We start from the raw sequence: 57,671 nt of genomic DNA, 5'->3' as shown, positions 1-57,671 counted from the left end.
TAGAAATAGAACCGTTTAATCCACCTTTTACTAAAATATCTGGATTTGTAGGGTGGACAACTAATCGAGAAAAGTAAAAAGGACGAACAACCAAACCGAAATCACTATTTAAAAGTTTCCAGTTTTTTCCAGCGTCATCAGAACGATATAAACCTTTATCTTTTTTGCTTTCTACTACGGCAAATACAGTATTTGGTTGTGAAGGCGCAATTGCAATTGCGAAACGACCTAAATCTCCTTCAGGAAAACCATTATGAATTTTATTCCAAGTTTTACCAGCATCAGTAGATTTGTATAAAGCACTACCTGGACCTCCAGAATTGAATCCCCAGCCTGTTCTTCTAAATTCCCACATAGAAGCATACAAAATATTAGGATTTTTAGGATCCATAATTAAATCACTAGCACCAGTTTTTTCATCAACATAAAGAATTTTTTCCCATGTTTTACCACCATCTAATGTTTTGTAAATACCACGTTCATCACTATCACTCCATAATGCTCCAAGTACAGCAACATATACTTCATTAGAATTATTTGGATTGATTTTAATGCTACTGATTCTTTCAGATTTTTCAAATCCAATTTTTTTCCAGTTTGCACCACCATCTTTAGATTTATAAAGTCCATCACCTAAAGAAACACTATTTCTAGTCCAAATTTCTCCAGTTCCTACCCAGACAGTGTTGTCAGGATCACTAGGATCTAAAGCAACTGCACCAATAGATTGTGCATATTCATCGAAAATAGGCGTAAAAGTAGCTCCCGCATTTTCAGATTTCCAAACACCACCACCAGCAGTTCCGGTATAAATAATTTTAGGATTTGTTGGGTGATTTTCTAAGTCGATAATTCGACCACTCATTAAAGCCGGACCAATATGTCTTGCTTTTAAATTTCCGAAAAGTTCTTTCCCTTTTAGAACTATATCTTGTGCAGTAACACTTGTAGATACAACAAGAGAACCACAAACTATGAATTTAAATATCTTGTTCATAATATGTAGAGTATCCAGTATTGAAAACAATACTGGATTTATATTTAAAGTTGGTTAGTAAGAGAAATTATTTTTTAGCTGGTAATGCAAAAGACGCAGCATCAACTTCTGGATTCAATTTAATTTCTTTAAACTCCATTGTTTGGAATTGACTACCCATACTAAATGGGAAATAAATTCCATCAACTTCTTGATAATCGCTAAGTGTAGATTTTACAGTTTGTCCTTTCATTGGACCTTGATTAACAGTAGTTTCAATAACAATAGGAACAAAGTTTTCGCTATCAAAATAGTAGTTTGTAATATTTGGTAAAGATTCACCATTTACAAGAACTGGTTTCTTAGTTAATTTGATTTTAAAAGTTTCTGTACCGTCAATAGTTTCTTTTCCTATTAATTCTACAGTATAACCTTTTTCCTTATAATTTAAAAAAGGATCAGGAAATTGAGCTAATTCATTTTTTAAGTTTTGTGTAGCTTCATTATCGCTTTTTTCAGCTTCCATTGTCATTTGGTTTCTTTGCCAAGAAACTTCTCCATCAAAAGCAGACCAAATCATTTTATTTCCTTGTAATTCGATAGAAACTAATTGTTTCCCATCTTTAGTAGATAATTGTTCGAAAGGAATTTCCATGCCTTGCATTTTCATATTTCCAATCATTTGTACTCCTTTAAGTTGTTCTAACTTTTCTTTTCCACCAATATTTTCAATGTAATTGTTGATAATTTCATCTGCAGTTTGTGCATAACTACTTACAGAGAATATAAGAGCTAAAGCGATCGATAAAGTTTTTAGTTTTTTCATTGTATTTGATATTATGAGATTGTTATTTAATAAGAAGAATAAAAATAAGAAATGTTACATTTTTGTTTAAAAATTTTTGGGTTTTTGTATCAAATACTTTAAAAATTATGAAAGTTGCTATTTTTTATTCATGTTTTTAGTGAAAGTTGCAAATGAATAGTTAAATGTTTAATTTACCATGCAAAAGCTATTTTAAAATGAAAAAGTATCTGTTACTATTATTGCTATTCCCTTCTTTAATTTCTGCTCAAGATTTTACAATGGTAGATAATGTTACACGTTCTGCTTATAAGAATGAGAAATCAGTAATATCGTTAGCAGAAAGAATAGATTATGATTTTAAAACTGATGTAGAAAAAGTAAGAGCAGTTTACACATGGATTACCTATAATATAACATATAGGAAAGAGTATTCCCGATTCTTAAAGGAACCAGAGTTTTTAGTTTATTTCAGTGAAGAACATTTAAAATATATTCAGAAACAAAAAGAAGAAAAGAAAATAGCTAATACTTTTAATAAAAGAGCAGGGGTATGTGAGGGATTTTCGTTATTATTTAAAAAATTATGTGATTTACTAAAGATAGAAAATGAATTAGTTTTGGGATACACAAAACCTTCTGTTGATTATGTTGGTATTCTTGCTACGAGAAAGAATCATGTTTGGAATGCAGTCAAAGTACAAGATAAATGGATAATGATAGATGCTACTTTCGGAGCAGGAGTAATTTCAAACGGGTTATGGTTAAGAAAGTTTAATCCAAATTATTTTGACGTAAGTTTAAATCTATTAAATAGAACACATTTTCCTTCGGCTATTAAATGGAGAAATTTTCAAAAACAAAAAACCTTAAAAGATTTCTGCAACGACCCAATGATGAGAGATGCTTTTTTTAAGCACAGGATTAAAATTGAAGAACCTAAAAAAGGTGTTATTACGTTAAAGAAAAAAGGTGACATAAAATTTAAAATCAAAGGAGTTAAAAACAAGCAATCTATAAGTTATGCTTTTACCAATGAAGGAATATTTAGAAAACCAAAAGTAAAAGTTAAAAAAGGATACAGTGATTATTATTTGCAGAGACCAAGACAGGATACGGCTTTACATATCTATATTGATAATGAACTAGCACTAGAATACAAAGTGAAATTAGATTAATTTATCATTTTTCTATTAATTTTCAGGTATTCAAATGAAAAGATTTATATCGTATATAAATTAATATTTTCAAGAAATGTTTTGATAAAAGAGTAAGAGTTATTTTCATTTTTTAGTGTTTTACTGCTGATATTAAGTGTGATTTGGTAATTTGTAATGTGATTTCTATATTTAATTAAATAAAAGTTGGTATATGAAAAAGTGTTTACCTTTCTTTTTGTTTATTGTAATAGCAGGTTATTCTCAAAAATTTAGTACAGTAGATAATGTATCCAGATCAGCGTATAAGGATGTTACATCATTAATGTCTCTAGCCCAAAAAATAGATTACGACTTTAAAACAGATGAGGAAAAAGTAAGGGCGATTTTTATATGGTTAACATATAATATGAAGTATACCTACAATCCTACTAATCTATTAAAATCACCAGAATTTTTAGTGCATTATGATAAAAATCATCTTCACCAAATTTTAAAATACAAGAAGGAGAAAAAATTATTAAAAGCATTTAACAACAGAGAGGCAGTTTGTGAAGGTTTCGCATTAATTTTTAAAAGAGTCTGTGATTTAATGCATATCAAGAATGAATTGGTATATGGTTTTACAAAATCTTCAGGATATACTATAGGAGCTATACCCAAAGCAAAAAATCATGTTTGGAATGCTGTGAAAATTAATGATAAATGGATAATGATAGATGCAACTTACGGTACGGGTTTTATTTACAATAATATTTGGAAAAGAGAATTTCAGGAACGTTTTTTCAATGCAGATCGAGAAATGTTGTGTAAAACTCATTTTCCGTCTAAAACCAAATGGCAACGTTTTTTGAATCAGAAAGAACTAAAGGATTTTTGTCAAGATCCAATCATCAAAAACGCTTATCACAAGCATAATATTGATGTAATTGAGCCTAAGATAGGAGTTATTCAATCTGGAAAGAAAGGTCCAATAAAATTAAAAATCAAAGGAATTAAAAATACGAAGTCTTTATATTATGCATTTAGTGGTGATAAGTATGCAAGATATCCTGATGCTTATGAACGTTCTAATTTTTCAGAATTTCATTTGTTAAAACCAAAAGAAGACAGCCGATTATTAATTTTTTTAGATAATGAATTAGTCATGGAGTATTTAGTAAAAGTAGATTAGTTTTTCTTCCAAAAACCTTTTTCCTTTTTTTCATCTGCTTCAGCTAAAACAGAAACTAAAATTTCACTGTTAATTTCTTCAACAGAAGAGAAGCGTAAAGATTTTACCTTTTTTCTACCTTCTGAAATTAGTAATTCATTGTACTTATCGAATTCTTGTGTCGCATAAAATCCTACATCGACATATTTCTTTTTTTTGGATGGATTTAAGTAGCAAAAAGGATTTCCATCTAAATAATAAAAAGGAATTTTCCATTTAAACTCTAAAATAACCTCTGGAAAATTTTGCTCAATAATTAATTGGAGGTGCAATAAAATTGATTTAAAAGGCTCTTCTTGATTTAATATGTAGGCTTCAGCAGGTTTCATAAATTAAAAGTATAATTTTTTTGCATAACTACTTTTTTTATTTTTACTTTGTATTTCAAAGTACTTTAATATGAGTTCGGAAGAATACTTAAAAGACATATCAGAAATCAAAAAATTAATGAATAAATCTTCACGATTTATTTCGTTAAGTGGTTTATCTGGAATTTTAGCAGGAACTTATGCATTAATCGGGGCAACTTATGCGTATTGGTTAGTGACTACAAGTTATAGGGGATATTTAATTTTAGACGGTAAAGTTTTTAAGTTAGTCTTGTTAGATATGTTTTTAGTGTTGTTTTTTAGTATTGCAACGGCTATTTATTTGACAACTCTGAAAGCTAAAAAGAATGGAGAACGTATTTGGGATGCGACCACAAAAAGATTGTTATCAAGTTTTCTTATTCCGTTAACAGCAGGAGGAATTTATACGCTCATCATTTTAACCCAACAACGTTATGGGCAAACGGGAGCTTTAATGTTGTTATTTTACGGTTTAGCTTTAATTAATGCTTCTAAATACACTTTAGGATATGTAAAATACTTGGGATATACACAAACTATTTTAGGGCTTTTATGTGCTGTTTATCCAGGATATGGATTTTGGTTTTGGGTTTTAGGTTTCGGAGTAATGCATATTGTATACGGCTTTTTAATGTATTTTAAATACGAAAGAAAACAAGAATAGTAAAACTGCATCTTTGAAGAATTTATTAAATAATATCAATAAAGCTTTCGATCACCGAATACGACTAGGAATTATGTCGATTTTGGTGGTAAATGAGTATGCAGATTTTAAAACACTTAAAGAACTTTTAGGTGCTACAGATGGAAATTTAGCAAGCCATTCTAAAGCATTAGAAAAAGTAGGATTCATAAGAGTTGAAAAACAATTTATAGGTAGAAAACCTAATACAAAATATTATGCAACTAAATTAGGAAAGGAAGAATTTAAGAAGCATGTAGAAGCTTTAGAAAGATTACTCAAAGGAGAGTAAAATTTTTTTTGAATTTAAACTTTGAATTTCAAAGTACTTTAAATAAATCGCCAACGGGGAAATTGCTAATAAACTACCCAACTATGAAAAATAGAAGGGTAGTTTTTAAAGAGAAAGCACAGTATTAAAATTAAAATAGAGATAAAATGGAAAAAGTAGAAAATCAAGCAAGTCGAGTAGGAAAGTGGGTCAAAGAATCAATTTCAGCAAGAATGTTAATGATTGGAGTATTAATATTAGTTCTTTTAATCCCATTATCTTATGTGAAAGATTTAATTAGAGAACGTAAGTACAGGCAAAAAGAAGTTATAGGAGAGATCAATCAAAAGTGGGGGGGAGAAGTGTTGTTATACGGACCAATATTAAAAATTCCCTACAAAACGTATAGTGTAAAAAAGATTTATAATCCAGATACCAAATCACATCAAGAGGAAACAATTACACATATCAACTATGGATATTTTTTTCCTAAAAAATTAGATATTCAAACGACAGTAAATCCTCAGCAAAAGAAGAGAGGAATTTATGAAACTGCAGTTTATGAAAGTGAAATCAATTTAAACGGAAGTTTTACAAAACCTGATTTTAGTGAAGTTGATATTAAAGAAGAAGATATTTTATGGGAAAAATCTCGTTTGATTATTGAGACATCGAACTTTAAAGGAGTAAGTAGTTTGGTTGAAATTAATCTTCATAAAAACACCTATGCTTTTGAATCTAAATACGATGGAAAAAGGAGAGTGTCTAAAGGAAAAGTTTACGAACATTCAGGAAACGATTATAGTTATGTTGGTTTGCATAAATTAGAAAGTAAATCTATCAAAAAAGCAGATTTACCAGTGAGTTCAGATGTGAGTTTTAGCTTAAAAATGAATGTAAACGGAAGCAAACAAATTCGTTTTATTCCTATAGGAAAAGAAACTAGTGTAAATATCAAGTCGAATTGGAAAACAGCCAATTTCCTTGGAGAGTATTTACCTTATAATCCTGATAAAATTAAAGATGATGGTTTTGATGCTAAATGGAAAGTATTAGATATTAACAGACCATTTCCTCAACAATCATTCAGTGGAATTTTAAATTTAAAAGAGTATGCTTTTGGCGTAAACTTTATGATTCCTGTTGATCAATATCAGAAAAGTGAACGCACAACTAAATATGGATTTTTAGTAATCGGACTTACTTTTTTAGTGTTCTTTTTAATACAAACAATGAGTAAAATTTTAATTCACCCGTTTCAATATTTAATGATTGGTATTGCTTTAGTTATGTTTTATACTTTGTTAATTTCAATATCGGAACACAGTAATTTTTTAAATGCATATTTAATAGCATCTACAGCAGTAATTTTATTAATTTCTTTATACTCGAAATCAATTTTAAAAGTATTAAAATTTCCTCTTTTCATAGGAACTTCGTTAACGATACTATACACTTTTATTTTTGTAATTATTCAGTTAGAAAACTATGCTTTATTAGTAGGTAGTGTAGGGTTATTTGTAATTTTAGCATCAGTAATGTACACTTCAAGAAAAATAGATTGGCAAAATGGATAAGAATAGATTTCGTTTCGATGGTAAGAGTTTTATAATCTGTATAATTCTCTTTTTAGTAGAATTAGTGATAGCAAAAACATCAGGGTTTATAAGACATACGTTTGGAGATTTCTTAGTCGTGATTTTACTCTACTACTTTGTAAAATCATTTATAAACACTGAACCTAAAAAAATAGCTATTGGAGTTTTATGTTTTTCATTTTTAGTTGAAATATTACAGTATTTCAAGATAGTTGAAATTTTAGGTGTACAGGATAACAAACTAATGCGAATAGTAATAGGAAGTACTTTTTCTTTTGGAGATTTAATAGCGTATACGTTAGGAATCATCACAGTTTATTTTATTGAAACTTATAGAGTAAAAACCGCTTAAAATTTAAGTTAAACAATAAGATGAAGTTATTTGAAAAAAGTTTGTTAGTGATAATAATTATTGGAATATCTGTAATAATTTTTTCACTTCTCTTAGAGCCATTTGATAATTATGAATTATTTCAAAAAGAGTATATAAAACTTGGATCGTCTTTAAATTCAAATAAAACAGCATTGTTTATTGAATTAAGGAAACAACATTTAACAGTTAAATATTATCTTTTTGATTATGGAATGACTGCTGTAGTACTTTCAATGTTTTTATTATTTATAATGACGGAAAATAGAGAGTTAAAAATTTATACTAAAAAGAGTTCAATTTTTGTATTAGGACTAATAGCTTTTATAGTAGAAGTTAGTGCAATATATATACATTTATTTATAGACTTTGGCAGAGAATGTTTTCCGTATTGGGCTGATACAATTGTAATTCCAATGTTCTATCTAGGAATATTTTCAATTTGGTTATTATTATTTATTTTATTGAATACTATTGGTCTATTATTAAAATTTAATGCTGGAACTTCAATGAAAGATTATAATTTAAGTTTAAAAAACTTTAGTTATTGGTATGGATTTCAACTAATAGTAACTTTTTGTATCTTATTGTTTTGTGTTTATAAAGGGATGTTTTTGTCTGTACTTGGTACTCTTTTATGGATTAGTTTTTTTTATTCTATGTTTGTTGGAAGATTAAAATTGGAAGCATGATATATATTATTATAATTTTAATTTTATCAGTAATATTAAGCTTAAAATATAATAAGACTTTATTGTCAATTAATTTAAAATCTAAGGTTTATAAAATAACTTTCATTTCATTTAGTACTCTTGTACTTGTAGGTTCAATACTATTTTCAGTTTATATTTATTCATATTATCCTAGAATAAGTTTTAATAAGAAAGTCTGGGATACAGAAGTTCTTGAGCGATATCAAATGTCTAGAGATATCATAGAAAAGAAAATACTAATTGGAAAATCGAAGCAAGAAGTGATTCAATTATTGGGAACTAAAGAGTTTTACGTTTTTAATAATAAAATAATGTATACTATTGGTCACATTCCTGGCTTATTTAATATTGATCCCAACATTCTTTGTGTAGAATTAGAAAATAATATTGTAGTAAGAGTATCTCAATACGAGTCTTAAAAAATAATCATGATTACAAAATACTTAACAAGACAGCAGAACGGCGTTTTAATGCTAGTGATAATGTGTACTTTTTTAGTTTTACTGAGAGTACAAATCACACAAAATTTGCTTTTTACATTTATGCTCTGGAATATCTTTTTGGCATTAATTCCGTTTTTTATCACAGAATATGCGGTTAAAAGAGACATTGAAAATAAGTCAAAAATGAAACAAATAGTACTATTTGTAATTTGGTTATTTTTCTTACCAAATGCTCCATATATTATCACCGATTTTATTCATTTAGACACAAGTAGAAAGAATCCACTAGGATGGTTTGATTTGTTGTTTCTGTTTTGTTCGGCAATAACAGGTCTTATGATAACGGTGCTAACATTAAAAGATGTATACCAGATTATTATAAAAAAATGGAGTTTGAAAGTTGCAGATATTTTTATACCAATCGTTTGTTTTCTTTCTGGCTTTGGAATTTATTTAGGACGTTTTTTACGTTTCAATTCTTGGGATATAGTTACAGCACCAATTTCTTTAGTAGAAAAAACTGTATATAGTTTTAAATTACCCAAAGCTTGGTATGTAACAATAGGATTTGGTATGTTTTTATGGATATTTTTTTATGCTTTTTTAAGTTTCTTTAAAACCAAAAGAAAAAGTTAAAGTGTTGTTTGCCAGAATTCAATGCAAAAATGATAAATAGACCTAGTGTTACAGAAAATATAAATAGATGTTAAAAAAGGATTTTTATTGTAATGAAGCGATTTTTTATCGACCAAAGACCGATATTTTAAAACTTAAATAATGATAAAGAACCTTCGATTAGCACTATCTGTTTTAGGGATGATAGGCTTATCAACAATGGCAAACGCACAAGGAATGTTAGATGGTTTCACACCAAAAAAAGGATCACTTTCTGTGACAGCTTCTTATTCTAGAAGTCAGTTTGATGAATTCTATTTAGGAAAAGAAAAAGTCGATGCAGTTCCTGTACATGAAGAAATTAACCAAAATATTTTCTCTTTGTACGCAAAATATGGAATCACAGATCGTTTATCTGTAGCGGTTAATTTACCTTTTATTTCTGCAGATAATACTAGTGGTTTAGGAGATCCTATAAATGGAGAAAACTCTATTTCAGGTTTACAAGATATTTCTATTGCTTTAAAATTAAATGCACACAAATTTAATTTTGAAAAAGCGAACTTAAACATCATTACAGGTGTTACAGCAGTAATTCCAACAGGTTATGAACCTAACGGAATTTTAAGTCTTGGTAGTGGAGCATTTGGTATTGATGTTACAGCTGGTTTACATTTAAACACAGATGTAGGTTTTTTCTCTACTATTTTAGCTGGATATAACTTCAGAGGAGATGCAGACAACGATTTAACTCCAGGTGGAGATTTTGGTGTGCCAAATGCATTTGTTACAACCGGTAAAATCGGATATTCTAGTAGTTTTATTTATGTTGAAGCTTGGGCAGATTATTTAAACTCTGAAGAAGGAGTAGATATCGCTTCTCCAGCATTTAGAGGGAATTTCCCAGAAACTAATGTAGATTATAGTAGAGTAGGAGTTACTGTTTATAAAAACATTATTCCTTCATTAGGAGTAAGTGTTGGTTACGGTAGAGTAATTGATGGAAGAAACTTAGGTGATTCTCAAATTTATACTGCTGGATTAACATATAATTTATCAATCTAAATTATTACAGTTAAAGAATAAAAAAAGGCGTTTTAAAACGCCTTTTTTTATTTTCTTATTTTCCTTAAAATATCTTCTAACCCGTTTAGTTTTAATTCATAAACGAGTCCCATCATTTGTCCGAGTTTTCCTTTAGGAAAGCCTTTGTTTTTGTACCAAACCATGTAATACTCAGGAATATCAATTAAATATGTGCCTTTATATTTTCCAAAAGGCATTCGCATATTGGCTGTATCAACCAAAAACTGTTTATCGGTTTCCATTATTTTTTATACTTGTTTAGCAGTCCAAAATCAAATAAAGTCCAGTATGAAGCTTTCATCCCGCTACTTTTAAAACCATCATTTACCCATGTATTACAAGTCTTTAAAGGAGAATAAGAACCCTTAGCTTTATACAGTTTAGAATTTGGATACATAGTTTGTGTAAGTACGATTTTTTCTTCTTTTTGATTTACTTGAAAAGTTTCAGAAATAAACACATTGAGTTTAAAAAGTTGTGTTGCATTCACAGGAACTTTAACCCATTTTTTTTGTTGAAATCGATGAGAAGAAACTTCTATTAATGTTGGATTATCTAAAAATAAAGCTCCAAAAGCATATTTAAATTTAAAATCTGCCCAAGTAGGTGTATTCATATAGAAATTTTCATCACCCCAACCAAAACGCACAAAATTATCAGTAGGTTTTAGTTGTAACTCATCATTTAAATCAAGAGAAAGATGTTGTTTAGGAATAATGATACTCAAATGAATTCCATTGGAACTTAAATACACAAACTTTGTCTGATTAAAAGAAGGATCATCATTTACTGTTATGAAACTAATAAGAATAGAAATACCGACATATAAAAGAATACCCAATAATGAGTATACAGTATATTTCAGTATTTTCTTAACGTATTTCATTTATTCTTTACCATCAACGTAATCTTGCAAATAACTATAACGTTCAGTTAATTTACCAGAGTTTGTCGTCATTTTGGCACGTTCTAAAATTCCATTTTCATCGTTGTTATAAAATGCAGGAATCACATGATTTAAGAACATTTCTCCAAATCCTTCGCTTGCATCTTTTGGAAGTTCACAAGGTAAATTATCTACTGCCATTACAACAATAGCATTTTCATCTCTGTAATCAATTTCAGTTTCTGAAGCAGCATCATAACCATAAATAGGATCAGCAATTGTAGACGCTCTAAGTGTAGTTGCAACTGGACCGTCTACATCACAAGAAATATCTGCTACATATTTAATATTAAATTCTTTAGATTTTACGTCTTCTCTTGTATATAAATACGGAGCACCATCACCATAAAAATGACCAGCAATAAAGAAATCTGTTTCTTTTGCGTAAGGCATAAAGTTACTTTCATAACCAGTAGGATCTTTATAGAACTCAAATCTATGGCCAACTTTACCATCAGATCTTTTCGCGTATTCCATAACATCAACCATACAATATACAGGTTCAGTAAATTTAGAAGTTAAATACAAAGCATCACTAATTTCTTTAATTTTTAAGTGATCTAAAATTTCTTTAGCTCCGTGAGCCACTTTACCTGTACCAGAAAGTAAAATTTTAATATTTGGAAGTGTAATTTTATCTAATTCTGCTTTAACAGCATCTAAATCTGCTAAAGATTCAACTTTTGGTAATTCAAATAAGTTTTCTTTTAAGCCAATAGCTCTAAAACCATTATAAGCTCCAACCAATCCAGCATATCTACCAAAACCAATTAAACGAGCTCCATTTTCTTTAATAATAGTTTCATGATCGAACATTTCTATGTTCTTTTCAAGCATAGCCTTCAATAATTTTCTATTGTAAGGTTGCTTTTTAATGGTATGACTGAAGAAGAAATATTTTTTATTCGGAATTAAATTTTCTAAAGGCACTTCTTTAACACCTAATAATACATCACAATCTGAAAGATCAGTTACAATTTCGAAGCCAGCATCTTTGTATTCTTGATCAGAGAATACTCGAATGTCAGAACTTTCAACAACGATCTCTGCCTGAGGAAATTGCTGTTTAAATTCTTTTAATTTATTAGGAGAAAATACGACTCTTTTATCTGGTGGGTTTTTACGTTCTTTTATAATTCCGAATTTCATGGTTGTTTGTAAAATTTAAACAATTAGTGTGGTATTTGTTGAGAATTACAACAGTTGTATGCGAAAATACTTGATTTAGATCTCCTGTACAAGTAGTATTTTCTTATCTTTGCCATCCGCATTTTTTTGAGATTATTGTTTTTTAAAAAATGTGATAAAAAATGACATAAAGTCTATATTAAGATATTGGTATATATTTTGTGATAATTTTGAAAATCTTTGACATATTGGGGACGACTGGTTTTGACAGCAAGATTAGTAAAATTGTAAGCATACCGAGGACTGAAATGATGCTCGTTAAACTTATTTCAACAATTTAAATGGCGAAAATAATTACGCTTTAGCTGCTTAATAATCCGAATTATAGTAAGATTCAAGCCTCGGCACACAAGGTGTGCAAGCTAAATGTCCACGGAAAGCCTTGGTTTACGGCGTTTCATTTCTGGGCATCATAAAAGTAAACATAGAAAACTTAGTACTTCGATAAGTTTTCGAAATTAAAGAAGATAAGCTAAAAGTGGATCGTTTTTAGTCAGCTTTTAGTCGAAAATTAAATAAAAACTAAGTATGTAGAAAGCTCTTGAGCTACTTGTTTGGACCCGAGTTCGATTCTCGGCGTCTCCACTATATAAAACCCTGTGAATTATTTTTTTACAGGGTTTTTTGTTTTTTTAGCTATGACAATTTTTTTACATTAAAGTGTTCATGAAGCGCTAAAGACGCTTTCAAAATTGTATTTTTAGTGAGCAATCACAAGTATTGCTTTCATTAGCTTTTTATGCTTTGGTTGTGAATTGATTTATTCACTTTTTTGTTATTTTACATTAAAGTGTTCATGAAGCGCTAAAGTCGCTTTCAGAATTGTATTTTTAGTGAGCATTCACAAGTATCTCGAAAAGTTTTACTCAGGCCTTCCGTTGTGAATTGATTTCAAATTGTATTTTTAGTGAGTATTCACAAGAATAAAAAAACAATGGTTTGACATGATTGCGTTGTGAATTGATTTCAAATTGTATTTTTAGTGAGTATTCACAAGCAAGTTTGCAAAAAAGATAGCTGAAAAGGTGTTGTGAATTGATTTCAAATTGTATTTTTAGTGAGTATTCACAAGTTCTAGCATAACTTTTTGGTCGTATAAACTGTTGTGAATTGATTTCAAATTGTATTTTTAGTGAGTATTCACAAGTTTATTAGTGTTTTTATTTAACCGAACTAAGTTGTGAATTGATTTCAAATTGTATTTTTAGTGAGTATTCACAAGATATTTTGTAGAAAGGTTTACAGACGTTTTGTTGTGAATTGATTTCAAATTGTATTTTTAGTGAGTATTCACAAGAATATCAAATTCATTATCACAATGAGGGCAGTTGTGAATTGATTTCAAATTGTATTTTTAGTGAGTATTCACAAGTTGTTTATTAAATGTTCTCCATTCAATACTGTTGTGAATTGATTTCAAATTGTATTTTTAGTGAGTATTCACAAGAGAGATAACAAAGAGACTAAAGAAATGGTAGTTGTGAATTGATTTCAAATTGTATTTTTAGTGAGTATTCACAAGCTTGGATGACTTTAGCTTTATTTGGTATAGGTTGTGAATTGATTTCAAATTGTATTTTTAGTGAGTATTCACAAGTGCACCATCTGAATTACAAGAACCAATTGTGTTGTGAATTGATTTCAAATTGTATTTTTAGTGAGTATTCACAAGTAGTTCAGGTGGAGGAACAACAGGAAGCCAGTTGTGAATTGATTTCAAATTGTATTTTTAGTGAGTATTCACAAGCCTAGAGCATAAAAACGAAAGTTTAATACAGTTGTGAATTGATTTCAAATTGTATTTTTAGTGAGTATTCACAAGAGTTTTTCCAAATGGGTAATATAAATTTCTGTTGTGAATTGATTTCAAATTGTATTTTTAGTGAGTATTCACAAGAGCGACAATTATATAAAAATAGGAGCTATGTTGTGAATTGATTTCAAATTGTATTTTTAGTGAGTATTCACAAGGTCAGTACAACACAAACGAAGGCTACTACAGTTGTGAATTGATTTCAAATTGTATTTTTAGTGAGTATTCACAAGAATTGAAAAAATTAGCAAGGAACTTATTGAGTTGTGAATTGATTTCAAATTGTATTTTTAGTGAGTATTCACAAGTTGTGTAGATAAAACAGGTTTACTTGATTCGTTGTGAATTGATTTCAAATTGTATTTTTAGTGAGTATTCACAAGGAATGAGCGTTAAAGAATTAATGTTATTTGGTTGTGAATTGATTTCAAATTGTATTTTTAGTGAGTATTCACAAGTACCAAAAATAACACAAATAGTAAAACCAAGTTGTGAATTGATTTCAAATTGTATTTTTAGTGAGTATTCACAAGCTTTAACTGCAATTGTAGTATCTGTGTCTGTTGTGAATTGATTTCAAATTGTATTTTTAGTGAGTATTCACAAGACATAAAAACAACATAGAAAAGGGATTCTAGTTGTGAATTGATTTCAAATTGTATTTTTAGTGAGTATTCACAAGTACTGCTGAGCAAATGAAAAAAGCTTTTATGTTGTGAATTGATTTCAAATTGTATTTTTAGTGAGTATTCACAAGCCCAATATAGAGTATAACATAGAATTTATTGTTGTGAATTGATTTCAAATTGTATTTTTAGTGAGTATTCACAAGCAAGATCCAGAGATTGCAATTTCATTTTTAGTTGTGAATTGATTTCAAATTGTATTTTTAGTGAGTATTCACAAGTATTTCCTACGTTTTGGTTAACAAGAGCTCGTTGTGAATTGATTTCAAATTGTATTTTTAGTGAGTATTCACAAGCGAAAAGAATTTAGTCGTTTACTTAATTCTGTTGTGAATTGATTTCAAATTGTATTTTTAGTGAGTATTCACAAGCAAGATCAACCTTTGCACCTTCGTACTTTTGTTGTGAATTGATTTCAAATTGTATTTTTAGTGAGTATTCACAAGGTAAATCTTATAAAACCTCCTTTTTATTGGAGGTTTTAAGTTTTATAGGATTCAAAAATTAGAATAATTCTAGTTGTTGAATTGGTTTTTGAGGCGGAATTTCTTTTCTACCATGAAATATCTCCATCATACCAAACTGTTTGTCGGTTATTTCAAATATGCACACCTTGCCATGTTTGGGTAACATACTTTTTACCCTTTTTATATGTACACCAGAGTTTTGTCTACTAGGGCAATGCCGCATGTAAATAGAAAACTGAAACATGGTAAATCCATCAGCAATTAACTTTTTCCTAAAATTTTGCGCAGCTTTTCGTTCAGCTTTGGTTTCTGTTGGTAAATCAAATAATACTAATATCCACATAATTCTATAAGCGTTATACCTATCTGTACTCATGTAAATTCAGGATATAAAATAAACCTTCTTTCTCCTGTAAAGCATTTATGTAAACTAGCTGTAGTTATAGATGTGGCAACTAAAAGTGGTCGTTTTTTATTATCAATATACACATCTTGTGTAGCTATGGTTAATAAATGTGCTTTTATTTGCTTTGTGAGTGTTGTTTCTCCTGCATATAAATGAATACATTCAAGAACTAATTTGTCTACAAACGGGCGGTAAGGCTCCATAATATCATCGGCTAAACAATACGGATTGTACTTGTTTTTATGAAAAATACCTTGTGCCAATAAAAGTCCACTACTTATTAAAGCTCTTGCGATAATACTTCGTAAAATAGCATATCCGTAATTTAAGAAGTTGTTGGGTGCATCACCAAAACGTCTTCTTTGAAAATCATCTAGTAAGTATTTCCAATAATGGTTTGCTGCTTTTCCTTCCATATTGGTTTCATCACCAGAAATCAATTTTTCTAAGTAACTATTCATTGCCTTTACTGGCTTCTTCTCTTTTATCAATAACGCTTTTTGGTTTTCTATTTTAGCTTCAACAGTTTGTTTCCATAATTGTTTTTTTAATGGTAACGATGCTGCTAACTGATGTTTCCAATGCTCGGTTAACTGTGTGTGTCCTACTATTGGCAACATTAACCCATTTGGTAAATGATGATTATCACAATGTATTAAAGCAACTTTATTTCCCATTAATTTATTTAATAATTGAGCAGATAAAGTTATTTGTGGATGATCTAATAACAACAATGCCATATCTTCAATAGGTATACTTCCTTTTTGGGCTTTGGTTTCTGGGCATTGAATTATTAACTGATTTAATTTGGTTTTTAGGTACGATGAATTACCTATGTAAATAGTTCTCTTTAGCATTTTATTAATTTTAATAGTTGTAATTAAAAAAGCTTGCAAAAATGCAAGCTTAAAACATGTAATTATTCACCTATTCTAATGATATCTCCTAAATGATTAATTTTTATTTTAGTGATCTTTCCAAGATGCTTACTTGAAGCTTCTTCTCTCCACACTAGACCCTTTAGTTTTTTCATATCTACTTTTTTTCCATCTTTAGCTTTTCTTTCAATACTTGTTTCTAAATGATGTCTATAAGTTACTTCAAATCTTCCATCAGATTTTTTTGTCATTTTTTGAACTCTAAATAACTTTTCACTTATCAAAGGTCTATTTTTAAGATCTAAAAAGTTTAATTCATTTACTTCTTGTGGATTTGTAGTGTGTTTTAAATCAAAAACAAACAAATCATTTATCTGCATAGAAAAAACAAATTGCCCGTAAAAATCATTGTCCTTTCTTTTTATAATTGGTGTAGGTTTTCCTGTTTCCCTTATGTTTAATAATCCAATTTGTACTGCATCATAAAAAGAAATTACTTTATTAGTATACTCTCCTTCATTATTTATAAAAATTAAAGCGTGATGATTTCCTCCTGGTTTAGCATAACCTTTTCTTATTTTTTCAACTTTTGATTCTTCGGTTATTAATACTTTTTTAATCTGTATTTTCTTTTCTCTATTACTATACAATACATCTTTAAAAGCTCCTTTAATTTTTCCTTCATTTTCCTCAACTCTATTTTTTACAATACTTTTAATCCTTGGATCTATTATTTTTTCTAGTTGAGCTGTTGTAAACTTATCATTTAAAAAGACTCTTTTTGTCAAGGTTTTTACCTCTACCTCTTCTAATTTAATATCTTTTATTTTAAATGGTATTTCTTTTAACGATTTCTTGCTAAAAGCCAAATAATAGTTATTATCAAATAGCGAAAGTCGTTTATAAGCTTCCTTTTTAATTGTTTCATCAACTATTAATTCACAATTATAAATTTTTGAAACAGGTATTATTCTGCCTAAATTTTTAACTCCTAAAATCGTATCTTCATGTAACCTTTTTCTAGGTACCCAAGTTTCTTGTACTTTAGCATTTTTAATTTTATTCTTACTTTTAGTAAGTACTTTATTATTGTCTTTTTTAAACGATATTAAAATGCTTCCCAAATGCCTTCCAACTTCTTTTCTTAGATTTGGTATAGGTTTACTAAAGTATTGTTTTGTTAAATCTGAAAATGATTTTAAATTAAGTGTATTTCCTTCTAACTCTTCTGATAAATACGCTTCTATTTCTGCTACTTCTTTTGTAGACAAAGCATCTCTATTATATTGGTATAGCTTATTAAGGTTATTCAGTTTATAAATGATTTTTTGATCAGTTAGTGCACATATTAAAGCATCAATTGCATGATGCCTATGATCATCTCTTTTACTCCAATCGGTAATTACTTTAATTTCCTTTTCACCTCCTTTACGCTTAATGGTTTTCGTTTCTACCTGACCTAAATGTTCATATTTATCAAAATTTACATCTTGTAATACTTCTTTTAAGCCCCATTTATCTCTTAAAAAATCAGTTACCTGTCCTGTAGTTGTGTTTGTATTTAAACAAATTGTTTTTAAATGCTTTACTGCTTCTTTTGAAATGTACTGAGAATCTTTTTTCATTCTATCCACAAAATCGTCTGGAATATCTTCACCTCTTGTGAGTAAATTTTCAAATTTAGCTTTTGATATTTTTGCTTTATTACTTCCATTATCGTACAACATATTTACGGTTGTTATAAAGCGATTAAGTTCTTCTGCTCCTTTAGATTCCATAAAATCATACGCTGTCATTTGATTTTTTCCTTTTGAACCGCTATTGCATGCTTTATGAGCTAAAATATAATTACTCATACTGTTATTAAATGAGCGTGATTTTGGTAATATATGTTCCATCTCTGCGGTACCTTCCATAAACTCTTTACAAGTAATGTTTTTACCACAATACAAACATTCTTTATTTGTTTGTTCCCAAAGCTTATATCGTTTTACATCTCTACCATTTACAATTTTAAATTGATATTCATTTTGTAAAATTGCTCTTATTTTATTGTTGTCTTTTTTATTGTTTTTATTAGCAGAAGTAATTTTACTTCTTGTTTTAGCTGAATTTCGTAATTCTCTAGCTAACTCAACTCTAATTTCAAAATCTTCATACTTATCTTTATTCAATAAATCATATGTTTCAATAGCCTGATTTACCATGTTTACCATTTGATTTAAAATTTGCTCAACTACAGGATTTCTAAGAGAATTTTTAACAATAGGTTTTAGCTTCTTACTAACAATCTCTCTTATAGCTATTTTTTTATCAGAAATGTATTTTGCGTCTACTTTTGCATCATAAAAATTAGCACCTTGCTGCATAAATGGTAATAATTTGCGGATAGCTTTAGTCGATAAACTTCCATAATCAGATAGATAATTTACATGTTCTGCTATAAAATCACTTTGTTTTTTTGTGAAATTAAATCGTTTTTGAAGTGTGCTACTAATTTCTTTATTAGTAGATAATGAATAGGTAATGTGCCATAACTCTAACAACCCTCCCTTTTCATCATTTTTATTCAAATCAAAAGACAGGTATTGTTCGCTTTCGTTAATTCCTGCCTCTTCCAACTTGTCTTTTATCAGTTTATACGTTCTACTAGCCTCAAGCTCTGAATAATTGAAATAAATTTTATCTCTTATTCCATACCCTAAAACTTTTTTAATTTCTGAGATGGTAAGCTTGTATTTAGAATTTACTCCTTTGTAATTTTTTACATTTGATTGGTTATAAAACAAAGCATTAAATAAAGCTTCTTTTTGTTCTTGTGTAGGCTTATGTTCAATACCATCATAATCTTTCCATGATAGATCATTTAAACGCTGCCAAATTCTAAACACTTCAAAATAAGGTGAACTTTTAACAGTCGCTTTATGACTGATTTTTATGTAGTAATCTTTATGTTCATCTAATGCTAACGTATTTAAAAGATCTTTTTTAGTAATAATATCCTCATTACTATACTTTTTAAAAAATATAGTAATTACATCATTATTTAGTTTAATTTTTGAGTATTCATGTGAATACAGTGTAATGGATGCATTTTTACGACTTAAAAACCGAAGTTCTTTAACTAGTGTACCATTGTTTAAATTTAATTTTATAAAGTTAGTTTCTAGCTCACAACTAGACACTAAAGATTTTTGAGATTTTAAAGGTCGTTGATAAAAAATAATTTTATTTCTTATTTCATGATATAAAGTGTTCTTATTTTCTGCTGATTGAGAACTTCCTGTTAACGTTTTGTTGTAAAATACCGCTTGCTTATCCCAAATCCTATCAAACTCTTCAAGGTACAAATGCCTAAAATAGGTGCGTTCTCTTAATAAAACTTGCTGAACATTTTGCTCCTTTTTTAATTCATTAAAAAGTCCTTGTCCAATGGTTTTACCTAATAAATTCTTTTCTAAAAGTTTAATTCTTTCTTTATAGTCTGTACTATTTTCATCTGAGGTATTCGACTTTCTATTACTTAAAAAACCTCTTCTTTGATTTAACAGCAATAATACTCTTCCTAACTCTTGTAACGATATTTTTTCAGTAACCGCCTTTGCTCTTAATTCATATAATTTGTACGCTTCTAAATTTATCAGCTTATTATCTGGATACATTTCATTCTTTTTAAGAATTTTTACCAGCTTATCTCGTCTTTGCTTAAATCGTTGATTATTTCTTCTACTTCCTCTTTTTTCTGTTCGCTCTTGATGTTTACTCGCTCGTAAACCAGAATAGTATTTTCCATGAAAATTTGGGTCTTCTGGAACAACACGTACCGCTAACTTTTTAATTTCTTTTTTTCCTTCTTTTTCTTCTACTATGGCAAGGCCACAAGAGGAAACACCTAAATCTATACCTAGAGTTATCTTTGTTTTTTTCATTTATACTTTAATACGAGGTTATATAATTAGTTAAAAAACTAAATCTTTAAATCTGTTAAGATGTAAAAATTTTGTAACAGTTTTTAAAATAAATTATTAGCTAAAATTAATGAAATGATTTGTTATAAAATACGAGTATCCGTATTTGTATGTATTTAAAAATATCTATATTTGATATACAATTTAGAAATCAATTCACAATAAGGATAATTCCGTTGTGAAAACATTCAAGGTGGCGAAAGTCGCCTTTTTTTGTTGTCTACAAATAGTTATTTCTTTAGAATTATCCAGTATTTCGAATTACTTCTGCTAATTTTTTATGAAACTGTATTTAATAATCAATTTTATTTCGTTGATAAAAACAAAAACATCTAACTAAAACCCCTGAAAACAGGGTATGACATGAAACTCCTTGGTATTAGTTTAGTAGGCCTAAAATTTATAGAAATACTTTCATGAGCTATATTATAAAAATCAACTGTAAAGCGGAAGGAGAAAATTCGTTTTCAGAAGAAATAGTAATTCCCAAAACAAACCTCAATAAAGAACTTGAATTACACGATTGTAAAAACATTTTAAAATCGTTAACATCTACATTAACTTCTCTTAAAGAAAAGGATGAAATTTATGAGTTTAATTATACCATAAAGATCATATGTAATGAGGAAAAGCTTATAGATGGAGAAATGGAATTCTTTAAAATTGTTGTACAATATGAGCAATTACTAGATTTTATTATCGATTATGTAAATACTGCTAGTAACGGAAAATATGGAATAAGAATTTGGGAAGATTGTGAAACACCTCTAGGAAACGGTGCGATGATATCTTTGGTGGAAACCGATAAAAAATATATTCAGAGTTATATAGATTTCCTTAGAACTTGCGATTTAGATCATGAAGTATGTCAGTGGGGAGATATCGATAGTGTTATCAGTAAATATGGTTTCAATGAAGAAACAGTGAAGCTTGCAATAGCCAGATTAATGAGCTGTGCAGGACAAAGTGGAAAAGAACAATTTACTGATTTCCTAGATAAAGGTTTAGAAACATATTTAGCAGATAACAAAGAATTATTTTTAACAGCTTTGGTAGCAGAAACAAACTATAGTTTATACAATTGTAATTATTATCATAATTGTTTAGAAGCTTCAAAAGATGAATTTATTAATGAAGTGATAGATAGTATAAAAGAGCTTGTAGCTAAATTAGATAAAAGTGATATCGATTTCTTTAAAAAAGAACTTATAGGAATTTGGAAAAATTACAGAGTTTTACAATAAAATTGAAAGTTTGATTATTTACTTTGTTAGCGTACAAGTCTGATGTATGCTAACAGTAAGCCTCAGTTTAAACTGAGGCTTTTTTATTGTAGTTTATGGAAAGAAAAATATGAAAATGATAAAACAACAAATAAAATTATGAGTAATACACTTATAAATATGGAATCTTTATGGGCTATGTGAGCAACTAAGGCAGTAATTAGAAACAAAGCACTACCAACATAACTCCATTCTTTAATAAAATTCGGAATAGCGGGAATTAAGAGAACTAATGCAGCAATAGTTTTTAAAACTGCTAGTTGTATTCTAAAAAAATCTGGAAAACCTAATGCTTTTATACCTTCGATCGTTGTAGCGCTAAAAATATATGAATATGCACTAATGAAAAGAAATATAGAAAAGAGTAGGGTAGTAGTCCAATACAAGAATGCCATATTTACAAGAAAAAAGATTGTACTTGATGCACTAATTTTGTTCCATCAGGATCTCCTAAGGTTTTCAAATGACCTAAATTTTCTGCCCATTCTGATGTACGAATACGTATTGGAGGGTTTTCTGAAGTGGCAACATCTAAAACAACTTTAGCAACTTCTTTTCCTGTCTGATACGGAGAAGTTTCTGAATCACCAGCTCTATTTTGAGCTCCACTAATATATTTTTGAAAAATAGGAGCATATACACCAGTTGCTAATTCACCATCTTTATTTTGAGTTTTTTGTACTGCATTTGTCATAAATTCTGTGGCAATTCCTCCAGGTTCAACTAAAGAAAATTGTATGCCAAATGCAGGAGTTAAATAACTAGCCAAAGCTTCTGTAAAACCTTCAACTGCAAACTTAGCACCACAATACAATTCATTAAAAGGTTGCCCAACTAAACCTCCAATAGAAGTAATATTAATTATATGTCCACTTTTTTGTTTTCTCATGTGTGGAATTACTGCTTTTGTCGTTCTAATAACACCAGTGTAGTTTACATCAGTTACCCAATCTATTTCTTCTTGAGAAGCAAATTCTAAAGTTTTCGCAAATCCAGCTCCTGCGTTATTCAACAAAATATCAAGTTTTCCATCTTTCTCGATAATTGTATTTATAGCGTTATAGATAGAATCATTTTTAGTGACATCTAATTCAAGAATTTCAATTGTTAAATTTCGATTTTGAATTTCTCTTTTTAAAGCTTCACTTTTAGCTAAATTTCGCATAGTGGCATAAACTTTAAAATTATTTTCAGCAAAAAGTAAAGCTGCTTCAAAGCCGACTCCTGTTGATGTTCCTGTAATTAAAATATTTTTATTCATAAGTTATTTTTTTTGGATTGAATGTTCATTCCAATTTATAATTAAATTTTTTACACTTTAATTGCGTCCCAAACTAATTTTAATTGATTATCAATATATGTCGTATTAGTGTTTTGAATGTTCCAACGAATAGTAGTTAATAAAGAGCCTCCTATGAATTGCAATAATTCTTGAGTTTCCAGAGGTTTTATGATGTTTCTTTTTTTACCTGTAGCAATAAGAACATACACTTCTTTAGCTGCCGTTTCACCTAATTTTCTGCTTTCGTCTGTAATTATTGGAGACGCGTGTAATTGTTCCATAAATTGAAAATACTGAATATTTTCAATGAAAAAATGTACAGCTACATTGTAATAATTAAAGAATTGTGCTTTAATTTCTTCTTCAGGATTAAATGGCTCAAATATTTCCTGCTCTTGAAGTTTAATAAACTGATAAATGTGATTAATTAAAATTTCCTTAGTAGGAAAGTAATTATAAATAGTACCCATACCTGTACCAGCTTCTTTAGCAATTGCAGACATTGGTGTTGCATGTATACCGTTAGCGGTAAGTAATTTTAAAGCAGCTTTTAGGATACTATCTTTTTTTGTCATGGTACAAAGATATGATTTTTTGGAATATTCATTCCAAAAAATAAATTCAAATAAAAATAAAACCGCTAAAACTTAAAAGAATTAGCGGTTTAAAATTAGAGAGATTTTCCCGTTTTTAATATATATTCTGATATTACTTTTTAATTAATTTTTTCTTTACAATAAGTTCTTTTCCTTCCTTTATATGTAAAATATATACTCCGGAAGATTTAGAATTCGGTGTGATTTTTTTATCTGAATTTGCTTCTAAAACAGTTTTTTCTCGATAAACAACACTTCCTTTTATATCATATAAAATTATTTCGACAGGTTGTATCTTGTCTATTTTAGATGACGAAATCACAATGTGATTTGTAAATGGATTTGGTTTTATTTCAAAGTCTGAAGCTGATAAAACAGGAGGGTATGTAATAGTGTTTTTAGAAGAAAATCTATTTGCAGAAGTACCACATGCACCCAAGAAATTCCAATCGTTAGCAGAAGTACGCTCAAATAAGTTTCCTTGGTAAACGACTTTATCTCCCGCAGAATAACTTACACCACTTCTCCATTCAGCAACACCAGAACAAATATCTGGATTATTAGTATCTCCATCTGTTGTGTAATTAACAATTAATCGAGCTGCTTTACTAGCACCACCTTCATAAGAATCTGCAACACGTTTTGCTGAAGTACTTGTTAAACTAGTACCTTTACCTTTAACAAGAAAACTTACACTATTTCCTGATACCCAACTACTTTTATTTACTAAGCTTTGTACCATATTTTTTAAGTTCGGAGTTCGTTGTGCACTTCCGTTTTGGTTAGATGACCAAGAGCTTGGTCTCCAAGTAACTTTTGATGAAAAAGTAGGTCTGTCAGATACATTATTAGAATTTGAAAAAGCAGGCGAATTACTACTATTGTGTAAACTGATTTCTAGTTCTGTACTAGCGCTATTACTTTCGTCAGCATTAAACTGGAGATAAGCACTAGTTATTGAAGCGTTCTTAGGTAAATTTACACCTCTAAAACGTAATCCTATTTTTTGAAATCCGTTATTTTCATAACTATCATACACTAATTCTAAATCACTACTATTGGCATAAATACTACCATTTTCTCTTTCTTCTACATCATCACTACCATTTGCTATAGCTATTTCTAAAGTTCCATTTCCAGAATCGCCTCCACCTCCAGAAGTATTTCTATTAATGGTAACAACACTACCGTTTGAAGGACTCCAAATATCTAAATTAGAAGGAATTTGAAAAGAATTATTATTAGAAACAGAACCAACACTTGAAGCATTATCGACACGTATTGTTCTTGTCTCAATTTTGTTTTCATCAACAAAAATCCATTTAAATTGGTTAAATCTTCCAGAATTACGAGTCCAATTTTTATTGTCATCATTAGAACGTAGTGGTGCTCCCCAACATCCTTCTCCGACATATGTAGTACCATTATCATCTCTTTTAAATCCTTCATCATTTCCAGATGAAGACGAAGGACGAACTGGCCATGTTGTTTTTACGGTGTGTGCATCACATTCTACAACTAACTTTACATTTTTGTCATAAAATAAACGCGCCCAATTACCATACTGACTATTTCCTTCACGTTTAAAACGAACGTGAGGACGCATTGGTTTGTGATATTGTGCAATTTTCCAAATCGCATTTGTAGAATTTAAGTCGTTACGTAACCAAGTAGTTTGGTTTCCTGAGATTGAAATTTCAGTATTTAAAGTGTAGGTTCTTACTAAGTTGTTACCAAAAGTTATGGCGTAGTATACACTGGTAGAAGGTACATCAAATAAATTGTAAATACTATTATTGCTATCTTCATGGTTACCTCTAGCAGCGATAATAGGGAACATTCTTCCGTCTGATGCAATAGTTAATTGCCAGTCATCAAACCAAGTTCTCCATTGGCTATTAGTATCGTCATCTGTCATATCACCTCCGAATAAAACAGCATGAGGTTTTAATTTAGATACAAGTAGGTTAGCGTTTCTTCTTGGGGTTCTATTATTTCTAGAGTCTCCACCAGCAATAAAAGATAATCTGCTGTTATTTGCAGGAGCAGTTTTAAACCATAATCTACGACTTGTTCCTTGACTATCTCTAATAACAAAATAGTATGCAGTGTTTGGTTGCAAACCTGTTAATCTAGCAAAGTGATTGTTCATTCCTTTGTATGAAACTGCTTTGGTTGGTGCCATAGAAAAATTATAGCGACTATAATCTGTTCCATAATCTGTAGTTCCGTAGTAAACTCTGGGGTTGCTACCAGAAATTTGATTCCAGCCAATAACAATTGTCGTAGCTGGATCGTCTCTTAAAGTAAGGCGATATTTATCGTTGTTAGCATTAAGGTTAAATCCTATTAGCAAAAGAATTGCTAATGATAAAAGTTTTTTCATTTTAGGGTAGAGGTTAATTGGTTAATTTTTTGCGAATTTAAAAAGTTATGAAATGATTTATCCTAACAATTTAAATTATTAATTAAAAATTAAATAAGTTAACTATTTTTTTTTGAAAACATAACATACTGATAGTTGTAAATTAACACAAGATAATTTTGAAAAAAGCGATAAATTTTTCAAAAACTTATCGCTTCACATTATATTTAAACAAAAAAGAATAATTATTTCTTAATTAATTTCTGTGTTTTGATTATGCGATTGTTTTGTTTCACAAATAAGAAATAAATACCATTGGCCGTTAACTCAGGATTAATAACGATCTCTTTAGTATTGTTGAAAGTTGTATTAAAAACTTTGACTCCACTAATATCAAATAACTCAATAGTAACAGGCTTCGTTATATATTTATCGTTTAATGAAATAGTAATATGATCTGTGAAAGGATTAGGGAATATTTCAAAACTTTTTTCCGATAAAATTGGAGGAGTATTTATTATTGAAGAGTTTACTCTATTTTTAATAAGAGTTCCACAAGTTTCCAAGAAATTCCAATCAGAATCAGTTTTTTCGAATAAATTACCTTCATACGTTACTTTATCACCAGAGGTATAATTTATATTTTGTTGCCATTCATTAATGCCTGAACAAATATCTGAAGATTTATCAACCGTATATTTTATAACTAATTTTGCAGCCTTATTAGGATTTTTATCAAACGCATAAGCAGACCTTTTTGCATTGGTGTTTTGTAAACTTTTACCTTTACCTCTTATGATAAAGCTAGCACTGTTTCCAGATTTCCAACTATTTAATTCTATTAATTGCTGTAACATAGTAGACAAATCAGGAGTTCTTTGTGCATTTCCTGCTTGATCAGCTGTCCATGGAGTCGGTTTCCAAATCACTTTTGATGAGAAAGTATTTCTTCCAGAAACATTATTTGAGTTGGTGAAAACTGGTGAATCGCCAACATTGTGTAAGCTGATTTCTAGTTCTGTAGTATCACTATGGTCTTTTTCTGAGGTAAATTGGATAAAAGCATTTGTAATAGTTGCATTTTTAGGAAGATTTATGTTTCTAAAACGTAAACCAATTTTTTGATAGCTAAATTTATTTACAAAATCGTAGACCAACTCTAAATCGCCACTATCTTTATATAAACTTCCGAACCTATGTTCTTCAACATCGTCATCTCCATTAGAAATTGCAACTTCTAATGTGTTTTTTTCATCAGAACTACCTAAAGAGTTTTCTCTTTCTAGAGTAACAACTTTTCCATTTACAGGATTCCAAATATCCAAATTAGAGGGAATTTGAAAAGTATTAGTGTTTGAAACTTCATCAACTTCATTGGCATTATCTATTTTAATAGTCCTAGTTTCAATTTTATTTTCATCAATAAAAATCCATTTGAATTGATTAAATCTTCCAGAATTACGAGTCCAATTTTTATCATCATCGTTGTTACGAAGTGGAGCTCCCCAACATCCTTCACCAACATATACAGTTCCTTTTTTATTATCTCTAATAAAACCTTCATCATTTCCAGAGCTAGTAGAAGGCTTTACAGGCCAAGTAGTTTTAACTGTATGCGCATCACACTCTACTACTAGTCTAACCCCTTTTTTATAGAATAGATCAGCCCAATTGTTATACTGACTATTACCATTTAATTTGAAAAAAGTGTGAGGACGCATTGGTTTGTGATATTGTGCAATTTTCCAGTCAGTATTTGTACTATTTACATCATTTTTTAACCAATCTGTTTGATTACCTGAAATAGAAATTTCTGTATTTAATGTATATATTCTAACTAAATTATCTCCAAAAGTAAGAGCATAATATACATTAGATGATGGCGTATCAAAAAGATTGTAGATACTATTATTACTATCTTCATGATTACCTCTTGCAGCTATTAAAGGAAACATTCTACCATCTTTAGCAATAGTTAATTGCCAATCGTTAAACCAATTTTGCCATTGACTGTTGGTGTCATTATCAGTCATATCTCCTCCAAACATAATAGCATGTGGTTTTAATTTAGAAACTAAAAGGTTGGCATTTTTTCTTGATGATCTATTATTACGAGAATCACCACCAGCAATGAAAGATAATCGACTCTTGTCGGCTGGGGCTGTTTTAAACCAGAAACGTTTACTTGTACTTTGACTATCTTTAATAATAAAATAGTAAGCCGTATTTGGAGTCAATCCAGTTAATCTTACAAATGTGTTATTCATACCTTTATAAGAAACAGTTCTACTGGGAGATATAGAGTTCGAGTACTTCTTAAAATCTGTACCGTAATCTACAATACTGTAGTAAACTTTTGCATTGTTTCCTGAGATTTGATTCCATCCGATAACTATAGAAGTTGCAGGGTTACCTCGTAAGGTTAATCTATATTTATCAGTATTAGCATAGGCGATGCATCCTATACATAGAAATAAGATCAAGAAGAGATTTTTTTTCATAATCAGAAAAGGGGTTAATTAAATTAATTTTAATTGTCGCCGTGAAAATACATAAGTGAATACACTGATAAATACTGAAAGATGAATGTTAATTGAAAATTAAATCACATAACTATTTGTTAAAAAAAATATAATAATTAAAGGTTTTTTAGTTAATGTTTATTCCAGTTATTTTGTGGTCATGAAAAAAAATAATCTCCTCAAACTTTCAGTATTTTTTATTTTTATTGGTCGCGCTTGGCAACATCTTTTTTGGGATGCTCCTTATCGAACTTTTTTTTGGGATGAATCTCTCTTAAAACCTGTAATTGAAAATGTTTTTGCTATTTCTTGGACTACATATGCTACAAGTACTACTACAGATACATTTGTACAATCGCTAATCATAGCCAAAGGCGTTTTGTATGTAATAGCAGCAATTTCAAGTATATTAATAACAAGATCAAATAAGAAATTATTCAGAATTCCAATTTTTGTAGGTGGGATAAGTTTAGTGATTTTAACTATTCTTTTAACCAAGGAAAAGTTCTACCATTTCGCTCAATTTTTCGAACATGGTATTCAGTTTGGTTTACCTTTTGTTTTATTGTATACTTTAAAAGAAAACTATAACGAACAAAAAGTTTTTTTAAGTTTAAAAGTATTAATTGCAGTAACATTTTTTTCACACGGATTGTATGCTTTTGGAGCATATCCTGTACCAGGAAAATTTGTAGATATGGTAATTAATATTTTTGGATGTTCAGAATCATTTGCGCTTTCGTTTCTTTACATAGCAGGAGTTTTAGACTTTATATTAGCAGTCTTAATTTTTCTTCCAAAGTTTAGTAAATACGCATTGATTTATGCTGTAGTATGGGGATTATTAACAGCGTTAGCAAGAATAGTTGCTAATTTTTATATAGAGTTTCCACTACAATCGATACATCAAAATTTATATGAAGTTGTATACAGGTTGCCTCATGGGTTGGTTCCGTTACTAGTTGTTTTACATCAAGAATTTTATGTGAAAACAGTAAAGTCTTTGAAATTTGCGAAATAAAACTTAGTTCATTATAAATGAAATAAATCTTTAAACATACTAACTTCCGGAGTTATCTTCATTTTATGACCGTTCGTCTATAAACGGGTGTTTTTTTAGTTACTAATCTCTAATTTTAAGTAATCTAAATATTCATCCCCAAAAACTATAGATGATGATCACCAATACAATACTGATAAAAAAATTGAGGTTCAAGTTAGTTGATAAAAAAATGATTGTTGAGTTAATAAAAACAGACGATTACTTAAAAAATGAAAGTTCTTTAAGCAATGAAGAATTGGTACATTTAATAAGATTGCAAATCAGTAATTAAGTTTTATCACCGAATCGTAAAAAAAAGAACCCAATAAAAATTATTGGGATCTGAGAAGTGTTCATGCTACAACACTTTATTAAAGGCTACCCTAAATTAACCTCTACAACTTATAAATTACTTCAAATCAATTGTGAAAGATAAACTAGGAGTAATTTCATTTGTTTCACCAAGCTCAATTACAATCAAAATATCAAAGTCAAATTTTAATTTTACGTATGAATTATTATTTGTTATGATAAGCTTTAGAAACAGCATAACTATCTTCAAACCAATTCCAAAGAATCACTTTTCCATCCTTAACTTTTACACGTAAAGCATAAGTGAATTCTTCAGTTTGTTTTCCTGTTTTTGTTAATTCCCCAATCATATTTCCAAAGAAAGCAGCAGTATCTCCTTTAGATAAAGCATCGTTAGGTTCCCATTTTATAGTTTTAAAGTTCGATCCAAACTCAGGTAAAAACTTTTCTAAAATTGTTTTTTTACCTTTCCATGGTCCAATCCAAGGCATGCTTTTATCACCTTCATTGTGCCAAACCATATCATCATGCATTAAGCTTACCATCTTTTTCATATCACCTTTCCCTATAGCTCCCATAAAATCCATGGCAACTTTCATAGTTTCATCGGAAGAACTTTTAGATTTTAGTTGTTGCATTGCAGTGGCCCAATCTTCAATATGATTTGTACTTACAAACTTTCCGTCTTTCATGGTATGAATATCGATAGTCATTATTTTAAATGACTTAGATCCGTTTGTTGGTAATCCCATAAAGTCACCATTAGGAGTTCCTGTAGCAATACTTCTTACTACAAATTTGTCTCCATCATTTATGATTTGTTGTGTTTCCCACTTTAAATCAGGAATTAATTTCCAGAAGAATTCTAATTGTCTCATTAATTCTTTTGCTCCTTTTGAACCAGTAGAATTAAATGATTGATATCCTTCTGCCATTAACCGAGTTAAAACAGCTGTAGGTCTTGTATCTTTATTTACGGTTAAGGCTTTTTGGTAAAAAGCAGAAATAGCTTCTTTATTTTTCATAATCTCTTTTGAGTTTTTTTGCTGAGCATTACATCCAGTAATTAGTACAGTTAAGTATACTATACTCGATAAAGAAATGAATCGCTTCATGATAAATTGGTTTAAAATTAATGTGCCTCAAAAGTATATTGAGAAGATGTGAAGCTTAGGTGAAAAAAAATATTTTTAGGGTAAAAATGGGAAAGTTATCTATTGATTTAATTCTTTAAACTCTTTTGGAGAAAGCTGAGTTCGTTTTCTGAAGTATTTAAAAAAATTAGTCGGTGAATCGAAACCAACATGATATGCTATTTCAGTTAGTGAAAGTTGAGAGTTGATAATGAGTCTTTTAATTTGTAGAATCAAAATTTCATCAATAAATGCCTTTGTAGATTTGCCAACAATACTTTGCGTAATATTGTTCAGTGTTTTAGAACTTACACCTAGTTTTTCAGCATAAAAGGAAACTTTTTTACTTTCAAAGCATTCTTTTTCAATTAGTTCTTGAAGTTTAGTAAATTTTAAATGGTAGTTTTTATTATCGAAGTTAGTATTACTTTTTGATTTTATTTGTAATAATTTCAAGATCAAAACTTGAACTAAACTTCTGATAATAGGAGTGGAATACGAATCGTTACTATTAGAAAATTCAATATTAATTTGAAGTACGATTTTACGAATTTCCTCAAATTCACTGGAGTTTAATTGAATTTTAGGAGCACTTAACATTTCATTAAAAAGTTGAAATAGTTTTAAAGTTTCGAACTTATCTGAGTATTTTATAATGAAATCTTCGGTAAAAACAAGAATTTTCCCGCTAGCTTCAGATTTGTAGAATTTATGAATATTATTTTTTCTTAAGGTAAAAATAGTGCCTTTTTGATACGAATAATCCTGATAGTTAATATTATGAATTCCCTCACCTTTGGAAATAAAAACCATCACATAAAAAGAAACTTTATGATGTTCAAATTGATTATGATCTGAGGGCTTTAAATGTATAATGCTACTTAAATCAACCAAATCAAAATAAAGATGGTCTTTATTTTTCTTTTTGAATGTAACTTGTTTAATGGGTTTCATTAGTTAAAAAGATCCATAGTTTAGTGGCTTTTAAAAATACTAATTCCTTTTTAACTCAGCTTTTCTCATAGGCATTCCATCAATTAAAGTGAAAAGAAGATTTTTGGTAAATACTTTATTTTTTACAGTTTTTTTTCTCCCTCCATCAAGACCAATCAATATGACTTTAAAAGGGGGCTTCTTTGAAGCATATTTGTCGTATAAACTAGTTTCATTTTTCCAAGATCCTATTTCGGTTTTGTCATTTTCGAATGAAATTTCACGAATTCTATTTTTTTGTACATCTAATATTTTTAGTTTACGCTCTTTAAAAGCTTTAGCAGGTTCTGAGAATTCTTGTAACTGTTTTATGTACAAGCTGTCTTTTGAGTCTTTAGAAACAATAACAATCATTCTATTTTCCCAACGATACGATTTTAAATCGATATTTTGGGTGTAAGATTTAATACTAATTATCAGTATAAAAAAAGTTAAAAAACAGCTTGTCTTAAATTGCATACAAATTATTTTATTGAAACTCGAACTCCTTTAGAATGACTTGTAAACTCTGGTGCATACATACTTTGTATAGTAGTTATACCGTTACTAAAATCACCTTTGTTATTTACACGAACATCATATTCAAAAACATAAACTCCTTTAGGTAAACGATCAAAGAAAAAGTGTGTTGCTGCATCTTTGGTACTTTCATAGTAACCTAAACCATCTTGCCATTTGTATTTTGATAATACATTAACAGGTTCAAAAGCCGCAGCTCTCATGTCTTTCATATGAATGAATTCCATATCTCTATCAACTTTCAATTCAACTCTCACGGTAACCAAATCGCCAATTTCTAAATTAGTTTCCGATAGTTTTTTTAATTCTTTACCTGTGTCGGAATTTACCTTTTTAAATAATTTTTTAGTGATTTGTAAAGGCGTTTTAGCATGTGTAATTTTATCTAAATCTTCAAAATATTGCCAGTATAATCCACCCCAAGCTATACCTTTATTGTTTTTAGTTAAAGTTACTTTTGCTTTATCTGGAGTAACTTCTTTTCCGTTCCAAGAGGTTTTAAAGTAACCTGTTCCAGCTTCTATTTTTGTGTTTTCAAGTTGAGTTGGATCGATAATTTTATTTCCAACAGTAACAGTTACTAACTCGTCTGAAGCTAGCCAATTTGTACCTTGTAAAAGTAACGCATAAATTGCTTCTGAGGTTGCTTTAGTCGTTTTCCAACGATTTACTTGTTTATTTTTGAGTAACCAAACTTTTAAGTTATCAATAATTTTGGTGTCGTTTTTAATTTCAGCAAAAACTTCAATTAATAAGGCTTGAGTTTCTACAGGTGCCTGATGCCAATACCAACCTGCTTTATTCTCTTTCCAATACATTCCTAATTCTTCTGAAGTAATACTATTTTCTTCTAAAGATTTTAAAATTAAGTTGGCAGATTTTTTATTACCATTTCTAAATTGAATTAAAGCATTTAAACCTTTTCCATATAAGTTAAAATCATTCCAATATTTTGCGGCTTGTTTAGTGTAATAATCAATAGCTTTTTTTGTTTTCTTTGTAGTTTTATGATCTTCAAAGAAACTTTTCATGTATAAATACTGAAGTTCGAAATAGCCAATATGTTGTTTAGCTAAAAATTCATCATACGCTTTTTTATTTTCAGAAGCCTGTATACGTTTTGCTCTTTTCAAAAGTAAATCATACCTGTATTCAATATGTTGATCTAAAAATTGAATAGCACTTACGATCATGTTTTCAGAAATTTCATTTTCACTTATTACACCAAGTTTTTGTAAATGACCAAATCCTGTTAAAATGTGATTTGTAATGTTCGGACTAGCATAGTTTGATCCTTTAAACCAAGGAAAACCACCACTTTCCATTTGCATGAGTTGCAATTTGTTAATTGCATTACTTTGCTCATTTTGCATTTTATTTAAATCGAAAAGTAAGGCAATACGTTTCTTTTGTTCATTTTCCGATTGTGCATCGCGTAACCATGGTGTTTCTTGAATGATTAGTGATTTTAATTCTTGATTTTTCTCAAGATTACTGATTAAAGTCTCACTATTTTTCCATTGATTGAATACATTCTGAATTTTAGGATTACTGTTGGCAATAAAACCAGCTAATGTGTTAGCGTAATAACGAGAGAAAGTTTGTTCTGCACATTCATGCGGATATTCCATTAAATAAGGAAGTGCCTGAACAGCTTCCCAAGCAGGATTAGAAGTAACCTCTAAACTTAGTTGATGATGCTTTAAAGTTGTAGAGCTAGTATTTTTCAATTTATCTAAAGTAAATGTTTTAGTTTGGTTTTCTCTCACCCACATTGGAAGAGTTTCTGTAACCAACATTCGGTTAGAAAGTACAGGAAGTACATTTTGTTCTCCGTCACTAAATTGGCCTGCTTGTGCCACAATTTTATATTCAACAGCTTGAATTGTTTCAGGAATAACTAGGTTCCAAGATACATTTGTGTTTCCATTAGCATCTACAGAAAAACTTTTTTGTACTTGTTTGTTTTGTAAATCAGTATCAATAGCTTTTCCTGTAATAGCATCGGTTAAAATTAATTGACTTACACCTTGAAGTGTTTTATCGGTTAGATTACTAATTTTTGCGCTAATTGTAATTTGATCTTTTTCACGTAAAAAACGAGGCGCATTTGGTACAAACATTAATTCTTTTTGAGTTACTGTTTCTAAAACTTCGGTAGAAGAGTGTAACGCTTTTGTATGTGCAAGTAACTGTAATTTCCATTTGGTTAATGCTTCTGGCATTGTAAATGTAAAGGAAACATCTCCGTTTTTGTCAGTTAACAGTTTTGGATAGAAAAAAGCAGTTTCTTGTAAGTTTTTACGTGCTTTTATTGTCTTCAAATCTTTCTTTAGAGAAGTATTTGTGCTATCACCTAAACGGTCATAATAACTTTCTTCTAAAACATCATCTGATCTTTCTTCATATTTTTTGACTGAATTAGCAGGAGCTGCTACTTTAGCCATAAGCTTTTTTGTTTGAGATCTAGTATCACCATATGCTGTAATAACAACTTCATCTAAAGCAGCTGTATCTTCACTCATCATAACATCCAGCTTAGAAAAGTTTTTTACAGGAACTTCTATGGTTTTATAACCAATAGTACTAAATACCAATTGATCATTTTTCTTTACTTTTATTGAGAACTTTCCTTCAAAATCGGTGTATGTACCGTTAGAAGATTTTTTCACTATAATAGAAACACCTGGTAAAGGTCCGTTTTCATCACGAATCACACCTGAAACAGTTCCTGTAAAACTTCCTGATGTTTTAACTTGTTCAGGACGTTTTAAGGATCTTAAATAATTTCTATTAACCCATTTACTATTATTAAAACTAAAACCAAACCAGTTGAATTTACTATGTTTTAAAATAGGATAATTGTTTCCAAATGAATTTCCATTCAGGTTTTTAAAAATGAAATTATTAGTTCCAAATCCTTTTGAATTACTTGAAATAGAACCATAATATCTAGGTTTATCAATAGGGTAAAAATCCCATTCGTGATCTACAAATTGATCTAAAGAAGCATCGTACATTCCTGCTAATAATTCGGCTGTTACTTTTTCTTTTTTAGCTCCTTTTATCGTGAAAGACCAAGTCTCTTTTTGTCCAGGTTGTAATTTATCTCTAAAGGTTTTCGTAATAATTTCTAAATCTGTATTCGGATAAGGTACATCAATTATTTGTCCTCCTTGTTTAAAATCGTTGTAATTCACTAGATGATAATGAACACCAAATCCTCCTAAATCTTCTTTTGTAATAGGTATTTCAATGGTTTTACTGTTTTTATCTAGATGTATATAGTGAGAAGCAATTACTTCATGTTTTTTTTCTACAAACAACATCACAGTAAGATCATTAGAGTTTGTACTTACCGTTATTTTAGCCGTTTCATCAGGTTTATATGATTTTTTATCGGTTCTGAAGGTAAATAATTGATTATCTACAGGAACTTTATCTCGGTCTGAAAACACAGTGAAATAACTTTTATCACTCACGGTTTGTCCGAACTTATCTTTTGAAGATAATTCTATAATATAACTTCCAGAAGTCCATTTTTTAATTTTCCTAAGTGAGACTTCTTTAGATTTTTCAGTATTAAATTTTTCATTGAAAACTAAATCTCCTTTTTTCCAATATTTGCGATTATTTTCGTCTTTATATGGATCATGAGGAAACTTTTCTTCAAATTCTTGTTGAGAAATAGTTTGGTAATCAGGACTCATCCAAGGTCTTTTTCTTAAAGGATATTTAGGAGCTTGTAATTTATAGATTTTTATATTTCCAGTAGTAGGAACAAACTCATCATTTAAATTTTTAGTATCAATTTTAAAAGAATGTTTCTTGTCATTTTTATTCAGTTTATCATCAATTTCTATAGTTGCTATTAAACTATGATACCCAACTTTTACTATCGTAGTTTTACTTCTAGTTTCTCCGTTAAGATCGGTAACATCTGCTGTAATTTCATAATTGAAAATAGGTAATTGATCTTTAGCCACATTTTCGTCTGGTAGTGCTTTAAAAATAATTTCAAACTCTCCTTTATCATTAGTAGTTACTTCACCATTTTTTATTTCTTGTGATTCAGAACGGTTAAAAGAAGGACGATACCAGTAATACCAATGAGGGAATTGCACTTTTCTATGAACACGATAAGTAACTTTTGCGTCAGTAATATTAGTTCCAGCATAAGATTTCGCAAAGCCAACAACTTTAATACTATCATATAGTTTAAAAGAAGAAGTAATAGGTTTAAAATCAGTTTCGAATTTAGGGCGTTTGTATTCTTCGACCGAAATGTACTCATAATTTCTTCTTCCGTTTATGGTTGTAACGATTTCAAAACTTCCTGTTAATCCGGAGTTTGGAAGTATAAATTCTCCTGATGCAGAACCAAATTCATTTGTTTTTAGTTTTAATGTTTGCAACGTAACGCTATTCACATCTTTAATTGCTATTTCAATATTCTGATTTGCAATTACTGTTGATTTATTTTTTAGCTTTTCTAGAGAAATACTTTTAAAAAATACAGTTTGCCCTGGCCTGTAAATACTTCTGTCTGTGAATAAAAAAGTTTCTGTTTGTGCTGTGGATTCATGAAAATCGTTGTATTGTCTTCTTAAGTATAAATTATGTATGGATACCACATCATCTTTATATGTAATTTTTGCAGTAACATTTCCATAATAATCTTTTGGATTATATTGTATTTCTCCATTTGTATCGGTCTCAAATGAAACATTAATACTTTTTCCATTCCATCTTTTTTTATTGCTGAAGTTTACTAAAGCTTTTTCAACGGGTTTACCAGTATTTCTGTTAACGACTTGATAAATCATTGTCCCAGTTTGAGTTCTTGTTATTAAAGTTAAATCGGTAACTTGAAAAGAAGTAAATCCATAGATAGTTTTATCATTTAGTTCTTTATTGATTGAAGCAACTAATAAATAAGTTCCTTTTTTCTGCTTAGGAATAATAATTTCATTGGTATGGTTTTGATAGTCAAACTCATTAGGTAGTTTTTGAGACCAATGATTAACTTTTTTTAATCCGCGAATAAGGTTTATTTGCTTTTTGTAAGTGTATGTTGATTGAATTTCGTCTACTTGATCTATATCTATTTTGTAAACCGTAAAATGAAGTTGATCTATGTTTTTATAATTGACTAAAACTCTAGAAAATGTTTCTGACGGAATATATTCTTCTGCTGTAACTTGAATACTTTTTTTGTTGATATTCGTTTTTAAAATTTCACTTTTACTAGCTGCAAAGCTTTTTGGGAATTTTTTAATAATGCTATTACAAATTTTTAAAGCCTCATTGTTTTTAAAACGATGTTGTTTATTTTTCTCTTTTTCATATGTGTAGGTATTGGCTTTATTGTGATACAATTTTGCGATTTTAAAAGCATATAATCCAGAAGCTTCATGTGTGTTGTATTTCTTTTCAGAATTCAGTAAAGTATTTAAAAATAATTGATCTTTATCTGAAAATACCGCTTTTGTTTTTACAAAGTTTAGACGTAATAAATCGACATCAACTAATGCATGTACATTTTGTTTTTTTAAATGAAAGGCGATTAAATTTTGATAAATTTTTAGTGCGTTGAATTGTAGAGACAATGCATCTTTACTTTCTAATTTTAAAGAAGTAAAATTTTCAGCTTCCGAAATTAGTTTTTCATCTGATATTTTGAATTGATACGCAGGTTTGGTAATTCTTGTTTCATCAGATTCATAGAAGTTCAAAGAATTATGAGCAAGGAAATCATATAGCGTAGGTCGATATTTTTCAGAACTTTCTTCTATAGATAATAAAGAATGAAACTCTTGAATAGTTGTATTTTGTAGTTCGCTTTTTGGAGCTAAAGAATTTTGAAATTGTAAGTGAATTTCAGCAAATAAAGTTTCTAAATCCCAAGTTCTAAAGTCTAATTTATCTACTTTTTCATCTGTTTTAGTTCTTTGGTAAAATTTCCATCTATTATTTTGAAAATATTGCCAATACATGTTGGCAAGAATATTTTGTAATATACTTTTGGTTGGAGTTTTACTTTGATTTATATGCGCTTTAAATTGAGAAATAATTTTTAGTTGTGCGTCTTCTTCAAGCGTCAAAGAGAATTTACTTTTATATAAAAGTGCCTTTACAGTTTGAGGAGCGTTTTTCGCCTTTTTTGCTTTTTCGTATATTTTTTCAACTATTTTTAAAGCTGATTTAGGCTGATTAAATAGCTCGAAATGATGCACTTCTTCCCATAACTTTTCAAAGTTATTCTGTGCAGATAATAAAGTAGAGAAAAACGTTAGCATTAGTATTGCAATCGATTTATTTTTCATGGTATGATTTTTAATACTTTTTTACAAAGTACTCAGATAGGTTCAATATACTAAAGTTTAAATAAGTAAACTAGTTAGATATTTAAGTTAAACTATCTTTTTACTTAGTATATGATATTAAATCAATTGCTATACCAATTTTTGAAATTATTAGAAGATTTATAGAATTTTCTTTACAATAAATTCACACCTTCTATTAATTTCATGTTGTTCTTCTGTACAAGATTCTTCCGTTTTACATTTAATAAGAGGTTGTGTTTCACCATAACCAATTGCAGTGATTCTATCAGGTTCAATACCACTCTCTAAGAAATACATGCGAACTGAAGTTGCTCTCTTTTGTGATAGTTCTAAATTATAACGGTTATTACCTCGAATATCTGAATGTGTTCCTACCTCAACAATCATGTCAGGATATTTTTTCATTAGATTTATAACTTTGTCAATTGCTTTTTTGCTATCACGTCTCAAATACCATAATTTATAATCAAAGCTGATTTCGTCTGTTTTGATAACAATCTTATCTTTTTGCTTTTCTATATCTTTTTCTTTTTCAACAATTTCTTTACGTTTTTTATCTTTTGCAAACTTTAATTTTTCAGCATTCCTTAATTTTAGTTCTTCTTCTTTCTTAAGTTTTAAAGCAAGCGCTTCTCTTTTTTCTTTCTCTATAATTGCTAAAGATTTTAAAGTCATAGAAGCATCGTTGTCTTTATTTCTAACTTTTTTGAGAACTATTGTTCTTTGATTGGATTTGTATCCAATTTTCGAAGCTTTTACAGTGTAAGTAGTTTGGCAGTTAACTTTGAACTTGAATTTTTCACTGTTAGACGTGTTTGTCTTCGTGATTTCTTTTTGGTTTTTATCTACCAAAATCAATTGTACATCATTAAGAATTACACCAGAATCTTCATCAGTAATTAATCCGGAGATAAATTGAGAACAAGGTTCGATTTTTAATGGCTTTTGTTCTGTGATTCTATAAATGTCATCGCTTCCTTTTCCACCTTTTCTATTGGAAGCAAAAAAACCTTCTTTTGTCTTGGAATTGATATTGAATGAAAAATCATCATAACCAGAATTTACAGGAAATCCGACATTATCTGGTTTCGATATTTTACCATCTGAAATAGAGCAAACAAATACATCTAAAGATCCAAAACCTGGATGTCCGTTAGAAGAAAAATAGAGTTTATTATCTTCACTAATGAATGGAAATTGTTCTTTCTTGGGAGTATTTATTGTTTCTCCTAAATTTTGAGGTTTTCCAAAACTTCCATCGTAATCAATGGTTACAGCATACAAATCAAATCCACCAAATCCTCCAGGCATGTCAGAAGCAAAATATAAAGTTTTTTCGTCAGGACTTAATGCTGGGTGTTCGGTAGAGTAGGTGTTAGAGTTAAAAGAAAGTGATGAAATATTTTTCCATTCATTATCAATAAGCTCTGCTTTATACAGTTGTACGTGTGTTATTTTTTTATCGTCTGTATTCCTTTTTCCTTTTATTTCACTGTTTCTGGTGAAATAGGCTGTTTTACCATCTTTGGTGAAAATGATATTAGATTCATGAAGTTTCGAATTAATTTTTTCAGAGAAAGGTTTCGAAATACTATCTCCTAAATACATTTGGTTCGTATTTACTTGGTAAATATCTAAATAATGCTGACCATTCCAACCGAAACGTTTTCCATAAATTTCTTTCCTTGGAGCAGCAAATATGATAGAATCACCTTTTTGAATTGCTCCAAATTCAGAATCAGGAGTATTGATTCCTAAGTTATCTATAGTAAAACGATTTCCTAAAGCTTCAATATTTTCTAGATATTCAATTTCTTTTTGAAGTTGAGTATATTTAGATTCGTCTTTTGTTTTATAATAATTCAGTAAAACATTGTTCGCTTTTTTGTATTCGCCTAATGCTTTTAATGAATTTGAAAATCTGTAATAGTAGATTTCTTCGACATACTTTCTGTAGTTTTTTAGTAAATAACGATAATTTACAGTTGCCTTTTCCATATTATATGTGTAGTAGTAAGCATCTGCTAGGTTTTTTATCGCATCAAAACTCTCTCTTTCTTTTAAGGCTTTTTCATACAACGGAATTGCTTCTGAATAGAAAGTTCTTTCAAAATATTTGTGTGCTCTTTTAAGTGATTGACTTTGAGAAAAGCAAATAAAAACTGAACTGAATAGTAGTAAAAAACTTATTTTCTTCATAGTAATCTTTTAAAAGAATCTTGGTGATTTATCGTATCCTTTCTTTAAACCTAGTGTGTCGAAGTCAAATAATAACATGAATTCGTGAGTTCCAGAGTTAAAGTTTCCTAAATTGTTTGTGGTGTAATCAAACGCATATCCCATTCGCAAAGAATCAAAAAGTCGGAAGTTAAACATTAGACTTACTGCATCATTAACTCTGTAAGCTAGGCCTGCTTCAATTTTGTCGTTATATAAAACATTTACTGCTGTGTCTAATACTATAGGAGAACCTTTTACAACTTTAGTCATAAATGACGGTTTTAATTTGACTAGATCGGAAAGTTGAAAAACGTAACCACCATTAACAAACAAATGAATTTCTTCACCACCAATACTATTTAATCCATTATTCTCTTCAAAATGTTCTCCTTTTACTAAGTTAGGAATAGCAGCTCCAATGTAATATTTATCAGTAAAATAGAATAAACCAGCACCAAAGTTGACAAAAGTTTTATTTTGATTTTCAAAAGCTAAATCAGTAGGGATGAAACCAGAACTTATGTTTTCATCAGGAAACCTGAAGTTGTTGAAGTTTGTATTAAAACTAGTAAAACCAGCTTTTAAACCAAATGATAATTTATGACCCTCAGCAATATTTATCATGTAAGCAAAGTCTGCATAAAAGTTGTTTTCTTTTAAAACTCCATCACCAATGTCGTCTGTGACTACAGATATACCAGCTTCTATATTATTACTTAAAGGAGCATGTACAAAAAAGTTATAAGTTTTAGGTGTACCAACAGCTGAAGTCCATTGTCTTCTGTGCATTACTCCAAAATTTATAACACCCAAATCGTTGGTAACATATGCAGGGTTAACAATATTTTGGTTGTACATATATTGTGTGTATTGTGGATCTTGTTGAGAAAAGAGATCAATAACAGCACAAATACAAATGAGATATATTAGTTTTTTCATCAGCTATTTTTATTTACTCAAGTAAATTCTACCTTGTTTAGGCTTTAGATTATCTTTATTGTAGTTAAGTATATAAAAGTAAACACCACTTGTAACTTCTGATCTAGAGGTATTTTGACCATCCCATTTTGGGTTGTCGATGTTTCCTTTAAATAATGATTGACCATATCGATTAAAAATTTCTAATTCATAATCTGGATAGAAAAATTCGATAAACGGAATATAAAATTCATCGTTAGTTCCATCATTGTTAGGAGAAAAACCATCAGGAATAAAGAAATCATAATCTTCAGGATTACAATCAGATAAATCTATAGTTATAGGAGTTCTCATACTTTCACAGCTCGTAGTTGGATCTACATAAGCAGCGTAGTATGTAATGTCTTGTTCAATAAGTTCGTTTTCACTCAATTCAGTACCGGCTTCGTTACTATCGTACCATAGTAAATCATAACCAGTTACACTGGTAAAGTCTACACTAATGTCTGCTAAAGTTAAATTATCCAATTTACAGCGTTGGGTATCTCCATTAAACTCTGGTGTTGGAGGAGAAATAACAGTTGCGATAAACTCTAAGCGTTCATGATGCTCACAGTCATCTATTTTTGAAACTGCAAAATAACTTTCATTATTTTCTATGATTGTTGTTGGGTCTAGTACAGCTCCACCTGTATTAGCATCATACCAAATAATTGTACCTGTTGTTGTAGTTGCATCAAAATCTGCTAAAGTAGCATTATCTAACCCGCAGAAAGTAGGGGTTCTATTTGTAGAGCTAACCATTTCAGTTGAAATTATTTTAATTGTGACTACTGAACGATCTGAACTCTCACAACTGTTTTCTGGATCATTAGCAGTAACAAAATATGTTTTATCATTTTCTAGAGTTGTATTTATATTTAGTGGGGTTGTTGAACTCGAGCTTTCATACCACGTTAAATTTTCTCCTTGATCAACAACAATGTCATTTAAGGTAGGTTGATTAGGGAAAAAACTAGATAAGCAAAATGATTGATTCTCTGATAAAATAGGTGCGTCTGGAATACCGTTTATAGAAAATGATTCTGTGAGTTGAAATTCAAATTCTGTTCTACAAGGATCTGTATCGTTTTGTATACTTTTCAATAATACGTTATAATTTCCTTGCGCTAATCCTGAAATATCTACATTGAAATTAGCGTTTCCACCAGAGAAAACAATAGTGTTTTCAATAAGTTTTGTAGCACTATTTAATTCTGTCACTTCGTAAGTGATTGTATATTCTCCGCTACTTAAAGTTGGTGCATCGACAAGAATTTTCATGTCAGTAGCATTACAGGCGTTATCTAATTGTAAGTCGAGTGTAATGTCTTCAGGAACTCTTTTTATGGTAAAGCTTTCTTCAACACAATTTAAACCAATTGCTGTGGGTGAAGTAATATCTATGGTATATTCACCAATTTGCTTAGGGAAAGATGAAAAGTCTAAAGGAAAAGTTGCTTTTCCATCGGAAAATAAAACTCTTAAATCATTAACTGCAATAACATCAGAGTTAACTGTGTTAGAAACTACGTAACTAATCGTGTGTTCACTATTAGATAACATTCCATTATTATTTGTTAATTCAGATATTTCAATGTCGATAATATCAGTATCAAAACAAATATCTTCAACATTTACTTTAGCATTAAATATGATAAAGTCAGCCTCTTCAACAGTATAAGAGTCACAAATAATATTTCTAATATCTCTTATAGCTTTTGTTCTTATGGTATAACTACCTGATGATAATATCGAAGCATTAATTTCAAAAGTATATTGAGTTAAAGTTCTAATTCCTAGGTCAACATCGAATTCAGAGAAATTTATGTTTGGTTCTGTTCCTGTGTAAACTACTAATCCTGTATTTTTATCTACTATTTCATATTCTAGATTATAGATCATTTGAGCCTCCACTGTACCTTCATGTGTGATTGTAATTGTAGTATTTTCAAAATCACATAATTTTTCAACAGAAAATTTACCTGCAACTTCAGGAATAAAAATATTAACAGTACTAGATTCAGTTGAACATACTCCATGTATTGGGAAAACTGTGTAGGTAAAAGAATATAGACCAGATCCAAAATCGTTGTAAATTTGTTCAACATCTATAATGTGATCAGTTAAAGATGTTATTTGACCTGTACTATTGTTATCTGACCAAATTCCATCACTATCATTACCTGATAAATAATCAAACAAGTTTAAATTACTGTAACCACTTAAATCATCTGTATCACAAATTACAAGTTCTGAAGCTATCCCTGAATCAGAAGCTCTATGTACTTCTAAAACAATAGTAGCTGTTCTTGAAGGACAAGAGTCTACAGCATCTACAGTGTACGTTAAAGTATGCGTACCAAGGCCAGCAACAGTAGCGTTAAATAAATTGCCATTTAATGCACTAGGAGGTGTACTAGATCCAGGACCAACTCTCCAAGTACCATTAATATCAGAGCTTAAACTTACTAAGTCGTTATCTAAAAAAGAGAATAAATCTACAGCAGTGTCATCTTCACAAGCGTTTGCACCACCATCAATATTATCTTCACCAGGATATCCGCCTAAAAATACAGTAACAGTTGCATTTTCTCCACAACTATCATTGGTATATATAAATTTATGTTCACCAAAACGATTAATACTCCAAAGATTTAGTGTACCCGTATTTTCGTTTAAAGCAAATCTGTTTACAGGGTTTTCGCTGGCCCATTTTCCACCAGTACTTGGTGATCCGTTTAATTGACTGAAAAGGTCAAAACGCTGATAATTAGTGTCTAGTTCTTTATCGCAAATAGTTACAGAAGCATCGCTTCCTGCACATTGTGAATAAGAAAAGAACACATTAAATAACGTTATAACAAGTAAGTACGATAAAGTATTTAGTTTGATTTTCATTTTTACAAAAGCAATAGCTATGGTCGACAAAGCTACTATAAATTTTACAGAGTGCAATTATTTAACATTTTACGGTTTAGTTTGACTATTTTAGCGAATCATTATAAAAGGCCTAATGAGAATACATTTTATAGCAATAGGAGGTAGTGCTATGCATAATTTAGCTATAGCTTTACATCAAAAAGGATATCAAATAACAGGAAGTGACGATACTATACATGATCCCTCTAAATCTAGATTAGAGAAAAAAGGTTTATTACCTGAAAGTTTTGGATGGTTTCCTGAAAAGATAACTAATGAACTTGATGCAGTTATTTTAGGTATGCACGCTAAGATTGATAATCCTGAGTTAATTAAAGCTCAAGATTTAGGTCTGAAAATTTATTCTTATCCTGAGTTTTTATACGAACAGTCGAAACATAAGACTCGTGTTGTAATAGGAGGTTCACATGGGAAAACTACAATAACTTCAATGATTTTACATGTGTTGAATTATCATGAAAAAGAAGTAGATTACATGGTGGGTGCACAATTGGAAGGTTTTGATACTATGGTGCATTTAACTGAGGAAAATGATTTTATTGTATTAGAAGGAGATGAATATTTGAGCTCACCTATCGATAGAAGACCTAAGTTTCATTTATATCAACCAAATATTGCTTTATTAAGTGGGGTTGCGTGGGATCATATTAATGTGTTTCCAACTTTTGAAAATTATATTGAACAGTTTCAGGTTTTTACGGATTCATTGGTTAATGGAGGAATCATGGTTTATAATGAAGAAGATGAAACCGTAAAACGTATAGTTGAAAATTCTACAAATTCTATAAAAAAATATCCATACAATTTACCTGAATATTTTATAGAGGATGGCGTTACTTATTTAAAAACTACAGAAGGAGATTTACCTTTAGAAGTGTTTGGGGATCATAATTTACAGAACATAGCTGGAGCTAAATGGATTTGTCAGCATATGGGAATAGATGAAGAAGATTTCTATGAAGCTATTATGTCATTTAAAGGAGCTAGTAAGCGATTAGAAAAAATTGCTGAGCGTAATTCTTCCGTAATTTTCAAAGATTTTGCACATTCACCTTCAAAAGTAAAGGCGACGACAACAGCAGTAAAAGATCAATTTAAAAATAAAAAGCTTATTGCATGTTTAGAACTACATACTTACAGTAGTTTGAATGCTGATTTTTTATCAGAATATAAAGATACCTTAGATAAGGCTGACGAAGCTGTTGTTTTTTATTCTCCTCATGCTGTAAAAATAAAACAGCTGGAAGAAGTTACAGAAAAACAAATTACCGATGCTTTTAAAAGAGATGATTTGGTTGTGTATACAAATCCAATTCAGTTTAAAGATTATTTATTAAAAAAAGAATTGAAGGACTCAGTTTTACTTTTAATGAGCTCTGGTAATTATGGAGGATTAAATTTTGATGACATTAAAAATTTATTGGAAAGTTAAATTTATTTACCTTTTATAATCCTATTTATTAACCAAGTAGCGTGACCTTTCTTGTAGAAAGTCTCTAAAATAATCTTTAATCTTTTTTTATAAAACAACTTTCTTGTAGTTTGTTTGTGAAGTCGTTTTTTTAGTTTTTTGTCATCAAGTAGTTGGATGAATTTATCAAGATACTTTTGAGAGTTTTTGTCAGATGAAAATTTTACAGATTTACTATTGAGCGTTTTATTTGTGATACTTAAGAAGTTGTTTAGAGGTGTTCTAATTTTATCATTTAATGATCCAATAGATTCAGTGCTATTTACTTCTTGACATATTAAAAAGACATCATAAGCATTTCTTAAACTAATAGAATTGTAATACTGCATATCATCGTTTATTTGAAAAGCTATGATTGATAATTTTAATTGATCTTCAAAACTAAGAAAGTTTAAATTTTCAATCTTTTTTATTTCTTTTTCTATTGTATCGTAATTAAAAAAATGAATATACTTTTCTGTAGTCATTTCTTTGTGTATTTCAATTCTAGAAATTTTATTTTCATTTACTAGGGGAGCTAAATGTCTGAGGAATTTTGGGTAGTTTTTATATTTAGTTTTATACGAGTTATTTAAAAGTGTATCGTAAGCTTCCAAAAACTGATCTAGGGAAAACAAAACATCAATATCTCCAACCATTCTTTCTGCAATATCGTCATAAAGTCCTTCAAGTAAATTTCCTGTTCCTTTTAAAAATATAGGCGTGATATTATGAGAAAGTAATAATTCATTAATTTCTTTAGCTTGCTCAATTATCTGTGTGTTACGCTCTCGATTTAAGTCAGTTATATGTTTCATATATTCGACTAAATCATTAGGTAAATATTTTAAAAAATCAGCTTTTTTCAGATTACAATACAAAGCAGGGAAAACATAATGTTCTGTGCTTAGCCTAACCACGTTATCCCAGTCAACAGTGTTGTTTTTTAATTGTTTTTCGACAATATGTTTATTATGCTCTTCATGATTAATAGTTAAACATTTTCCCACAAAAAATAATGTTTCTTTATACGTCATCATTAAGTATATTTTTAATAGTTTTTACCATTTTTTTATTGTCGGAATAGGTTAAACGATAACACGTTGTATTAGAAAACCATTTTAAAAATATTTTTACATTTTTAGGTTTGTTAGAAATCCAAGAATCTGGAATTAATTGTTGAAAAGCTTCTATTTTTGAGATAGGATTAAAATCTAATCCACTATCTTTTTCATATTTAATAAAAATAAGATGATTGCAAGGGGAGTTATAGTTAGTTTTATTTGTTTTAGGAGGTAAAAAACGAACAATTTTGTTAAGTGTTTTAAAGTGAAATTCTGCAGAATTTTCTAGTTCAGGATACATAGGAAGTAAGGTTTCTAAACTATTTTTCTTTATTGAAATTGCAGAAGGAAACGTGTAAATATTTTGTTTTTCAATGTCCATAGGAACAAAATCATCTGCTAAACAAGTTAATCCATTTGCCTGTAAAATAGCTAAAGAAGTACTTTTTCCATTTCCAGAATCACCTAATAATAATAAAGATTTATTTTGATTCCCTAATCCAGAAGCATGAAAAATACCCATCCATTCATCTTCAGGTTTATTGTGTATGTATTGCACAATATACATTGAAAACTTTCCTTGAAAATAATGAATGTCTTTTCTGTGCCACGAGCCTATAAAATCACCATTAATTAGTAAGTAAGTGATGTTGTTTTGTGTAAAGGATTGAAAATGATGATCAAAGTTTTGTGTTTGATCTATTTCTAAATGAGAAAACTTAGGGTGAACTAAATATTCTTCAAAATCTGAAAGAAAATCTACTCTAAAAGTGATGTCGTTTATTTTATAAAATTTTGAAATTTGAAAAGGAGGAACCTTAAAATTATGATCGATTTCGGTTTTTTTGAAGTTATTTTTAGTATTGGGTTCATAAATATCTGTGTATACTTTTTTAGTGAAATCTAAAGCATCATCAAAAGAGACTTTAAGTTCTTTTTCTAACTCTTTACTAATTTCTTCAATTGAAATTCCGTCATTTATATTGAAGATAATTTCCGCTACTTTATTTTCTAGAACCGTGTATTGATTGGTTTCAGCAAACCAAACAATAGATTTATCTTCTATATCTTCTCTAAGTAATGTAGTTTTTATTCCCATTTTGGTAAAAATAAAAAAACCTCAAAGAAAACTCCTTGAGGTTTTAAATTATTTAGTGAGACCCATTAAAATCCTTCACCAGGAGCTTCAGGAGAAGCAGCTTGAGCCTTTTTTGGATTTAAAATTAAGTAGGTTCCTAAGGCAGTTAATGCAGTATACTTACTGTAATTTCCTAATTTTTTAAGAGCTTCTTTTCTAGAAATCTCTTCTTTATTTTGTTTATTATTTTTCATATTGAGATAGAAAATAAATTAGTAGACTAGTTTTCTAAAATGATCTTTTTGGTAATGTTACCTGACTCAGTATTTAACTTAACGATATAAATACCGTTTGCTAGAGTAGATAAGTTAACTTTTGAATTACCTGATACAATTTTAGTTTCAACCAATTCCTCTCCTAAAAGAGAGAAAACTTGTAGATTAGCGTTCGTTTGTAAGCCGTTAATGTTTAGTTCTTTATTAGCTGAACTATAAATGCTAATATTTTGAATGCCATTGTCAAACTCTTCATTATTTAATCTAGAAGCAGTGGTATGAACATAAAATTGCCCCATTCCATTTGCAGCTTCTTGTAAAGTGACTACATGATTGTTTTCAGAAAGATTTATAAAAAGATTATTTTTTCTATCTTCTAAATATACATCAATACCAGTTGGTAAATTAGATTCAAGCACTGAAAATGTAATCTTTTTACCAGCTTCAGCAGTTAAACCTACAGGTATTACCATGGTGTCGTAATTTTGATTAGGTAGGGTTTGTATTGCTAATTTTCTGCCATCATTATTATTTAGTAATTCTGTATAAACTGCAAAATTATTTTCTACACCTCCAAAAATTCTTGAATCAAAACCATTGTCAAAGCCTTTAGTTTTACCATCAATATAAAATACCTTAGTAGAACTTTTTTTATTGTCACTTTCAGTAAATAATTCAAAAGATGATTTTGGAGATTGACGTAAGAACGTATTTGTATTGTTGTGTGTTAACATAGCAGGATTTATTGCTACATCAGCTGTGATTCCAGCTTTGATAAAGAATCCTTGTGTAGGCGCTATCTTAATAGGATCAGCCATGTTTTTAGTTATGTATTCTGTTCCGTTCCATAACCATATAGTTTGTTCTGCTAATACTGGTGTGTTAGATATGTTAGTTAAAAATAAATCAGAATCTAAATATCCAGTGTAGCGATTACCAACTAAGTTAAAATCATTTCTACTTCCTGTACTAACAGAAATAGCATCAGCAGAAGTATACATGTTTCCTTTAAATACTAAAGGCGAAGTATTTAATTTTACAGAAATACCTATTCCACTCGCTATTGAACCGGTAGAAGAGTTACTTTGGTATTGCCATGGAGTTGTTAAATTGTCATTATCATATAAACCAATTCCAATATTACTTCCAGTACCAGTTGCAAAATCATTATTGCTAATTAAACTCTCAATTGTTTCACTTTCTATTGGAGAAGCAACTAAATGCCATTCACTACTAACATTTCTATTATAGATAATCTCACCATTAACAAATGAATTAAATAAAAGAGATGCTCCAGATTCAAAAGTGATACTATTGGTAAAAATAAAGCTGGCAGCAGTAGGGTAGTTAGAAACTGTGTTTGGGATTAAAACATCACTTGTGAAAGCTGGTGAAATTGAGTTAGACCAGTTTGTTGCTGTCGTCCAATTATTATCAGTAGCACCACTCCAAATAGCACCGCTTGCTCTACCAGGAGAACCTCCATCACGAACACTAGCTTGCCAATTAGTACTAGTTGTTGAGCTATTTGAAGAAGGGTTAATGATTTCGTAAGTAGTACCATTACCATCTGTAGAGCTTTCATCGCCATCATCGTATGTTACTACATCTACTGTAGCACCTGCAGTATTTTTAAGTGTAATAGTTGCAGAACTATTGGTTAGTTTATTAGTATTATTTGTGTCTTTTACGTCTTCATTATTTACACCTAAGTTATTGAAGTCAGGAATAAATGGACTGTCTGCGTTGAATACTCCATCACCACCACTACCAACAGCAATTACGATATAGTTATTAGCGTTAAGAGTATGACTAGGAAATGTGAATACATTTCCATTGTATTCTAATGTCCAGTTTGTAATATCAATATTTTGACTGTCAGAGTTGTATAATTCTATCCATTCGTCATCTGTTCCTGGAGTTGGAGAATTGTACATTATTTCTGAAATAACTATTTCTGGTAAATCATCGTCGTTAATAGTTATAGTATGTTGAGAAATTGAAATATCAGCAGTACCTGAAGTAATAGCGATGTTTAATACGATAGTTTCGTTATCTGCATCTGTATCATCATTAATATCTAAAGAAATATTTTTTGTTTCATTTCCTGTAAATGTTAATGAACTAGTATTTAGAGAAAAATCACCTGATTCTGCAGTTGAACTAGCATCAGTAGTAACACTGATAGTTACATCAGCAGTATAATTAGATAATGAAACAGGTACAGAGATGTTAAATGTAGCGTCAGTTTCATTTGCAGTGCTTGAGTTTATCAAGAACCCTAAAGAAGGAGTAGTTGAAAAAGAAAAAGCAGTAGTGTCAAAAGTTTGCGCAGTTCCAGAGGTAGCCCATTTCGAACTATCATAAATCAATCCAAGAAATTGCGTTTCGCTTTGTCCAGATCTAGTATCATTGTAAATACCATTATCTCCACCGAAATAAACAGCATTAACACCGATTGTTAAACCAGATCCAGTTAGTGAGCCAGAGTCTCCTGAGTCTTCTCCAGCAAACCCTATTACAGTTGGCGTTCCATCATATAAATTATTAGAAGTTTGATAAATAAAAACTCCATCTCCACTGTTACCTAATGCAAAGCTACCAGCTCTAGTAGTAAGAGTTCCTTCGCTAGCCACATTATCATTAAAGCTAAGTGTAACAACAGTTCCTTTAGTTAATGATGGTGTAGTCCATTCGTGGAAGCCTTCACCAGTTCTAAATTTGTCTGTATCCCATTCATCGTCTGTAATGAAAACTGATTCATTTGCAGGAATATCTTTAAGCGCGACTAATAGTACATCTTCGTTGTCTACACTTACCCCAATTATGGCAATATCTCCAGCAGATAAACTCTGAGCATTTGAAAAGTAATAATTGCTGAAAATAATAATTGTAAAAAATACTTTTAAAAAGTAATTGTTCTTCATTTTTACGTTTTTATGTTTTTGGGCAGGCAAAATACGAAAAACAAATACTTAAAATATAGTGTGTTATAAGAATTTACGTAATGTTAACATTGTGTTAAATGATATTTGAGAGGGTAGCTAATTTATTCGATACCTAATTCACTTCTCCAAGTTAGATCTTTGTTTTTGTTTTTATTCCAGTAGTCAACTTTGATGGTTTTGATTTTTTTTGCAGTTGTAGTTAAAAGCTTCTTGTTTTTTCCGTAACCGCTTTCATGAGATTCTGACCAGCCTAAAATTTTAAAAGGAAAAGAGTTTTCAAAGGTAATTTCTAATGTTCTTTTTAGTTTAGGATATGTAACTTGATAAATTATTGAGTTTTCTAATTGCGTTAATTTTATGTTGGCAGTATAACTCTTAAATTTCTGATGTTTAGAGTTAAGAAAAAAGAAAGACGGAATTATTTTGTGTTCTCCAGTTGGAAGTAGTTTTGGATTTAGTCGAATTAAAGACCACAAATCATCTTCTAAAAGAGTTTTCTCAATTTTTTTATTTCTAAATGAAGCTCCTTCAAAATACGAGTTGAAATTTATTGTATAATCGTTTTCAGTATTCTTCATTTCAACATATGTCATACCGCACCATTCTTGAATTGAAGAACTTATTTTTAATGAAGAGTTGTCATTTTCAAAAGGAAAGAATGTACTATTCATCATAGAATATGGATAAATTCCAGTATTAAATTTTTTATTCATATTTAATTTTAGGACTGGAATGTTACTGTTGTTTGGGTAATCTGCTTTAGTGTTAGAAGTTTTAGAGAAAGGCTCTGTAACAAAAATTAAGGTCGCTATTCCTTTATGGTTTTCACCATATCTAGCTTGAGAAAGTTCATAACTAGAAATTTCAGCATTACCGTCGTACCAATATTTCTTTGTTTGTTTAGAAACAACTCTTTTTTTATTGATGTTAAATGGTAAAGAGTTTGTGTTATTTCTGTTGTAATAAATGTAAGAGCTTATAAAAAAAGTTAAAAGTATTAACCCTAAAAGTATAATCGTTTTTTTCATGGTTATTATTTTAAATAAAAAACCCAAGTTAATTAACTTGGGTTTTTACATATATTTATTCTTCGTCTATCTCAGTTCGAGTTTCTTCTGGTTTTTCACCTTTTTCAATTTTAATGGTTAAGCGTTTTGTTTCATCACTTAAGTCCATAAAAATCGAATCTCCTTCGTCTAGTTTAGAATTTACAATCTCTTCGGCAAGTGCATCTTCAATGTACTTTTGTATCGCTCTTTTTAAAGGTCTAGCACCATATTGCTTATCAAATCCTTTATTAGCTATATAATCTTTAGCTTTTTCAGAAAGATTTAAGTGATAACCTAATTCAGAAATACGAGATAATAATTTCTTTAACTCAATATCAATAATTTTGTGAATATCTTCACGTTCAAGAGAATTAAATACAATTACATCATCGATACGATTTAGGAATTCTGGAGCAAAAGATTTTTTAAGTGCACCTTCTATAATACTCTTAGCATGCTCATCTTCTTGATCCTTTTTCGATTGAGTTCCAAAACCAACACCACCACCAAAATCTTTTAACTTTCTAACACCAATGTTAGAAGTCATAATAATGATTGTATTTCTAAAGTCGATTTTTCTACCTAAACTGTCAGTAATATGTCCATCATCTAAAATTTGTAAAAGCATGTTGAACACATCTGGATGTGCTTTTTCAATTTCATCTAACAGAACTACAGAATAAGGTTTACGTCTAACTTTTTCTGTAAGTTGTCCACCTTCTTCATACCCTACATATCCTGGAGGTGCTCCAATTAATCTAGAAATAGCAAACTTTTCCATGTATTCACTCATGTCTATTCTGATTAAAGATTCATCAGAATCAAAAAGTTCTTTAGCTAAAACTTTTGCTAATTGAGTTTTACCAACTCCTGTAGAACCAAGGAAAATGAAAGATCCAATAGGTTTGTTAGGGTCTTTTAAACCAACTCTATTTCGCTGAATTGCTTTAACAACTTTGGTAACCGCTACTTCTTGACCAATTACTTTTCCTTGAATTAAAGATGGTAATTCAGCCAAACGATTACTTTCAGCTTCAGCAACTCTGTTTACAGGAATTCCTGTCATCATAGAAACAACTTCAGCAACATTATCTTCGGTTACAGTTTCTCTATGTAACTTAGAATCTTCTTCCCATTGTTGTTGAGCAGAATCTAAAGCAGCTTCGATATTTTTTTCGTCATCTCTTAATTTTGCAGCTTCCTCGTATTTTTGTCCACTAACAGCTTTAGTTTTACGTTGTCTAATCTCTTCAAGTTTAGCTTCTAATTCTAAGATTTGTTGAGGAACAACAATATTTGTGATATGAATACGAGATCCAGCTTCATCTAAAGCATCTATAGCTTTATCTGGTAAGAAGCGATCTGTCATGTATCTATTCGTTAATTTTACACAAGCTTCAATAGCTTCATCTGTAAATTCAACATTATGATGTACTTCATATTTTCCTTTGATGTTATGAAGAATTTGAACAGTTTCTTCTACGGTAGTAGGATCAACCATTACTTTTTGAAAACGACGCTCTAAAGCTCCATCTTTTTCAATGTTGGTTCTGTATTCATCTAGCGTAGTTGCACCAATACATTGAATTTCTCCACGTGCTAAAGCAGGTTTAAGCATGTTAGATGCATCTAAAGAACCTGTTGCGCCTCCAGCTCCAACAATCGTATGAATTTCATCAATAAAAAGAATAATATCATCATTCTTCTCAAGCTCATTCATTAAAGCTTTCATTCGTTCTTCAAATTGTCCTCTATATTTTGTTCCTGCAACAAGGCTTGCTAAATCTAAAGAAACAATTCTTTTATCAAATAAAATACGAGACACTTTTCTGTTAACGATTCGTAACGCTAAACCTTCAGCTATTGCAGATTTACCAACTCCTGGTTCTCCAATTAGCATTGGGTTATTTTTCTTACGTCTACTCAAAATTTGAGATACACGTTCAATTTCTTTCAATCGTCCAACAACAGGATCTAATTTCCCGTTTTCAGCTAATGCAGTTAAGTCTCTACCGAAATTATCTAAAACAGGAGTTTTAGATTTCTTGCTAGTTTTACCTCTTGGATTTTGTTGTTGTCCATATGGTTCAGACTTATCATCTGCAAATTCATCTCCTGGAGTTTCTGCAATTGGGTTAATTGGTAAATCTCCATCATCATGTAAACCTTTATATAAAGCTTTTGCTTGATCGTAATCAACATCATATTTCTGAAGTAACTTCGTAGTTGGGTCATTTTCATTACGCAAAATACATAATAACAAATGTGCGGTGTCTATCGCGTTACTTTGGTATAATTTAGCTTCTAAAAAAGTAGTTTTAATAGCTTTTTCAGCTTGTCTAGTCAAGTGTAAATTATTCTTTTGATTAAGCTCTTTAGCAGAAACAGGATTTAATTTTTCCAATTTGTTGCGAACTAAATCTAAATCAATATCAAAAGTCGATAATATATCTATAGCTTTTCCGTCTCCTTTTCTAATAAGTCCAAGTAAAAGATGTTCAGTGCCTATGAAATCATGGCCAAGTCGTAAAGCTTCTTCTTTACTAAAAGTGATAACATCTCTAACTCCTGGTGAAAAATTTTCGTCCATAAATTAATTTCTTTTGTTGTAAAGTTAGTAAGAATTTTTGTAGAAAAATTACAAAAACGATGCCAGTAAAAAAAATTGACAAAAAGGCAGTTTATTGTAAATGAAATTATCTTCTTAAAATTCTTTTTAATTGTTAATAAATATAATGAAAATAAAATAAGAAAAGTTGGCAAGTTTTAGTTAAAATAATATCTTGCGTTGCTTATCGGAGGCGATTAAGTTATAACTAAAAGTGAATTTTATAAGAGTAAAATTCACTTTTTTATAAAACAAATACTAATTTTTTAAAAAAAGATTAATATGGCAGATGGTGAAAAGTTGATTCCAATCAATATTGAAGAGCAAATGAAGGCAGCCTACATTGATTACTCAATGTCGGTTATTGTTTCTAGAGCTCTACCTGACGTAAGAGATGGTTTAAAGCCTGTACATAGGAGAGTTTTGTTTGGAATGCATGAATTAGGTATTAGATCTACAGGTGCATATAAAAAATCCGCAAGGGTAGTAGGAGAAGTTCTTGGTAAGTATCATCCACATGGAGATACTTCAGTATATGATTCAATGGTACGTATGGCTCAAAACTGGAGTATGCGTTATATGATGATAGATGGTCAAGGAAACTTTGGTTCTGTAGATGGTGATAGCCCAGCAGCAATGCGTTATACTGAGGTTAGAATGCAGAAGATTTCTGAGGAAATGCTTTCTGATATCGAAAAAGAAACTGTAGATCATAAGTTAAACTTTGACGATACCTTACAAGAGCCAACTGTATTACCAACAAGAATACCAAATTTACTAGTTAATGGAGCTTCAGGAATTGCTGTAGGTATGGCAACTAACATGGCTCCGCATAATTTAACTGAAGTAATTAATGGAACTGTTGCTTACATCGATAATAGAGATATTGAAATCGATGAACTAATGCAACACATTAAGGCTCCAGATTTTCCTACTGGAGGAATTATTTATGGATATGATGGTGTAAGAGATGCCTTCCATACAGGTAGAGGACGTATTGTTATGCGTGCAAAAGCTACTATAGAGGAAGTTAAAGGTAGGGAGTGTATTATTGTAACAGAAATTCCTTATCAAGTGAATAAGGCAGAAATGATTAAGAAAACTGCCGATTTAGTTAATGATAAAAAATTAGAAGGAATTGCAAGTATTAGAGACGAATCAGACCGTAAAGGTATGCGAATCGTTTATGTACTTAAAAGAGACGCAATTCCTAATATTGTACTAAATAAATTGTTTAAGTACACGCAATTACAAACTTCTTTTAGTGTTAATAATATTGCATTAGTAAAAGGAAGACCAGAGCAATTAAACCTAAAGCAATTAATTCATCATTTTGTTGATCATAGGCATGAGGTTGTAGTTCGAAGAACTCAATACGAACTAAAGAAAGCTGAAGCTAGAGCTCATATTTTAGAAGGATTAATTATCGCTTCAGACAATATCGATGAAGTTATCGCTATTATTCGTGGGTCAGCTAATGCAGATGAAGCTAGAGAAAGTTTAATCAAGCGTTTTGAGTTATCAGAAATCCAAGCTAAGGCTATTGTAGAAATGCGATTACGTCAGTTAACAGGTCTGGAACAAGACAAGTTAAGAGCCGAGTACGACGAGATTGTTAAAACTATTGCTGATTTAAAAGATATTCTTGCAAATGAACCTAGAAGATATCAAATTATTAAAGATGAGTTAATCTTAATAAGAGATAAATATGGTGATGAAAGAAAGTCTACTATTGAGTATGCAGGTGGAGACATGAAGATAGAAGACATGATTCCTAATACTAAAGTAGTAGTTACTATTTCACATGCAGGATATGTCAAGAGAACGAATTTAGATGAATATAAAGTTCAGAATAGAGGAGGAAGAGGTCAAAAAGGAGTTACAACAAGAAATGAAGATTTCTTAGAGCATCTTTTTGTTGGTACAAATCACCAGCATATGCTATTCTTTACTCAGAAAGGAAAAGTATTCTGGATGCGTGTATTTGAAATTCCTGAAGGAGGTAAAAATACTAAAGGAAGAGCGATTCAAAATCTGATCAACATAGAACAAGA

General features: G+C 29.8%; 41 protein-coding genes, 1 other RNA gene and 1 CRISPR repeat array (2 of these 43 running past the window's edge). Of the genes, 15 read left to right on the top strand and 27 right to left on the bottom strand.

The features are described 5' to 3' along the window. Nucleotides 1–997: the start of a hypothetical protein gene (locus AQ1685_RS14915; RefSeq protein ID WP_095073446.1), read on the bottom strand. It extends 2,078 nt beyond the left edge of the window; only the first 997 of its 3,075 coding nucleotides appear in the window; it begins with the start codon at nucleotides 995–997; its stop codon lies off the left edge, out of view. 67 nt (nucleotides 998–1,064) lie between these two features. Beyond that, nucleotides 1,065–1,802 carry a LolA-like protein gene (locus AQ1685_RS14910; RefSeq protein WP_095073444.1) on the bottom strand — a complete coding sequence of 246 codons (738 nt, stop codon included), beginning with the start codon at nucleotides 1,800–1,802 and terminating at the stop codon, nucleotides 1,065–1,067. Between the two features lie 197 nt (nucleotides 1,803–1,999). Here AQ1685_RS14910 and AQ1685_RS14905 point away from each other — a divergent pair, with 197 nt between their 5' ends. Both AQ1685_RS14905 and AQ1685_RS14900 read left to right on the top strand, forming a co-directional pair. Continuing rightward, nucleotides 2,000–2,959: a transglutaminase domain-containing protein gene (locus tag AQ1685_RS14905; RefSeq protein WP_157730242.1), complete on the top strand. Its 960-nt coding sequence runs from the start codon at nucleotides 2,000–2,002 to the stop codon at nucleotides 2,957–2,959. A gap of 193 nt (nucleotides 2,960–3,152) precedes the next feature. Next, complete coding sequence (locus AQ1685_RS14900; RefSeq protein ID WP_095073440.1) at nucleotides 3,153–4,112, top strand: transglutaminase domain-containing protein; 960 nt, start codon at nucleotides 3,153–3,155, stop codon at nucleotides 4,110–4,112. On the opposite strand, the gene AQ1685_RS14895 is transcribed toward AQ1685_RS14900, so the two are convergent. Further along, nucleotides 4,109–4,480 carry a DUF1801 domain-containing protein gene (locus AQ1685_RS14895; RefSeq protein WP_095073438.1) on the bottom strand — a complete coding sequence of 124 codons (372 nt, stop codon included), beginning with the start codon at nucleotides 4,478–4,480 and terminating at the stop codon, nucleotides 4,109–4,111. The genes AQ1685_RS14900 and AQ1685_RS14895 overlap by 4 nt on opposite strands. A gap of 70 nt (nucleotides 4,481–4,550) precedes the next feature. Here AQ1685_RS14895 and AQ1685_RS14890 point away from each other — a divergent pair, with 70 nt between their 5' ends. The 8 genes from AQ1685_RS14890 to AQ1685_RS14855 all read left to right on the top strand — a co-directional run bounded on the left by AQ1685_RS14890 (nucleotide 4,551) and on the right by AQ1685_RS14855 (nucleotide 10,258). Then, nucleotides 4,551–5,165, top strand: a complete 615-nt coding sequence (locus tag AQ1685_RS14890; protein ID WP_095073436.1) for a hypothetical protein — start codon at nucleotides 4,551–4,553, stop codon at nucleotides 5,163–5,165. A gap of 13 nt (nucleotides 5,166–5,178) precedes the next feature. Next, nucleotides 5,179–5,475 (top strand): winged helix-turn-helix domain-containing protein, encoded by a 297-nt coding sequence (locus AQ1685_RS14885; protein ID WP_095073434.1) that lies wholly within the window; start codon nucleotides 5,179–5,181, stop codon nucleotides 5,473–5,475. A 146-nt stretch (nucleotides 5,476–5,621) separates the two neighbouring features. Next, nucleotides 5,622–7,031, top strand: coding sequence for a cell envelope integrity protein CreD (gene creD / locus AQ1685_RS14880; protein ID WP_095073432.1), 1,410 nt, complete (start codon nucleotides 5,622–5,624; stop codon nucleotides 7,029–7,031). Next, nucleotides 7,024–7,404 carry a ribosomal maturation YjgA family protein gene (locus tag AQ1685_RS14875; RefSeq protein ID WP_095073430.1) on the top strand — a complete coding sequence of 127 codons (381 nt, stop codon included), beginning with the start codon at nucleotides 7,024–7,026 and terminating at the stop codon, nucleotides 7,402–7,404. Before creD ends, AQ1685_RS14875 begins: the two co-directional genes overlap by 8 nt. Nucleotides 7,405–7,451: 47 nt before the next feature. After that, entirely contained in the window at nucleotides 7,452–8,114 is a 663-nt protein-coding gene (locus tag AQ1685_RS14870; protein ID WP_162288581.1) for a hypothetical protein, read from the top strand. Further along, a complete protein-coding gene (locus AQ1685_RS14865) occupies nucleotides 8,111–8,554 on the top strand; it encodes a hypothetical protein (protein ID WP_095073427.1) in 444 nt (147 codons plus the stop codon). The genes AQ1685_RS14870 and AQ1685_RS14865 overlap by 4 nt, the downstream gene beginning before the upstream one ends. A 9-nt stretch (nucleotides 8,555–8,563) precedes the next feature. Beyond that, nucleotides 8,564–9,214, top strand: coding sequence for a DUF1361 domain-containing protein (locus AQ1685_RS14860; RefSeq protein WP_095073425.1), 651 nt, complete (start codon nucleotides 8,564–8,566; stop codon nucleotides 9,212–9,214). Between the two features lie 141 nt (nucleotides 9,215–9,355). Beyond that, a complete protein-coding gene (locus tag AQ1685_RS14855) occupies nucleotides 9,356–10,258 on the top strand; it encodes a transporter (RefSeq protein ID WP_095073423.1) in 903 nt (300 codons plus the stop codon). 47 nt (nucleotides 10,259–10,305) lie between these two features. Here the strand turns inward: AQ1685_RS14855 and AQ1685_RS14850 are convergent, their stop codons facing one another. Genes AQ1685_RS14850 through AQ1685_RS14840 form a run of 3 tightly spaced genes read right to left on the bottom strand, consistent with a single transcriptional unit; the run spans nucleotide 10,306 to nucleotide 12,374 of the window. Then, nucleotides 10,306–10,521, bottom strand: a complete 216-nt coding sequence (locus AQ1685_RS14850; protein WP_095073421.1) for a DUF3820 family protein — start codon at nucleotides 10,519–10,521, stop codon at nucleotides 10,306–10,308. Continuing rightward, nucleotides 10,521–11,165 (bottom strand): DUF2459 domain-containing protein, encoded by a 645-nt coding sequence (locus AQ1685_RS14845; protein ID WP_095073419.1) that lies wholly within the window; start codon nucleotides 11,163–11,165, stop codon nucleotides 10,521–10,523. Before AQ1685_RS14845 ends, AQ1685_RS14850 begins: the two co-directional genes overlap by 1 nt. Beyond that, entirely contained in the window at nucleotides 11,166–12,374 is a 1,209-nt protein-coding gene (locus AQ1685_RS14840; RefSeq protein WP_095073417.1) for an NAD(P)-dependent oxidoreductase, read from the bottom strand. A gap of 229 nt (nucleotides 12,375–12,603) precedes the next feature. On the opposite strand from AQ1685_RS14840, the gene ssrA reads away from it, so the two are divergent. Continuing rightward, nucleotides 12,604–13,001, top strand: a transfer-messenger RNA (tmRNA) gene (gene ssrA, locus AQ1685_RS14835). 289 nt (nucleotides 13,002–13,290) lie between these two features. After that, a CRISPR array of direct repeats spans nucleotides 13,291–15,358; the repeat unit is 45 nt; unit sequence GTTGTGAATTGATTTCAAATTGTATTTTTAGTGAGTATTCACAAG. A gap of 58 nt (nucleotides 15,359–15,416) precedes the next feature. Here the strand turns inward: ssrA and cas2 are convergent. From cas2 to cas9, 3 genes are all read right to left on the bottom strand, one after another. Beyond that, on the bottom strand, nucleotides 15,417–15,755 hold the full coding sequence (gene cas2 / locus AQ1685_RS14830) for a CRISPR-associated endonuclease Cas2 (RefSeq protein ID WP_095073415.1): 339 nt from the start codon (nucleotides 15,753–15,755) through the stop codon (nucleotides 15,417–15,419). Then, nucleotides 15,752–16,642, bottom strand: coding sequence for a type II CRISPR-associated endonuclease Cas1 (gene cas1, locus AQ1685_RS14825; RefSeq protein WP_095075091.1), 891 nt, complete (start codon nucleotides 16,640–16,642; stop codon nucleotides 15,752–15,754). The genes cas2 and cas1 overlap by 4 nt, the downstream gene beginning before the upstream one ends. A 62-nt stretch (nucleotides 16,643–16,704) precedes the next feature. Further along, on the bottom strand, nucleotides 16,705–20,592 hold the full coding sequence (cas9, locus tag AQ1685_RS14820) for a type II CRISPR RNA-guided endonuclease Cas9 (protein ID WP_095073413.1): 3,888 nt from the start codon (nucleotides 20,590–20,592) through the stop codon (nucleotides 16,705–16,707). Between the two features lie 455 nt (nucleotides 20,593–21,047). Between cas9 and AQ1685_RS14815 the strand changes: the two genes are divergently transcribed. Next, nucleotides 21,048–21,875 carry a hypothetical protein gene (locus AQ1685_RS14815; RefSeq protein WP_095073411.1) on the top strand — a complete coding sequence of 276 codons (828 nt, stop codon included), beginning with the start codon at nucleotides 21,048–21,050 and terminating at the stop codon, nucleotides 21,873–21,875. An 83-nt stretch (nucleotides 21,876–21,958) separates the two neighbouring features. On the opposite strand, the gene AQ1685_RS14810 is transcribed toward AQ1685_RS14815, so the two are convergent. From AQ1685_RS14810 to AQ1685_RS14790, 5 genes are all read right to left on the bottom strand, one after another. Then, nucleotides 21,959–22,309: a DoxX family protein gene (locus tag AQ1685_RS14810; RefSeq protein ID WP_095073409.1), complete on the bottom strand. Its 351-nt coding sequence runs from the start codon at nucleotides 22,307–22,309 to the stop codon at nucleotides 21,959–21,961. A 2-nt stretch (nucleotides 22,310–22,311) separates the two neighbouring features. Further along, entirely contained in the window at nucleotides 22,312–23,175 is an 864-nt protein-coding gene (locus AQ1685_RS14805; protein ID WP_095073406.1) for an SDR family oxidoreductase, read from the bottom strand. Nucleotides 23,176–23,225: 50 nt separating this feature from the next. Beyond that, nucleotides 23,226–23,771 carry a TetR/AcrR family transcriptional regulator gene (locus AQ1685_RS14800; protein ID WP_095073404.1) on the bottom strand — a complete coding sequence of 182 codons (546 nt, stop codon included), beginning with the start codon at nucleotides 23,769–23,771 and terminating at the stop codon, nucleotides 23,226–23,228. Nucleotides 23,772–23,904: 133 nt separating this feature from the next. Beyond that, the gene (locus AQ1685_RS14795) at nucleotides 23,905–26,178 is read right to left on the bottom strand and encodes a fibronectin type III domain-containing protein (RefSeq protein WP_095073402.1); all 2,274 of its coding nucleotides are present in this window, start codon (nucleotides 26,176–26,178) and stop codon (nucleotides 23,905–23,907) included. 224 nt (nucleotides 26,179–26,402) lie between these two features. After that, nucleotides 26,403–28,658, bottom strand: coding sequence for a purple acid phosphatase family protein (locus tag AQ1685_RS14790; RefSeq protein ID WP_095073400.1), 2,256 nt, complete (start codon nucleotides 28,656–28,658; stop codon nucleotides 26,403–26,405). Between the two features lie 181 nt (nucleotides 28,659–28,839). On the opposite strand from AQ1685_RS14790, the gene AQ1685_RS14785 reads away from it, so the two are divergent. Further along, complete coding sequence (locus AQ1685_RS14785) at nucleotides 28,840–29,700, top strand: DoxX-like family protein (protein ID WP_095073398.1); 861 nt, start codon at nucleotides 28,840–28,842, stop codon at nucleotides 29,698–29,700. Nucleotides 29,701–30,239: 539 nt separating this feature from the next. Here the strand turns inward: AQ1685_RS14785 and AQ1685_RS14780 are convergent. The 7 genes from AQ1685_RS14780 to AQ1685_RS14750 all read right to left on the bottom strand — a co-directional run bounded on the left by AQ1685_RS14780 (nucleotide 30,240) and on the right by AQ1685_RS14750 (nucleotide 45,103). Next, on the bottom strand, nucleotides 30,240–31,148 hold the full coding sequence (locus AQ1685_RS14780; protein ID WP_175577902.1) for a nuclear transport factor 2 family protein: 909 nt from the start codon (nucleotides 31,146–31,148) through the stop codon (nucleotides 30,240–30,242). Between the two features lie 99 nt (nucleotides 31,149–31,247). Continuing rightward, entirely contained in the window at nucleotides 31,248–32,120 is an 873-nt protein-coding gene (locus AQ1685_RS14775) for an AraC family transcriptional regulator (protein WP_095073397.1), read from the bottom strand. A 39-nt stretch (nucleotides 32,121–32,159) separates the two neighbouring features. Then, complete coding sequence (locus tag AQ1685_RS14770; RefSeq protein ID WP_095073395.1) at nucleotides 32,160–32,618, bottom strand: DUF4174 domain-containing protein; 459 nt, start codon at nucleotides 32,616–32,618, stop codon at nucleotides 32,160–32,162. Between the two features lie 5 nt (nucleotides 32,619–32,623). Further along, on the bottom strand, nucleotides 32,624–39,004 hold the full coding sequence (locus tag AQ1685_RS14765; protein ID WP_231970203.1) for an alpha-2-macroglobulin family protein: 6,381 nt from the start codon (nucleotides 39,002–39,004) through the stop codon (nucleotides 32,624–32,626). 159 nt (nucleotides 39,005–39,163) lie between these two features. After that, the gene (locus tag AQ1685_RS14760; RefSeq protein WP_095073393.1) at nucleotides 39,164–41,224 is read right to left on the bottom strand and encodes an OmpA family protein; all 2,061 of its coding nucleotides are present in this window, start codon (nucleotides 41,222–41,224) and stop codon (nucleotides 39,164–39,166) included. A gap of 9 nt (nucleotides 41,225–41,233) precedes the next feature. After that, on the bottom strand, nucleotides 41,234–42,184 hold the full coding sequence (locus AQ1685_RS14755; protein WP_095073391.1) for a PorP/SprF family type IX secretion system membrane protein: 951 nt from the start codon (nucleotides 42,182–42,184) through the stop codon (nucleotides 41,234–41,236). A 9-nt stretch (nucleotides 42,185–42,193) separates the two neighbouring features. Further along, entirely contained in the window at nucleotides 42,194–45,103 is a 2,910-nt protein-coding gene (locus AQ1685_RS14750; protein ID WP_095073389.1) for a gliding motility-associated C-terminal domain-containing protein, read from the bottom strand. A gap of 115 nt (nucleotides 45,104–45,218) precedes the next feature. Here AQ1685_RS14750 and AQ1685_RS14745 point away from each other — a divergent pair, with 115 nt between their 5' ends. Beyond that, complete coding sequence (locus AQ1685_RS14745) at nucleotides 45,219–46,577, top strand: UDP-N-acetylmuramate--L-alanine ligase (protein ID WP_095073387.1); 1,359 nt, start codon at nucleotides 45,219–45,221, stop codon at nucleotides 46,575–46,577. Nucleotides 46,578–46,579: 2 nt separating this feature from the next. Here the strand turns inward: AQ1685_RS14745 and AQ1685_RS14740 are convergent, their stop codons facing one another. The 6 genes from AQ1685_RS14740 to AQ1685_RS14720 all read right to left on the bottom strand — a co-directional run bounded on the left by AQ1685_RS14740 (nucleotide 46,580) and on the right by AQ1685_RS14720 (nucleotide 55,599). Then, complete coding sequence (locus AQ1685_RS14740; protein WP_231970202.1) at nucleotides 46,580–47,635, bottom strand: nucleotidyltransferase family protein; 1,056 nt, start codon at nucleotides 47,633–47,635, stop codon at nucleotides 46,580–46,582. Then, a complete protein-coding gene (locus AQ1685_RS14735) occupies nucleotides 47,622–48,758 on the bottom strand; it encodes a hypothetical protein (RefSeq protein WP_095073384.1) in 1,137 nt (378 codons plus the stop codon). The genes AQ1685_RS14740 and AQ1685_RS14735 overlap by 14 nt, the downstream gene beginning before the upstream one ends. A 65-nt stretch (nucleotides 48,759–48,823) precedes the next feature. Beyond that, entirely contained in the window at nucleotides 48,824–48,991 is a 168-nt protein-coding gene (locus tag AQ1685_RS20395) for a hypothetical protein (RefSeq protein ID WP_173862364.1), read from the bottom strand. A gap of 26 nt (nucleotides 48,992–49,017) precedes the next feature. Beyond that, entirely contained in the window at nucleotides 49,018–51,939 is a 2,922-nt protein-coding gene (locus AQ1685_RS14730; protein ID WP_095073382.1) for a lamin tail domain-containing protein, read from the bottom strand. A gap of 122 nt (nucleotides 51,940–52,061) precedes the next feature. Further along, a complete protein-coding gene (locus AQ1685_RS14725; RefSeq protein ID WP_095073380.1) occupies nucleotides 52,062–52,988 on the bottom strand; it encodes a septum formation inhibitor Maf in 927 nt (308 codons plus the stop codon). Nucleotides 52,989–53,043: 55 nt separating this feature from the next. Continuing rightward, nucleotides 53,044–55,599 (bottom strand): ATP-dependent Clp protease ATP-binding subunit, encoded by a 2,556-nt coding sequence (locus tag AQ1685_RS14720; RefSeq protein WP_095073378.1) that lies wholly within the window; start codon nucleotides 55,597–55,599, stop codon nucleotides 53,044–53,046. 300 nt (nucleotides 55,600–55,899) lie between these two features. On the opposite strand from AQ1685_RS14720, the gene gyrA reads away from it, so the two are divergent. Beyond that, nucleotides 55,900–57,671: the 5' portion of a DNA gyrase subunit A gene (gene gyrA, locus AQ1685_RS14715; protein ID WP_095073375.1), read on the top strand. Its footprint extends 718 nt past the window's final position; 1,772 of the gene's 2,490 nt are visible here — the first part of the coding sequence; the start codon lies at nucleotides 55,900–55,902; the stop codon falls past the right edge of the window.

Source organism: Tenacibaculum jejuense, assembly GCF_900198195.1.
In the GTDB taxonomy this organism is placed as follows: Bacteria; Bacteroidota; Bacteroidia; order Flavobacteriales; family Flavobacteriaceae; genus Polaribacter; species Polaribacter jejuensis.
This window is presented reverse-complemented; position numbering and strand designations above follow the sequence as displayed.

Coding starts and splice junctions, on each gene's coding strand:
- AQ1685_RS14910 (WP_095073444.1), bottom strand. CDS start 1,802: ATGAAAAAACTAAAAACTTTATCGATCGCTTTAGCTCTTATATTCTCT.
- AQ1685_RS14905 (WP_157730242.1), top strand. CDS start 2,000: ATGAAAAAGTATCTGTTACTATTATTGCTATTCCCTTCTTTAATTTCT.
- AQ1685_RS14900 (WP_095073440.1), top strand. CDS start 3,153: ATGAAAAAGTGTTTACCTTTCTTTTTGTTTATTGTAATAGCAGGTTAT.
- AQ1685_RS14895 (WP_095073438.1), bottom strand. CDS start 4,480: ATGAAACCTGCTGAAGCCTACATATTAAATCAAGAAGAGCCTTTTAAA.
- AQ1685_RS14890 (WP_095073436.1), top strand. CDS start 4,551: ATGAGTTCGGAAGAATACTTAAAAGACATATCAGAAATCAAAAAATTA.
- creD (WP_095073432.1), top strand. CDS start 5,622: ATGGAAAAAGTAGAAAATCAAGCAAGTCGAGTAGGAAAGTGGGTCAAA.
- AQ1685_RS14875 (WP_095073430.1), top strand. CDS start 7,024: ATGGATAAGAATAGATTTCGTTTCGATGGTAAGAGTTTTATAATCTGT.
- AQ1685_RS14865 (WP_095073427.1), top strand. CDS start 8,111: ATGATATATATTATTATAATTTTAATTTTATCAGTAATATTAAGCTTA.
- AQ1685_RS14860 (WP_095073425.1), top strand. CDS start 8,564: ATGATTACAAAATACTTAACAAGACAGCAGAACGGCGTTTTAATGCTA.
- AQ1685_RS14855 (WP_095073423.1), top strand. CDS start 9,356: ATGATAAAGAACCTTCGATTAGCACTATCTGTTTTAGGGATGATAGGC.
- AQ1685_RS14850 (WP_095073421.1), bottom strand. CDS start 10,521: ATGGAAACCGATAAACAGTTTTTGGTTGATACAGCCAATATGCGAATG.
- AQ1685_RS14845 (WP_095073419.1), bottom strand. CDS start 11,165: ATGAAATACGTTAAGAAAATACTGAAATATACTGTATACTCATTATTG.
- AQ1685_RS14840 (WP_095073417.1), bottom strand. CDS start 12,374: ATGAAATTCGGAATTATAAAAGAACGTAAAAACCCACCAGATAAAAGA.
- cas2 (WP_095073415.1), bottom strand. CDS start 15,755: ATGAGTACAGATAGGTATAACGCTTATAGAATTATGTGGATATTAGTA.
- cas1 (WP_095075091.1), bottom strand. CDS start 16,642: ATGCTAAAGAGAACTATTTACATAGGTAATTCATCGTACCTAAAAACC.
- cas9 (WP_095073413.1), bottom strand. CDS start 20,592: ATGAAAAAAACAAAGATAACTCTAGGTATAGATTTAGGTGTTTCCTCT.
- AQ1685_RS14815 (WP_095073411.1), top strand. CDS start 21,048: ATGAGCTATATTATAAAAATCAACTGTAAAGCGGAAGGAGAAAATTCG.
- AQ1685_RS14810 (WP_095073409.1), bottom strand. CDS start 22,309: ATGGCATTCTTGTATTGGACTACTACCCTACTCTTTTCTATATTTCTT.
- AQ1685_RS14805 (WP_095073406.1), bottom strand. CDS start 23,175: ATGAATAAAAATATTTTAATTACAGGAACATCAACAGGAGTCGGCTTT.
- AQ1685_RS14800 (WP_095073404.1), bottom strand. CDS start 23,771: ATGACAAAAAAAGATAGTATCCTAAAAGCTGCTTTAAAATTACTTACC.
- AQ1685_RS14795 (WP_095073402.1), bottom strand. CDS start 26,178: ATGAAAAAACTTTTATCATTAGCAATTCTTTTGCTAATAGGATTTAAC.
- AQ1685_RS14790 (WP_095073400.1), bottom strand. CDS start 28,658: ATGAAAAAAAATCTCTTCTTGATCTTATTTCTATGTATAGGATGCATC.
- AQ1685_RS14785 (WP_095073398.1), top strand. CDS start 28,840: ATGAAAAAAAATAATCTCCTCAAACTTTCAGTATTTTTTATTTTTATT.
- AQ1685_RS14780 (WP_175577902.1), bottom strand. CDS start 31,148: ATGAAGCGATTCATTTCTTTATCGAGTATAGTATACTTAACTGTACTA.
- AQ1685_RS14775 (WP_095073397.1), bottom strand. CDS start 32,120: ATGAAACCCATTAAACAAGTTACATTCAAAAAGAAAAATAAAGACCAT.
- AQ1685_RS14770 (WP_095073395.1), bottom strand. CDS start 32,618: ATGCAATTTAAGACAAGCTGTTTTTTAACTTTTTTTATACTGATAATT.
- AQ1685_RS14765 (WP_231970203.1), bottom strand. CDS start 39,004: ATGAAAAATAAATCGATTGCAATACTAATGCTAACGTTTTTCTCTACT.
- AQ1685_RS14760 (WP_095073393.1), bottom strand. CDS start 41,224: ATGAAGAAAATAAGTTTTTTACTACTATTCAGTTCAGTTTTTATTTGC.
- AQ1685_RS14755 (WP_095073391.1), bottom strand. CDS start 42,184: ATGAAAAAACTAATATATCTCATTTGTATTTGTGCTGTTATTGATCTC.
- AQ1685_RS14750 (WP_095073389.1), bottom strand. CDS start 45,103: ATGAAAATCAAACTAAATACTTTATCGTACTTACTTGTTATAACGTTA.
- AQ1685_RS14745 (WP_095073387.1), top strand. CDS start 45,219: ATGAGAATACATTTTATAGCAATAGGAGGTAGTGCTATGCATAATTTA.
- AQ1685_RS14740 (WP_231970202.1), bottom strand. CDS start 47,635: ATGATGACGTATAAAGAAACATTATTTTTTGTGGGAAAATGTTTAACT.
- AQ1685_RS14735 (WP_095073384.1), bottom strand. CDS start 48,758: ATGGGAATAAAAACTACATTACTTAGAGAAGATATAGAAGATAAATCT.
- AQ1685_RS20395 (WP_173862364.1), bottom strand. CDS start 48,991: ATGAAAAATAATAAACAAAATAAAGAAGAGATTTCTAGAAAAGAAGCT.
- AQ1685_RS14730 (WP_095073382.1), bottom strand. CDS start 51,939: ATGAAGAACAATTACTTTTTAAAAGTATTTTTTACAATTATTATTTTC.
- AQ1685_RS14725 (WP_095073380.1), bottom strand. CDS start 52,988: ATGAAAAAAACGATTATACTTTTAGGGTTAATACTTTTAACTTTTTTT.
- AQ1685_RS14720 (WP_095073378.1), bottom strand. CDS start 55,599: ATGGACGAAAATTTTTCACCAGGAGTTAGAGATGTTATCACTTTTAGT.